The 55,538-nt window shown below is 61.0% G+C and carries 57 protein-coding genes and 3 pseudogenes (2 of these 60 only partly in view); 19 read left to right on the top strand and 41 right to left on the bottom strand.

Going from position 1 to position 55,538, the window contains the following annotated elements; translation table 11 throughout:
- The 8 genes from FHT82_RS12980 to FHT82_RS12945 form a co-directional block, all read right to left on the bottom strand.
- On the bottom strand, positions 1–698 hold the 5' portion of the coding sequence (locus tag FHT82_RS12980; RefSeq protein ID WP_183730742.1) for a mechanosensitive ion channel domain-containing protein. The gene continues 223 nt to the left of window position 1, outside the view; the window shows 698 of its 921 coding nt (coding positions 1–698); the start codon lies at positions 696–698; its stop codon lies beyond the left edge, outside the window.
- A 54-nt stretch (positions 699–752) separates the two neighbouring features.
- Entirely contained in the window at positions 753–1,283 is a 531-nt protein-coding gene (locus FHT82_RS12975; protein WP_183730740.1) for a tyrosine phosphatase family protein, read from the bottom strand.
- Positions 1,280–1,888: an HD family hydrolase gene (locus FHT82_RS12970; protein WP_183730737.1), complete on the bottom strand. Its 609-nt coding sequence runs from the start codon at positions 1,886–1,888 to the stop codon at positions 1,280–1,282. The genes FHT82_RS12975 and FHT82_RS12970 overlap by 4 nt, the downstream gene beginning before the upstream one ends.
- Positions 1,885–2,724, bottom strand: coding sequence for a folate-binding protein YgfZ (locus FHT82_RS12965; RefSeq protein ID WP_183730736.1), 840 nt, complete (start codon positions 2,722–2,724; stop codon positions 1,885–1,887). The genes FHT82_RS12970 and FHT82_RS12965 overlap by 4 nt, the downstream gene beginning before the upstream one ends.
- 70 nt (positions 2,725–2,794) lie before the next feature.
- On the bottom strand, positions 2,795–3,547 hold the full coding sequence (locus FHT82_RS12960) for a hypothetical protein (RefSeq protein ID WP_183730733.1): 753 nt from the start codon (positions 3,545–3,547) through the stop codon (positions 2,795–2,797).
- A 19-nt stretch (positions 3,548–3,566) separates the two neighbouring features.
- On the bottom strand, positions 3,567–3,824 hold the full coding sequence (locus tag FHT82_RS12955) for a hypothetical protein (protein ID WP_018115578.1): 258 nt from the start codon (positions 3,822–3,824) through the stop codon (positions 3,567–3,569).
- 103 nt (positions 3,825–3,927) lie between these two features.
- Positions 3,928–4,386, bottom strand: a complete 459-nt coding sequence (locus tag FHT82_RS12950) for a TIGR02301 family protein (RefSeq protein ID WP_183730730.1) — start codon at positions 4,384–4,386, stop codon at positions 3,928–3,930.
- 78 nt (positions 4,387–4,464) lie between these two features.
- Entirely contained in the window at positions 4,465–4,881 is a 417-nt protein-coding gene (locus tag FHT82_RS12945; RefSeq protein WP_183730727.1) for an NUDIX domain-containing protein, read from the bottom strand.
- A gap of 106 nt (positions 4,882–4,987) precedes the next feature.
- Between FHT82_RS12945 and FHT82_RS12940 the strand changes: the two genes are divergently transcribed.
- The 3 genes and pseudogenes from FHT82_RS12940 to FHT82_RS12930 form a co-directional block, all read left to right on the top strand.
- Entirely contained in the window at positions 4,988–5,308 is a 321-nt protein-coding gene (locus FHT82_RS12940) for a YnfA family protein (RefSeq protein ID WP_183730724.1), read from the top strand.
- A gap of 87 nt (positions 5,309–5,395) precedes the next feature.
- Positions 5,396–6,160 carry an SOS response-associated peptidase gene (locus FHT82_RS12935; protein ID WP_183730721.1) on the top strand — a complete coding sequence of 255 codons (765 nt, stop codon included), beginning with the start codon at positions 5,396–5,398 and terminating at the stop codon, positions 6,158–6,160.
- Between the two features lie 59 nt (positions 6,161–6,219).
- Positions 6,220–6,396 (top strand): annotated as a pseudogene (locus FHT82_RS12930) (LysE family transporter); the annotation flags it as partial.
- 8 nt (positions 6,397–6,404) lie between these two features.
- Here FHT82_RS12930 and FHT82_RS30335 read toward each other — a convergent pair.
- The 5 genes and pseudogenes from FHT82_RS30335 to FHT82_RS12910 form a co-directional block, all read right to left on the bottom strand.
- The gene (locus FHT82_RS30335) at positions 6,405–6,542 is read right to left on the bottom strand and encodes a hypothetical protein (protein ID WP_246698134.1); all 138 of its coding nucleotides are present in this window, start codon (positions 6,540–6,542) and stop codon (positions 6,405–6,407) included.
- Between the two features lie 167 nt (positions 6,543–6,709).
- Entirely contained in the window at positions 6,710–7,555 is an 846-nt protein-coding gene (pssA, locus tag FHT82_RS12925; RefSeq protein ID WP_183730718.1) for a CDP-diacylglycerol--serine O-phosphatidyltransferase, read from the bottom strand.
- Between the two features lie 17 nt (positions 7,556–7,572).
- Positions 7,573–8,274 (bottom strand): annotated as a pseudogene (locus FHT82_RS12920) (phosphatidylserine decarboxylase); the annotation flags it as partial.
- A gap of 133 nt (positions 8,275–8,407) precedes the next feature.
- Positions 8,408–10,285 carry an ABC transporter ATP-binding protein/permease gene (locus tag FHT82_RS12915; RefSeq protein ID WP_183730712.1) on the bottom strand — a complete coding sequence of 626 codons (1,878 nt, stop codon included), beginning with the start codon at positions 10,283–10,285 and terminating at the stop codon, positions 8,408–8,410.
- Positions 10,286–10,549: 264 nt separating this feature from the next.
- A complete protein-coding gene (locus FHT82_RS12910) occupies positions 10,550–12,571 on the bottom strand; it encodes a LysM peptidoglycan-binding domain-containing protein (RefSeq protein WP_183730709.1) in 2,022 nt (673 codons plus the stop codon).
- 156 nt (positions 12,572–12,727) lie between these two features.
- Between FHT82_RS12910 and FHT82_RS12905 the strand changes: the two genes are divergently transcribed.
- A complete protein-coding gene (locus FHT82_RS12905; protein WP_183730706.1) occupies positions 12,728–13,351 on the top strand; it encodes a TIGR00730 family Rossman fold protein in 624 nt (207 codons plus the stop codon).
- Positions 13,352–13,353: 2 nt separating this feature from the next.
- On the opposite strand, the gene rarD is transcribed toward FHT82_RS12905, so the two are convergent.
- Positions 13,354–14,268 (bottom strand): EamA family transporter RarD, encoded by a 915-nt coding sequence (gene rarD / locus FHT82_RS12900; RefSeq protein WP_183730704.1) that lies wholly within the window; start codon positions 14,266–14,268, stop codon positions 13,354–13,356.
- A 114-nt stretch (positions 14,269–14,382) separates the two neighbouring features.
- Here rarD and FHT82_RS12895 point away from each other — a divergent pair, with 114 nt between their 5' ends.
- Positions 14,383–15,243 carry a methyltransferase domain-containing protein gene (locus FHT82_RS12895; protein ID WP_183730701.1) on the top strand — a complete coding sequence of 287 codons (861 nt, stop codon included), beginning with the start codon at positions 14,383–14,385 and terminating at the stop codon, positions 15,241–15,243.
- Positions 15,244–15,245: 2 nt separating this feature from the next.
- Here FHT82_RS12895 and cimA read toward each other — a convergent pair whose 3' ends face one another.
- Genes cimA through cysS form a run of 6 tightly spaced genes read right to left on the bottom strand, consistent with a single transcriptional unit; the run spans position 15,246 to position 20,656 of the window.
- Positions 15,246–16,862 (bottom strand): citramalate synthase, encoded by a 1,617-nt coding sequence (cimA, locus tag FHT82_RS12890; RefSeq protein ID WP_183730699.1) that lies wholly within the window; start codon positions 16,860–16,862, stop codon positions 15,246–15,248.
- 30 nt (positions 16,863–16,892) lie between these two features.
- Positions 16,893–17,852: a prolyl aminopeptidase gene (gene pip / locus FHT82_RS12885; RefSeq protein WP_183730698.1), complete on the bottom strand. Its 960-nt coding sequence runs from the start codon at positions 17,850–17,852 to the stop codon at positions 16,893–16,895.
- Positions 17,849–18,325: a GFA family protein gene (locus FHT82_RS12880; protein WP_132651032.1), complete on the bottom strand. Its 477-nt coding sequence runs from the start codon at positions 18,323–18,325 to the stop codon at positions 17,849–17,851. The genes pip and FHT82_RS12880 overlap by 4 nt, the downstream gene beginning before the upstream one ends.
- A complete protein-coding gene (locus FHT82_RS12875) occupies positions 18,322–18,807 on the bottom strand; it encodes a GFA family protein (RefSeq protein ID WP_183730696.1) in 486 nt (161 codons plus the stop codon). Before FHT82_RS12875 ends, FHT82_RS12880 begins: the two co-directional genes overlap by 4 nt.
- Positions 18,807–19,283, bottom strand: a complete 477-nt coding sequence (locus FHT82_RS12870) for a GFA family protein (RefSeq protein WP_183730693.1) — start codon at positions 19,281–19,283, stop codon at positions 18,807–18,809. The genes FHT82_RS12875 and FHT82_RS12870 overlap by 1 nt, the downstream gene beginning before the upstream one ends.
- On the bottom strand, positions 19,280–20,656 hold the full coding sequence (gene cysS, locus FHT82_RS12865) for a cysteine--tRNA ligase (RefSeq protein WP_183730690.1): 1,377 nt from the start codon (positions 20,654–20,656) through the stop codon (positions 19,280–19,282). The genes FHT82_RS12870 and cysS overlap by 4 nt, the downstream gene beginning before the upstream one ends.
- Positions 20,657–21,008: 352 nt before the next feature.
- Here cysS and FHT82_RS12860 point away from each other — a divergent pair, with 352 nt between their 5' ends.
- On the top strand, positions 21,009–21,758 hold the full coding sequence (locus FHT82_RS12860; RefSeq protein ID WP_183730687.1) for a GH25 family lysozyme: 750 nt from the start codon (positions 21,009–21,011) through the stop codon (positions 21,756–21,758).
- Positions 21,759–21,767: 9 nt separating this feature from the next.
- On the opposite strand, the gene FHT82_RS12855 is transcribed toward FHT82_RS12860, so the two are convergent.
- From FHT82_RS12855 to radA, 4 genes are all read right to left on the bottom strand, one after another.
- Positions 21,768–22,508: an SDR family NAD(P)-dependent oxidoreductase gene (locus FHT82_RS12855; RefSeq protein WP_183730684.1), complete on the bottom strand. Its 741-nt coding sequence runs from the start codon at positions 22,506–22,508 to the stop codon at positions 21,768–21,770.
- Between the two features lie 79 nt (positions 22,509–22,587).
- The gene (gene purF / locus FHT82_RS12850; protein ID WP_183730681.1) at positions 22,588–24,078 is read right to left on the bottom strand and encodes an amidophosphoribosyltransferase; all 1,491 of its coding nucleotides are present in this window, start codon (positions 24,076–24,078) and stop codon (positions 22,588–22,590) included.
- Between the two features lie 231 nt (positions 24,079–24,309).
- Positions 24,310–24,930 carry a CvpA family protein gene (locus FHT82_RS12845; RefSeq protein WP_183730679.1) on the bottom strand — a complete coding sequence of 207 codons (621 nt, stop codon included), beginning with the start codon at positions 24,928–24,930 and terminating at the stop codon, positions 24,310–24,312.
- Between the two features lie 89 nt (positions 24,931–25,019).
- A complete protein-coding gene (radA, locus tag FHT82_RS12840; protein WP_183730676.1) occupies positions 25,020–26,420 on the bottom strand; it encodes a DNA repair protein RadA in 1,401 nt (466 codons plus the stop codon).
- Positions 26,421–26,564: 144 nt separating this feature from the next.
- Between radA and FHT82_RS12835 the strand changes: the two genes are divergently transcribed.
- Complete coding sequence (locus FHT82_RS12835) at positions 26,565–27,200, top strand: LysE family translocator (RefSeq protein WP_183730673.1); 636 nt, start codon at positions 26,565–26,567, stop codon at positions 27,198–27,200.
- Between the two features lies 1 nt (position 27,201).
- Here FHT82_RS12835 and alr read toward each other — a convergent pair whose 3' ends face one another.
- On the bottom strand, positions 27,202–28,368 hold the full coding sequence (alr, locus tag FHT82_RS12830; protein ID WP_183730670.1) for an alanine racemase: 1,167 nt from the start codon (positions 28,366–28,368) through the stop codon (positions 27,202–27,204).
- 187 nt (positions 28,369–28,555) lie between these two features.
- Between alr and FHT82_RS12825 the strand changes: the two genes are divergently transcribed.
- From FHT82_RS12825 to FHT82_RS12815, 3 genes are all read left to right on the top strand, one after another.
- Positions 28,556–29,377 carry an AraC family transcriptional regulator gene (locus tag FHT82_RS12825; protein ID WP_183731024.1) on the top strand — a complete coding sequence of 274 codons (822 nt, stop codon included), beginning with the start codon at positions 28,556–28,558 and terminating at the stop codon, positions 29,375–29,377.
- 68 nt (positions 29,378–29,445) lie between these two features.
- Positions 29,446–30,150 carry an AzlC family ABC transporter permease gene (locus tag FHT82_RS12820; protein WP_183730667.1) on the top strand — a complete coding sequence of 235 codons (705 nt, stop codon included), beginning with the start codon at positions 29,446–29,448 and terminating at the stop codon, positions 30,148–30,150.
- Positions 30,147–30,449, top strand: a complete 303-nt coding sequence (locus FHT82_RS12815; protein WP_183730664.1) for an AzlD domain-containing protein — start codon at positions 30,147–30,149, stop codon at positions 30,447–30,449. The genes FHT82_RS12820 and FHT82_RS12815 overlap by 4 nt, the downstream gene beginning before the upstream one ends.
- Positions 30,450–30,474: 25 nt before the next feature.
- Here FHT82_RS12815 and FHT82_RS12810 read toward each other — a convergent pair whose 3' ends face one another.
- From FHT82_RS12810 to FHT82_RS12780, 7 genes are all read right to left on the bottom strand, one after another.
- The gene (locus tag FHT82_RS12810; protein WP_183731022.1) at positions 30,475–31,971 is read right to left on the bottom strand and encodes a replicative DNA helicase; all 1,497 of its coding nucleotides are present in this window, start codon (positions 31,969–31,971) and stop codon (positions 30,475–30,477) included.
- Between the two features lie 364 nt (positions 31,972–32,335).
- Positions 32,336–32,914 (bottom strand): 50S ribosomal protein L9, encoded by a 579-nt coding sequence (gene rplI, locus FHT82_RS12805; protein WP_183730661.1) that lies wholly within the window; start codon positions 32,912–32,914, stop codon positions 32,336–32,338.
- 21 nt (positions 32,915–32,935) lie between these two features.
- Entirely contained in the window at positions 32,936–33,916 is a 981-nt protein-coding gene (locus FHT82_RS12800) for a DUF2232 domain-containing protein (protein ID WP_183730658.1), read from the bottom strand.
- 144 nt (positions 33,917–34,060) lie between these two features.
- On the bottom strand, positions 34,061–34,309 hold the full coding sequence (gene rpsR / locus FHT82_RS12795) for a 30S ribosomal protein S18 (protein WP_007531286.1): 249 nt from the start codon (positions 34,307–34,309) through the stop codon (positions 34,061–34,063).
- Between the two features lie 12 nt (positions 34,310–34,321).
- Positions 34,322–34,780, bottom strand: a complete 459-nt coding sequence (rpsF, locus tag FHT82_RS12790) for a 30S ribosomal protein S6 (RefSeq protein WP_132651046.1) — start codon at positions 34,778–34,780, stop codon at positions 34,322–34,324.
- 271 nt (positions 34,781–35,051) lie between these two features.
- Positions 35,052–36,272, bottom strand: coding sequence for a hypothetical protein (locus FHT82_RS12785; protein ID WP_183730656.1), 1,221 nt, complete (start codon positions 36,270–36,272; stop codon positions 35,052–35,054).
- A gap of 228 nt (positions 36,273–36,500) precedes the next feature.
- Entirely contained in the window at positions 36,501–37,544 is a 1,044-nt protein-coding gene (locus FHT82_RS12780; RefSeq protein ID WP_183730653.1) for an aldo/keto reductase, read from the bottom strand.
- Between the two features lie 206 nt (positions 37,545–37,750).
- Between FHT82_RS12780 and fabD the strand changes: the two genes are divergently transcribed.
- The 7 genes from fabD to gmk all read left to right on the top strand — a co-directional run bounded on the left by fabD (position 37,751) and on the right by gmk (position 44,250).
- Complete coding sequence (gene fabD / locus FHT82_RS12775) at positions 37,751–38,695, top strand: ACP S-malonyltransferase (protein ID WP_183730650.1); 945 nt, start codon at positions 37,751–37,753, stop codon at positions 38,693–38,695.
- Positions 38,696–38,724: 29 nt separating this feature from the next.
- Positions 38,725–39,462 carry a 3-oxoacyl-[acyl-carrier-protein] reductase gene (fabG, locus tag FHT82_RS12770; protein ID WP_183730647.1) on the top strand — a complete coding sequence of 246 codons (738 nt, stop codon included), beginning with the start codon at positions 38,725–38,727 and terminating at the stop codon, positions 39,460–39,462.
- A gap of 286 nt (positions 39,463–39,748) precedes the next feature.
- Positions 39,749–39,985 carry an acyl carrier protein gene (locus FHT82_RS12765; protein WP_003547058.1) on the top strand — a complete coding sequence of 79 codons (237 nt, stop codon included), beginning with the start codon at positions 39,749–39,751 and terminating at the stop codon, positions 39,983–39,985.
- A gap of 93 nt (positions 39,986–40,078) precedes the next feature.
- Positions 40,079–41,341, top strand: coding sequence for a beta-ketoacyl-ACP synthase II (gene fabF, locus FHT82_RS12760; RefSeq protein WP_183730644.1), 1,263 nt, complete (start codon positions 40,079–40,081; stop codon positions 41,339–41,341).
- Between the two features lie 118 nt (positions 41,342–41,459).
- On the top strand, positions 41,460–42,680 hold the full coding sequence (gene mltG / locus FHT82_RS12755; RefSeq protein WP_183730641.1) for an endolytic transglycosylase MltG: 1,221 nt from the start codon (positions 41,460–41,462) through the stop codon (positions 42,678–42,680).
- A gap of 16 nt (positions 42,681–42,696) precedes the next feature.
- Entirely contained in the window at positions 42,697–43,584 is an 888-nt protein-coding gene (locus FHT82_RS12750) for a YicC/YloC family endoribonuclease (protein ID WP_183730638.1), read from the top strand.
- Between the two features lie 3 nt (positions 43,585–43,587).
- Positions 43,588–44,250: a guanylate kinase gene (gene gmk, locus FHT82_RS12745; protein WP_183730635.1), complete on the top strand. Its 663-nt coding sequence runs from the start codon at positions 43,588–43,590 to the stop codon at positions 44,248–44,250.
- Between the two features lie 12 nt (positions 44,251–44,262).
- Here the strand turns inward: gmk and FHT82_RS30675 are convergent.
- From FHT82_RS30675 to FHT82_RS12710, 8 genes and pseudogenes are all read right to left on the bottom strand, one after another.
- A pseudogene (locus FHT82_RS30675) lies at positions 44,263–44,489 on the bottom strand (hypothetical protein).
- Between the two features lie 49 nt (positions 44,490–44,538).
- Entirely contained in the window at positions 44,539–45,366 is an 828-nt protein-coding gene (gene rsmA, locus FHT82_RS12740) for a 16S rRNA (adenine(1518)-N(6)/adenine(1519)-N(6))-dimethyltransferase RsmA (protein ID WP_183730632.1), read from the bottom strand.
- Positions 45,366–46,394: a 4-hydroxythreonine-4-phosphate dehydrogenase PdxA gene (pdxA, locus tag FHT82_RS12735; protein ID WP_183730629.1), complete on the bottom strand. Its 1,029-nt coding sequence runs from the start codon at positions 46,392–46,394 to the stop codon at positions 45,366–45,368. Before pdxA ends, rsmA begins: the two co-directional genes overlap by 1 nt.
- A 7-nt stretch (positions 46,395–46,401) precedes the next feature.
- Positions 46,402–47,343: a peptidylprolyl isomerase gene (locus tag FHT82_RS12730; RefSeq protein ID WP_183730626.1), complete on the bottom strand. Its 942-nt coding sequence runs from the start codon at positions 47,341–47,343 to the stop codon at positions 46,402–46,404.
- A 188-nt stretch (positions 47,344–47,531) separates the two neighbouring features.
- Positions 47,532–49,883, bottom strand: a complete 2,352-nt coding sequence (locus tag FHT82_RS12725; RefSeq protein ID WP_183730623.1) for an LPS-assembly protein LptD — start codon at positions 49,881–49,883, stop codon at positions 47,532–47,534.
- On the bottom strand, positions 49,883–50,971 hold the full coding sequence (gene lptG, locus FHT82_RS12720) for an LPS export ABC transporter permease LptG (protein WP_183730620.1): 1,089 nt from the start codon (positions 50,969–50,971) through the stop codon (positions 49,883–49,885). Before lptG ends, FHT82_RS12725 begins: the two co-directional genes overlap by 1 nt.
- Entirely contained in the window at positions 50,968–52,149 is a 1,182-nt protein-coding gene (locus FHT82_RS12715; protein WP_183730617.1) for an LptF/LptG family permease, read from the bottom strand. The genes lptG and FHT82_RS12715 overlap by 4 nt, the downstream gene beginning before the upstream one ends.
- A gap of 99 nt (positions 52,150–52,248) precedes the next feature.
- Positions 52,249–53,022: a phosphatase PAP2 family protein gene (locus FHT82_RS12710; RefSeq protein ID WP_183730614.1), complete on the bottom strand. Its 774-nt coding sequence runs from the start codon at positions 53,020–53,022 to the stop codon at positions 52,249–52,251.
- A gap of 141 nt (positions 53,023–53,163) precedes the next feature.
- On the opposite strand from FHT82_RS12710, the gene FHT82_RS12705 reads away from it, so the two are divergent.
- Complete coding sequence (locus FHT82_RS12705; RefSeq protein WP_183730611.1) at positions 53,164–54,657, top strand: leucyl aminopeptidase; 1,494 nt, start codon at positions 53,164–53,166, stop codon at positions 54,655–54,657.
- Positions 54,654–55,103, top strand: a complete 450-nt coding sequence (locus FHT82_RS12700; RefSeq protein WP_183730608.1) for a DNA polymerase III subunit chi — start codon at positions 54,654–54,656, stop codon at positions 55,101–55,103. The genes FHT82_RS12705 and FHT82_RS12700 overlap by 4 nt, the downstream gene beginning before the upstream one ends.
- 8 nt (positions 55,104–55,111) lie before the next feature.
- Here the strand turns inward: FHT82_RS12700 and FHT82_RS12695 are convergent, their stop codons facing one another.
- On the bottom strand, positions 55,112–55,538 hold the 3' portion of the coding sequence (locus FHT82_RS12695; RefSeq protein WP_183730605.1) for a GrpB family protein. 125 nt of this gene lie beyond the right edge of the window; the window shows 427 of its 552 coding nt (coding positions 126–552); its start codon lies off the right edge, out of view; the stop codon is at positions 55,112–55,114.

Genomic DNA, 55,538 nt, shown 5'->3' with positions numbered 1-55,538 from the left:
ACCGCACTGTCGCTGAGACTATCGATGAAGACGCTCGGCGCCGGTGTCTTGAGGACGCGCTTATCGGCGGTTGCAAGCATCATCAGCGTCTCCATGGCGAGATCGAGATCCTCCTGATGCGTAATGTTGATCTTCACTTCGTTCTGTCGCGTCGGCTGACGGCTGTAATTGGTGATCGGCGTATTCCACAGCGTCGAATTGGGCGCCAGCCGGTAAAGGCCGTCTCCCGTCTTCAGTTCCGTGGCGAACAGGCCGATCTCCAGCACCGTTCCGGAGACACTGCTCGTCTCGATATATTCCCCGACCCGGAAGGGTCGCAGCACCAGCAGCATGATGCCGGCAGCGATATTCTGCAGCGTCCCCTGCAGCGCAAGACCTACGGCAAGGCCGGCGGCGCCGAGAGTGGCGATAATCGATGCCGTCTGCACGCCGAACTGCCCGAGAACGGTGACGAAGACCAACACCAGCATCGCATAGCGCACGACATTGGTGAAGAAACGGGCGAGCGTCTCGTCGATGCCGCGCACGCGCGAGATGCCCTCATAGGCCCAGCGGCTGATGAGGCTCGCCGCCACCCAGCCGACGATGAGCAGGATGATCGCCCCGAGGATGGAGAAGGAATATTGCACGGCAAGCGCACTCGCCTGATCGAGTGCCGAGCGGGTTGCGATGATAAGGTCGGTGGCCTGCTGTTCCATCACGTGCTCCTCGGATGCCTCGTCGAGGGCAAGATGGGGCAGGGGTGAGGAGCGTCAACCGTTCGAATTGTCTCCGACGGACAGCACGAAGGGCGCGTTGCCGTCGGCCTCCGCACCGCGGCCGATCGCTCTCACGGCGTCGACGAGCCGCCCGCGCCGGTCAAGCAGCGCATCGCCGATTTCGATGATCCGTGCATTCGGTGTCGCATAGGGCGAGGCGGCGCGCAGCCGTCGGGCAAGTGCCGCATCTTCCTGCTCCGGCGCGAGCGACAGGGCGGCAATCAATGCTGCGGCGGGCGAGCGCGATACGCCCATCCAGCAATGGATCAGGAGTGGCGCCTGCTGCTGCCAGCCGGCGGCGAAATCGATGATCGCCCGCACATGCTTCTCGTCGGGCGCCACGAGATCGCCGGTGCCCTTGAAGGTGATATCGTTCATATTGAGCAGTAGGTGCCGGTCGGCCTGGATGATGCCCGGCCGGTGAAAGGCCTGTTCCCTGGCCATCAGGCTGATCATTTCGCGCGCCTTGTGCCGCACCGCCATCTCGGCGATACGCGAAAGCGGGGAAACCACGATCACGGTCATGGGGTCACGCTCCGCTCCGCCTCGATCTCGGCGAAGCGCTCGCAGAAAAGCCGCTGTGCTTCGAGTGCAGGCAGGGGATCGATCAACAGCATGTCCCTGGTGATGCCGCGCGGCTGGCCGAAGAATTTCTGCGCTTCCGCAGGCGTGAAGCCGGCAAGCACCGTCGCTTCGAAATAGGCGGCGATCGTATCGGCCTTCTTGATTTTGTCCTTGAGATCGCGCGAGGGGTGCGGCGGCAGGCCGAAGCGCAGGTGTACGGCGGCCTCCAGCCGTTTCTCGACGGTCCTGTATCCGCCGCCGACAACGGCCTTGAAAGGCGAGATCATGTCGCCGATCACATATTCCGGCGCGTCATGCAGCAGCGCCATCAGGCAATCGCCGGGCGTGGCCTCGTTGAAATGCCGGAAGATGGACTCGACGACAAGGCAATGCTGCGCGACCGAAAAGGCATGATCGCCCGACGTCTGGCCGTTCCAGCGGGCGACGCGCGCGAGCCCGTGGGCGATATCGGTCAGTTCGACATCGAGCGGCGAGGGGTCGAGCAGATCGAGCCGCCGGCCGGACAGCATGCGTTGCCAGGCGCGTGGAGCCTTCGCAACCGTCACGCGCTGGCCTCGTCCGAGGAGGTCGGGAAGCTGAGGCCGGACCAGGCCGGCAGGCTGAGCGTCACGGAAACATCGCCGGCAAGCAGCGGCGTGCCCGATGCGATCGCCTCGCCGGCGCGGTCGATGCGCACGATCGCCAGTCCACTCTGTCCCTCGACGGAGCCGAGCGTGCCGACAGGCTTGCCATTGGCCGTGATTTCAGTGCCGCTGGCCGGCAGTGCGGCGCCTGCCGACACGGTCACGACGCGGCGTCTTGCCGTGCCGCGATGCTGCATGCGGGACACCACTTCCTGGCCGACATAGCAGCCCTTCTTGAAGGAGAGGCCGCCATTCAAATCCATCAGCACGTCATGCGGAAAGGCGTCCTGAAGCGCGTAATCAGGCCCTGATATCACGATGCCATGTTTGATGCGCAATGCATCGTAGAGGGCCTCGTTAGAGCTGCCATGATGGCCCGCGCGGCGCAAAAGCGTGACGCCCGCCTTGGAGAATCGGCTGTCTTTAGCGCCGTCCGCAGCATCCTCGCCCCACGAAACGGTCACACCATCCTCGGCGTCAGGCGTCAGCGTCACCGGCGCGCGCAGGCGGTACATGGTCAGCCGTTTGAACAGTGCTTCGCGCTGGGCCGCATCCGTTTCGATGACGAAGCCGTCGCCGTCGCGCCAGATCATGAAGTCGAAGAGGATCTTGCCTTGCGGCGTCAGCAATGCGCCCGGCCGCGCCTCGTCCGCGCCGAGCGAAACGATGTCGGTAGTGATGAGATTCTGCAGGAAGGACTCTGCTTCTTCGCCGCCGACGGCAATGAGCGAGCGGTCTTTCAGGAATACGGCTGGCATGGCGAAACCTGTCGCGTTGGTGATCGCTCAGAGGTATGTCTTTGAGGCTGACGGTGCAAGCGTTGCGGCGTCAGTCGCCCGCAGTGAAGAACTTCCATTTGCCGTCGGGCGTTATGCCGACGCGATAGAAATTATAGCCGCCGAACTCCTGCATATCGGAGAGATCGCCTGCCGTGACGATGCGCAGCAGTTCCACGCGTTCCGGCGGGGTCAGCGATTTCAGGTCCTTCTCGGCGAAATAGGGCCAGACATACATGTCATCAGCCGTGCCCTGTCCGACATGCACGAAGCCGGTCGAGATGACGTCGAGCATGATGGCGAGGATTTCGTCGCCGTCGGGATCGCCCGAGAGATCCTTCAGCGTGCCGATCGGATCGTCAGTGGGTTCGCCGACCGTCACCTGCGTCTGGTCGGCACCGGTCCCCATCAGCGGGCGCAGGCGTTCGAGATCGCCTGATGCGGCAGCCTCGACGATCTGTTCGCGCATCTTGCGCACTGGCTCCGGCACCTTGCTGATGTCGTAGATCACGTCGACGGCCTTGGAATCGTCGGATGCGCCCGGTGTCTTGTCGACGCTCTGGCCGCCTTGCTTGTTGACGAGCGGATCGGGCTGGGGAATGCCGGAAGAGCCGTTCTGTGGTGCAGCCGGTTGCTGCTGGCCCTGTTGCGCTGTGGCCGGCGCATCGGGTTGGCCCGGAATCTTCTGAAGTTCGGAAAGCGCGTAGGCGGAAGATGCGGACAGCACGCTGCCTGCGGCAAGGCCGACGGCAAGCAGGACCGGCGCGAGCGGGATTCGCGAGGAAATATCTTTACCGGTACGCATGAGACTCTCTGTATTGCCCTTATTGCAGGGTCCTGTTGGTGGAAAACTCACCTGCCAGCATGCGATCACGCAGCGAGTCCAGCAAGGCCTCGGCGCTACCTTCTCCATGCAGTCTGATCGTCTCGCGCAGTGCATGGGCAATCGCGGCATCGGCAATGATCTCAGGCTCGATGCCGTCGGCCATGCCGTCGGCCCAAGCCTCGTTCTGGTATTCCAGAGCCGCCTGCATCTTTTCGTGGACGATCATGTCGTCGATGTCGTTGAGGCTTGGTTCCATTATCTTTTCCTCAGCACTTCTCATGTCTTACCGCTACGTTAACAACACTAACAGCCTTTTCCCAAAACGACACGTGCGCATGCGAAAACAGGTTAATTAAACGTTAATTTCCGAAGCGCGAAGTAATTTCTGTGGCAAGTGTTGCACCTTCGTTACGGTAGCGCTCTTCTGCCACGATGGCCGCCTGGGTGCAATCCGTATAAACCGAGGCAAAAGCGCGGTAGCCGCGATTGAAGGCTGCGGTCAGTTTTTCCTTGCGCTGCGGCTCTCCATTCGTTTCAGAATCAAGCAGTTGTTGCATGTCGCTCCGCCATTCGTCAGCCCCCGGCGCCTTGCACAGCGTGCGCAGGTAATGCACCGAACCCAGAACCTCCGCGAGCCGCGCCAGCTTGTCGTCATAGGGTACGATCGCGACCTGCGGCACTATCTCCTCTGGCGGCGGAGGCGCATTCTTGCCACCCTGCGCCCCTCCTTGTGCCCCTCCTTGCGCCATTGTGGGACCGGCCCAGACGAGGCCGCCAAAGACGAGAGATGACAAGATAACGCGTCGAACGGGAATCATGCTCCCCAGTTGATACAGGGAGCATGACAGGAACAAGGCGGATAGGGCAGTTTCCACTTCTATTCTAGCGAGTGCGCCTCATTCACCGGCCGACAGCCGCTCTGCGCATTCGAGCACGCTTTGCGGCACTGGCATGCGCCGGATCTCTTCCACGCTGTACCAGCCGATCGCCGCAGCATCGTCAGCGGCTTCAGCCACCAGATGGCGATCCGCCTCGACGCGGAAGACGGAGAGGAAGAAATGGCTGCTGACGCTGCCATCGGGCGCATGCGTCTTCAAGTCATAGGTGGAGAACAGCAGCGGGTTTCGTGCCTGGATGCCGGTCTCCTCGAGGAATTCGCGCAGTGCCGTTTCCTCGGGCGTCTCGCCGGGTTCGCCTCGTCCACCGGGAAACGCATACATATCGGCCGAAGGCGGGTTTCGCCTGAGCACGAGAAGGAACCGGCCATCACGTTCAAGGATGGCGGAAGAGGCGGGTTTGGCCTGGGAGGTCATTGTTTCGCACGCTTTGCTGTGATGCCGCCTTATCCCACGGGCGGCGCACCTTGCGCAACCGTCGGCATTGCGTGGAATATGGCACCACGATTCCTGCGAGACGCCGTTGACCTACCTCATCTACGCCCTTGCCGCTCTCTTCGAAATTGCCGGCTGCTTTGCCTTCTGGGCCTGGCTGCGGCTAGCAAAACCCGTCTGGTGGCTGGCGCCGGGCATGGTGTCGCTTGCCTTGTTCGCCTGGCTGCTGACTCTGGTGCCGAGCGAGGCGGCTGGGCGCACTTTCGCAGCCTATGGCGGTATTTACATCGTTGCTTCGCTGTTGTGGCTATGGCTCGCGGAAAGCCGCGTTCCCGACCGCTGGGATATCGGCGGTGCGCTGGTCTGCCTCGCCGGCACGGCGATCATCCTCTTTGCGCCGCGCAGTTAGAACAAGTCCGCTGAAGATGTGCAGCGCCTTTCCATTCAGAGGACAAAGCGCCTTGACCGATGCCGGACAGGGTGCAAAGACATCCGCATGTGTGGACGTTTTGCCCTGACAGAGGTGGTCAAGGATATCGCCGAAACCTTCAGCCTTGCCGAGCTAGAGGGCTTTCCGGCGCGTTACAACATCGCGCCGACGCAGCCGATTCTCGTCGTCATATCAGGTGAGGGGCAGGAACCGGGCAGCAACCTACCGGATCGCCGCGCTTTGCTGGTGCGCTGGGGCTTCACGCCGGGCTGGGTCAAGGACCCCAAGGAATTTCCGCTGCTGATCAATGCGCGCTCGGAAACCGCGATCGGCAAGGCTTCTTTCCGCGCTGCCATGCGTCATCGCCGCATCCTCATCCCGGCCTCCGGCTTCTATGAATGGCATCGTCCTTCGAAGGAAAGCGGCGAGAAGGCGCAGGCCTATTGGATCAGGCCGCGCCGTGGCGGCGTGATCGCCTTTGCCGGCCTGATGGAAACATGGTCCTCGGCCGATGGGTCCGAGGTCGATACCGGCGCCATCCTGACGACGAAGGCCAACGGTGCCATTTCCTCGATCCATGACCGCATGCCCGTCGTCATCCAGCCGGAGGATTTCTCCCGCTGGCTGGACTGCAAGACGCAGGAGCCGCGCGAGGTCGTCGATCTCATGCAGCCGGTTCAGGGCGATTTTTTCGAGGCGATCCCGGTCTCTGACAAGGTCAACAAGGTCTCTAACATGGGGCCGGATCTGCACGATCCGGTGCCGCTCGAAAAGCTGCCGAAGCCGCTCCAGAAGAAAATGCCCGATGACGGGCAGCTCAGTTTCTTCTGAAACGCGTCGCGCAAAGCTGCCCAGCCTTTCGGCCGCCTGTCATGGCACGGATCACGGATCGTCTCGCCTACGGCCTTGGTACCGCCACGGCGTCGTTCGTCTGGTTCTTTGGGCTGGAATATGGGGCGCGTCTCTTGCAGCCCATTTTTGCCGGACCCGCGGCATGGCGGGTTCCGGATGTCATTATCAGCATCGTCATGAACCTGCTGGCGATCAGCCTGCGCGTGCGGTTCTTCGCGCCCGCTCAGGCGAGCTTCTTGACCGGCGCCGGCTTTGCCATCATCGAGGCGGCAGCCACGGCCTTGAGGCCGAGCGGGCGGTAGTTGGTCGCGAGATCCGGCTTGGCTGCCTGCTGCTGCTGTTCCGACTTCTTCGAGGTCACGATACTCTCCTTACGTGTTTCCCTAGAATTTTATGTATCTTGCTCTTTTGTCCTCAATAGCGACAAAACAGAGGCATTGCTCATCAGGAAATGTGAATACGGACCATAATTCGCGAGGCTTAACCGAAGCCTGCGTACGTTAATACTTACTTAAAAAAATAGAGCGCTCAGATGTGGCGGCCGATGTCGTCCTCGCCGACACCGGGTTCCTCGATGGTCAGCGTGCCATATTTGCGTTTCCACTTCCGCGCGCCGAAGGGCAGCGAAATGAGGTAGGCGCAGACCGTGAAGACCATCACTTCCCAAGTGAAGCTCATCAGCAGCGCAACGTAGATGACGACGCCGAGCATGGCCGGCAGCACGAGATCGCGTCGCATCCGGCTTTCGGATTTACCGGACCAGACAGGCAGGCGGCTGATGAGCAGGAAGGCGATGAGGACCGTGTAGCCCGAAGAGAAAAAGGCGAAGGTACGGTCGGTGGAGAGGCCGAGGAAGCCCAGATAGACTGGCAGCAGCACCAGCATGGCGCCGGCCGGCGCCGGCACGCCGACGAAATATTCCGACTGCCAGGGCGCGCGGTTCTCGCGCTCCGACATCACGTTGAAGCGCGCCAGCCTCAGGCCGGCCGCGATCGCGTAGATGAGTGCTGCGATCCAGCCGAGCGAGCGTGCCGCATCAAGCGCATAGACATAGACCACGAGGGCAGGGGCAACGCCGAAATTGACGATATCGGCAAGCGAATCCATCTGCGCGCCGAATTTCGACGTGGCCTTCATCAGCCTTGCCACACGGCCGTCGATGCCATCGAGGAAGGCGGCGACCAGCACCATGGCGACAGCCAGCTCGTAGCGGTTCTCAAAGGCGAGCCGGATGCCGGTCAGGCCGGCGCAGATCGCCAGGATGGTGATGAGGTTCGGTACAACGAGCCGGATCGGAATCTCGCGCAGGCGCGGCCCGCGGGCGGAATCGTCGTTTGGGCCGTTCGGTTCGAAGGGCGGAAAAGGAGGTTCCATATCGCGCGCTCCTGAAATTAGCTGCGGCGACTGATGACCGGACCCTTTGCCGAGGCGAATTCGGCAATGACGGTCTCGCCGGCTATCGCCGTCTGGCCAAGCGAAACGCGTGGCGCGGTATTGGCGGGCAGGAACACGTCGAGCCGCGAGCCGAAGCGGATAAGGCCGAAACGCTCGCCGGCATCGATAGGTTCGTTGACATGCGAAAAGCAGAGGATGCGGCGCGCCACGAGGCCGGCGATCTGCACCACGCCGATCTGCCCGTGGCGGGTCTCGATGACGAGGCCGTTGCGCTCGTTCTCCTCGCTCGCCTTGTCGAGTTCGGCATTCACGAAGCTGCCCGGCCGATGGTTGATGCTGACGATGCGCCCGCGCATCGGCGCGCGGTTCACATGGCAGTTGAAGACATTCATGAAGACGGAGATGCGCAGCATCGGTTCACTGCCGAGGTTCAGCTCGGCGGGTGGCGTGACCATCTGGATCGAGGAGACCTTGCCGTCGGCCGGTGAGATGACGAGGTCATCGTCTTGCGGCGTGACGCGCTCGGGATCACGGAAGAAATAGGCGCACCACAGCGTCAGGATGAGGCCGATCCAGAAGAGCGGCTTGAAGATCCAGCCCAATACGAGCGACGCGACGAAGAAGGCGGCGACGAAGGGGTAACCTTCCTTGTGCACCGGAACGATCGTGTTGCGAACCGTATCGAACAAGCTCATGAATGCCGGCCTCCTGTCGTTTTTCGTATCCGCTGGTTACAGAAAAACGACACCAGGAGCAATGCCGCGGATATCAGCAAGGCTTTCATGCGCCGGTTCTGAACAACAAAACGGGCACTTTGGCCTGTTTCGATACTCAGCTTGCCGGTGCCAACCGGTTGACGATGCCCAACTCGTCTTTCTCGCGCACCTGCTTCAGATGTTCTTCGGCCTGCGTCGCCTCGCGCTGGCGGCTCCACATCGAGGCATAGAGGCCATTCTGCTCGAGAAGGGCGGCATGCGTGCCGCGCTCGGCGATCTCGCCGCTCTTCAAAACAATGATCTCGTCCGCACCGATGACGGTAGACAGGCGGTGGGCGATGACCAGCGTCGTGCGGTTCCTGGAAACGACATCGAGCGCCGTCTGGATTTCCCGCTCCGTCGTCGTGTCGAGCGCCGAGGTCGCCTCGTCGAGAATGAGGATCGGCGGCGCCTTCAGGATGGTGCGGGCAATCGCCACACGCTGCTTTTCACCGCCGGAGAGCTTCAACCCGCGCTCGCCGACCTTGGTTTCGAAGCCCTCCGGCAGCGTCTCGATGAAATGCGCGATCTGGGCGATCTCGGCGGCCTGCTTCACGTCGGCTTCGCTGGCCGAAGGGCGGCCATAGCGAATGTTGTAGGCCACCGTGTCGTTGAACAGCACCGTATCCTGCGGCACCATGCCGATCACCGAGCGCAGGCTCTTCTGCGTGATGCCCCGTATATCCTGCCCGTCGACGGTGATCGCGCCGCTCTGGATATCGTAGAAACGATAGAGCAGCCGCGACAGCGTCGATTTGCCGGCCCCGGAGGGACCGACGACCGCGACCGTCTTGCCGGCGGGCACGTCAAAGGAAATGCCTTTCAGGATCGGCCGGGCGGCATCATAGGCGAAATGGACGTCCTTGAAGGAGATGGCGCCCTGGCCGATGGCAAGATCCTTCGCGTCCGGCGCGTCCAGCACCTCGGCCTTCACTTCCAGAAGATCGAACATCTGCTCGATATCGATCAGCCCCTGGCGGATTTCGCGATAGACGAAGCCGATGAAGTTCAGCGGCACGGAAAGCTGCAGCAGCATGGAATTGACGAAGACGAAATCGCCGACCGTATGTTCGCCGCGCTGTACCGACCAGGCCGAGAGAACGAGCATGATCGTCGTGCCGATGCCGAAGATCACGCCCTGGCCGAAGTTCAGCCAGCCGAGCGAAGTCCAGACATCGGTCGCCGCTTTCTCATAGCGCTCCATCGACTTGTCGAAGCGCTTGGCCTCCATCTCCTCGTTGCCGAAATATTTGACCGTCTCGAAGTTGAGGAGCGAGTCGATCGCCTTGGTATTGGCGTCGGTATCGCTGTCGTTCATCGCCCGGCGAATGGAGATGCGCCAGTCGGAAGCGCGGATCGTGAACCAGATATAGGCCCAGACGGTAAAGGCGGTGACGGCAAGATAGGAGAAGCCGTAACCCCACCAGAAGATTGCTGCCGTCAGCAGGAATTCGATGACGGTCGGGACCGAGTTCAGGATCGTGAAACGCACGATCGTTTCGATGCCCTTGGTGCCGCGCTCGATGATGCGTGAAAGCCCGCCCGTCTTGCGTTCCAGGTGGAAGCGCAGGGAAAGCTCGTGCATGTGCACGAAGGTACGGTAGGCAAGCTGGCGCACCGCGTATTGGCCAACGCTGGCAAAGAGCGAGTCTCTGAGCTGGTTGAGGCCGAGCTGGATAAGGCGGGTCAGGTTATAGGCGATGACGAGGGCGGTGACGCCGATGAGCAGCGGCGGCAGTGTGCCCTGCAGATCCATCTTGCCGTTCAGCGCATCCGTGGACCACTTGAAGAAATAGGGCACCAGCAGCAGGACGAACTTCGAGATCAGCAGATAGACCGAAGCCCATACGACCCGCATCCTGAGATCCGGACGGTCCGCCGGCCACATATAGGGCCAGAGATTGTAGAGCGTTCCCAGCAGGTTGGTATCAGAAACTGTCTTGCTGTTTGCCATGCCTGTCTCCAGCCCGAAGGGCCGCTCTCGCCGCGGCCTGTCGCCGTTCCCGCGAGATATGATACCGGCTGGCGGAATACAACATTGATAGGGATTTTATAGGCGAAGTGTTGCGCGCCCGCGCCACAGCATCGGCCCGAAAATCGGAATCGATTTTCGGAAGCCTGATGCGTAGATTCAAAGAGTTAGAGCGTCCTTTGTGCGTCCGAATGGACGCACAGCGCTCTAAGGAAAACGGCGGCCGATGGGCCGCCGTTTTGATATTCAGGGATGCTGACCGGAGAGCCGCTTGCGATGCAGCTCCTCCGCGTTGGGCAGTGCATCCTTCGGCAGGCCGAAGATCTGGCCGGGGCGGATGCGGTCCGGATTGACGATCTTGTCCTCGTTGGCGATGTAGATCGTCGTGTAGCGCACACCGAGGCCGTAGACGCGGCGGGAAATCTGCCACAGCGTATCGCCGCGGCGGATGATGACAGCATTGTTGTTTTCCGTCAGCGGCGCCTGCTCGATCGTCTTCGGCTGGCCGGCGTCGGATATTTCGTTCGACGGCATGGGCGCGGCATTGGGAACCGTCAGCTGGGCAATGATCGCGCCGAGCTGGTCGAGCGCCGCGCCGACTGACTTTGCATCCTTCGGCAGGCCCTGCAGCACTGTGAGCGCGTTCGAGGCAACCTGCGAGGCGGAAGCCGATGCCTGCTTGATGGCGTCAGTCGCATCGATGCCCGGACGGAAATCGACAATCGAGCGCAGTGCGAATTCGGTTGCCGAGCGCGCTGCCGCAAGCTGTTCCACACCCGGCACCCTGCCGTCTGCAAACAGGCCCTTCAGCAGGCCGAAGGCCTTCGTTGCGTCGCTCTTGAGCTTGCCGATCTGGCCTTCATCGAGCGGCACCATCGCCTGACTGGTATTCGCATTGTTGCCGGACCGGGCGGCAACCGTGACCTGATCGCCCGCTGGACGGTTGAAGTTGACGGTGGCGCGCACGAGCACCTTGCCGGCGCCGTCAACGACGTCGACGCGGATCTTGTGGTCGCCGACCGACAGATTCATCACGCCTTCGATGACGAAGTGCCCGTCCGGCCCTGCGGTATCTTGGCCGATGAGCGCATCATCGGCATAGCCGACGACCTTGGCGTTGGAGCGCGTCGTGCCGGCAACGAAGATCTTGTTGCCCTCGATCTCGACGGCATTGACCATCACGTCGGCCGTGCTGCCGCCACCCTGCTGGGTGCCGGGAACCGCCGGCGCCGTCTTGGCGTTATCGCCGGCGCCTGCGGGCATATCCGGGATCTGCACGGCGACCTGATCGTTCGCAGCGCCATTCTGCGCCGGCTGATTGCCCGCAGGTACGGCGGATGCGTCGTTGGCGGTCGGCGGCTGGGCACTGGCGACCTCAGCCTTCGGCGCCGTAATGATGCGGCTTGCCGTGCCGGGCTTGGAGACCATGGCGAGCAGTTCGCTGCCGCTGCCGTCCTTCGGCACGGAAACGGTCGCGACTTCTTCCGAGAGCGTGGTCTTGCCATCCTTGCCCGTCACTTTCAGCACGAGCTGATGGTCGCCGGCGGGAAGCGGATTGTCGAGAACGGCGGCAAAATCGCCGGTGCCGTCGACATCGGTCGTCACGACCACCTTGTCGCCGTCAAGCACTTCCAGCTTGCCATGCGGTTCGGCCGAGCCGGCAATGACGGTCGAACCATCGGGCTCGACGCGCAGCACGTCGAACGCCGGGATCTTCGGGCCTGTGTCGGAAGCGGCCGGCTGGCCGGCAGCTTCCGGCGATCCGGTCAGCGCGGCTTCGGCCTTTGTGAGTGCGGCCAGCGCATCGGCGGCATTTTCAGGCAGATTCTGGATGATGTCGCGCGCCTTGCCTGCACCGTCCTTGGCCTTGGAGACGAGGCCTGCGGTTGCGGTGTCGAGACCGTCAGGGGCGGCGAAATCGACGATCGCGGTCAGCGCATTCACGGCTGCTGTCTTGGCGCCTGCAACCGCATCGGCGGCGGGCACCTTGCCATCGGCAAACAGCGCCTTCAGGCCGGAGAGTGACTGGCCGGCATCGGCGGTGAGGCTGCCGATCTTCTGAACGGCGGCTGCGGCATCCGCGACAGCCGAGCGGGAAGTCTTAGACGCTTCGTTAACCGTATTTTTGACCTCGGTGCCGGCCTGGTTGATGGCGTCACCAACCTTCGCCACATCAGGGCCGAGCCGGGGCATGACGAAAAACACCATCAGTATGATTGCGATTACGAGCACTGCGAGGGCCAGCAAGCCGGCACGGTTTTTCATCATTACGTCTCCCAAGGCGGCAAATTGCCGTAGTATCCAGAAATTGCTAGCGATTCCCGTTGCTTTTCACAAGCATTCAAAGCAATTACACAAGCTCGGCACGCCGCTTTTCATTCAATTTTCTTGACTGCATTGAAATGGAATAGTTGTTTTTCCCTTATGACCGAACAATCTGTATCGATTCGATCCATTTGCGTTTATTGCGGCTCTCGGCCGGGACGCGATCCTGCCCATATGGCTGCCGGCCGCGCACTTGGAAAAGAGATCGCGGAATATGGCCTTCGCCTGATCTATGGCGGCGGCACGAAAGGCATCATGGGCGCTGTGGCCAGCGGGACCCTATCCAACGGTGGTCAGGTAACGGGCATCATTCCCGAGTTCCTGATCGACATGGAGGCGACCCGCCATTCGCTCGGCCAACTCAACGAGCTTATTGTAACCCCTGACATGCATGCGCGCAAACACACGATGTTCGAGCGCTCGGATGCCTTCGTGGCCTTGCCGGGCGGTATCGGCACGCTGGAAGAGATCGTCGAGATCATGACGTGGGCGCAGCTCGGCCGCCACGAGAAGCCGATGGTCTTCGCCAATATCAACGGTTTCTGGGATCCGATGATGGAGCTCATGCGCCACATGACGGGCGAGGGCTTCCTGCACACCGCCCATCGCGTCCAGCCGCTCGTCGTCGACGAGATCTCCGGCATTATCCCGGCCATCATGGCGCAGGCGGCAGAACTCGCCGCCGACCGCGGCGGCGAGGACGACGTGATCTCGAAGATGTAGGCTCAGCGCCCGCGCGTCGTCCGTAGCATCGACCAGGTATAGAAAAACAGGCCTGCCCAGATCAGCGGGAAGGCGATCATGCGCGCCCTATCCAGCTCTTCTCCGAACCCGAAGACGGCGATGAGGAAGATCATCGTCGGCGCGATATACTGCATGATGCCGATGGTCGACAGCTTGAGCAACTTGGCGCCGTTGGCGTAGATCATGAGCGGCACGGCTGTGATCAGTCCGCAGCCAAGCAGCAGGGCGGTGTCGGAAAGGCCGGTCCGGTATAAGTGTCCTTCGCCGCTGACGAATTCCAGATACAGGATGTAAAGCAGGGCAGGCAGGCTGAGGATCAGCACCTCCAGGAAGAAGCCCTGGTTCGGCCCGAGCGGCAACGTCTTGCGAAAGAGCGCATAGAAGCCCCAGCTGATTGCGAGCGTCAGCGCCACCCAGGGAATGCCGCCGCTGTCGAAAGCAAGGACCACGACCGCCAGGCCTGCAAGGCAGATCGCCGCGATCTGCATCGGCTGCAGCTTTTCCTTCAGGAGCACCGCGCCGAGAAAGATGCTGAAGAGCGGGTTGATGAAATAGCCCATGGCCGCATCGAGCGAATGGCCGGCGCCGATCGCCCAGACATAAGTGCCCCAGTTCACGGTAATCAGCGCCGCGGTCATGGCCGCCATGGCAAGCATGCGGGGAGAACGCAGCGCAACAGCAACGTCCTGGGTCCGCCCCAGGACCAGGAGCACGATGCCGGCGAGCGGCAGCGACCAGAGAATACGGTGGGCGATGACTTCGGCCGGCGAGATATGCGCCACCGCCTTCATGTAGATCGGCAGGAACCCCCACAGAAGATAGGCCGTAAGCGCGAAGGCAAATCCGCGTGGACTGTCTTCGTTCTTGATGAGCGGGGCGCTGACGTCAGCTGACATTGGATGTTTCCGTCTTTGTTCTGTTTCTGATCCGGATTAGCTTAAGCGGCGTGAATAGGCCAATTCATTTCCTTGAATGGACCGGTGTCTATTTGGCCGCCGGAAGAGGCGAACATGGACGAAACGAAACTGGCGATCTGCCGGCAGGCCTATGCCACTCAGATGCTGGCGAAGATGGGCATCGCAGGCGACGAGCGGCTGTGGCAGGTCTTTGCCACTGTGCCGCGGGAGGATTTCCTGGACCCGCCGCCGTGGCGCATGGCAAACGGGATCGGCTATCAGGACATGCCGTCGACCGATCCCGTCATCCTCTATCAGGATGTTCTGATTGCGCTGCAGGAGGGACGGCAGGTCAACAACGGCAGCCCCTCGCTGCATGCGCTCGGCCTTCACTGGCTCGCGCCGCAACCCGGCGAGACGGCCTGCCATATTGGCGCCGGCGGTGGCTACTACACCGCCATGCTGTCGCATCTGGTCGGTCACGACGGCCATGTCGTGGCAATCGAATATGACCGGGATCTTGCCGCCCGCGCCGCCACCAGTCTGGCCCCTTACGGCAATGTCGAGGTCATCTGCGGCAACGGCCTGAAATGGCCGCAGTCGCCATTCGACGCGATCTACGTCAATTTCGCGGTCCACAGGCCAGCCGAAGCCTGGATCGACAATCTCGCTGTCGGCGGCAGGCTGATTTTTCCGCTCAGCGCACCCTCCCGTGACGGCAGGGATAATTTGCGTCCACTCAGCGCCCGCGGCGGCTTCTTCCTGATCGAGCGCACGCCGAGTGACTATCGCGCCCGTTATCTGAGCTCTACCGTCTTTGTCTGGGGCCATGGCGCGACCGGCACGCTCGAGACCTACAGGGCGCTCGAAGACACCTTCCGGCATGGCGGCATGAACGAGGTCACGCGGCTGCGCTGGAAGACGCCGAGAGAAGAGGACGAATGGTATTCGGAGGAGGACTGGGGCCTCCTCTGAGCCTATTCGGCGGCGATCTTGCCGGCGAGCTGCCGGTTCTTCATCAGCTTGTAGATCACCGAATCCATCAGCGCCTGGAACGAGGCGTCGATGATGTTGTCGGAAACGCCGACAGTCCACCAGCGCACGCCGCTGGAATCGGTGGATTCGATCAGAACGCGGGTGATGGCGTCAGTACCGCCATTGAGGATACGCACCTTGAAGTCGGCGAGCACGAGGTCATCGATCTCGTGCTGGTACTTGCCGAAATCCTTGCGCAGCGCAAGGTCGAGCGCGTTGACCGGGCCTTCGGCTTCCGCAACCGACATCAGCGTCTGCCCGTCGATGCTGATCTTCACGACCGCTTCGGAGACGATCTTTATACGGCCGTGGGAATCGAAGCGCCGTTCGATCATCACCCGGAAACCATCGAGCGAGAAGAAGTCCGGAATGGTGCCCATGGTGCGGCGAGCGAGAAGCTCGAAGCTCGCATCCGCACCCTCATAGGCATAGCCGGATGCTTCGCGCTCCTTGACGATGGAGATCAGGAGATCGAGCTTCGGATCGTCCTTGGCGACGTCGATACCGCGCCGCTTCAGCGCATTGATGAAGTTGGCCTTGCCCCCCTGATCTGAGACCATGACCTTGCGGAAATTGCCCACACTTTCCGGCGGTACGTGCTCGTAGGTGCGCGGGTCTTTCAGCAGGGCCGAGGCGTGGATGCCGGCTTTGGTGGCGAAGGCAGACGCGCCGACATAAGGCATCTGATGATCCGGCGAGCGGTTCAGCAGTTCGTCGAACGCGTGCGACAGGCGGGTGAGGTTGGTCAACCGATCCGCGTCGATCGCCGTCTCGAAACGCGTGTTGTAGGCGCTCTTCAGCGCCAGCGTCGGGATCAGCGTCACCAGATTGGCATTGCCGCAACGTTCGCCGACGCCGTTCAGCGTACCCTGGATCTGGCGCACGCCTGCCTCGACCGCGGCGAGCGAATTGGCGACCGCCTGGCCGGTATCGTTATGCGCATGGATGCCGAGACAGTGTCCCGGCACGCCGGCGGCGATCACGGCTTCGACGATGGCGCACACTTCCGGCGGCTGCGTGCCACCATTGGTGTCGCAGAGCACCACCCAGCGCGCGCCGTTTTCGTAAGCGGTCTTGGCGCAGGCGAGCGCATATTCCGGATTGGCCTTGTAGCCGTCGAAGAAATGCTCGCAGTCGACCAAAGCTTCCTTGCCGGCGGCAACCACGGCCTTGACGCTTTCGGCGATGCATTCGAGGTTTTCCTCGTTGGTGCAGCCGAGCGCCACCTGCACATGATAATCCCAGCTCTTCGCGACGAAGCAGACCGCATCGCTGCGCGCCTGCAGGAGGCTCACGATACCGGGATCGTTGGAGACGGAAACGCCAGGACGCTTGGTCATGCCGAAGGCGACGAAGGTGGCCTGGCTGGTACGCTTCTCGGCAAAGAAGGCGGTATCGGTCGGGTTTGCGCCCGGATAGCCGCCTTCGACATAGTCGAGCCCGAACTCGTCCAGCATGCTTGCAATCGCAATCTTGTCCTCGACCGAAAAATCGATGCCGGGCGTCTGCTGCCCGTCCCGAAGCGTCGTGTCGAAGAGGTAGATTCTTTCGCGTGTCATGGTGGTGTTTCCTGTCGCGCCTTGCGGCTTTTATTGTTTGCCTGCGAACCGGTCCGTCGCCCGGATCAACTGGTCGAGAATGCCGGGTTCCGAGAAAGCGTGACCAGCCCCTTCGATCAGGTGGAAGTCGGCCTTCGGCCATGCCTTGTGCAGCAGCCAGGCGTATTTGGCCGGGCAGGGCATGTCGTAACGTCCGTGGACGATGACGCCGGGAATATCCTTCAGCTTATGGGCATCGCGCAGCAACTGGCCTTCATCCATCCAGCCGGCATGGACGAAGAAGTGGTTCTCGATGCGCGCAAAGGCATAGGCGAAATCGGCTTCCTCGAATTTGCCGCTCGTCGATTTCTCGGGCAGCAGCGTGATCGTCTCGCCCTCCCAGATGCTCCAGGCCTGCGCGGCCTCGAGAGCAACCGCCCGGTCCGAACCGGTGAGCCGGCGGTTATAGGCGAGCATCATCTCATGGCGTTCTTCCGGCGGGATGGGTGCGACGAAGCGCTCCCACTTGTCCGGGAACATTTCGGAGACGCCGAACTGATAATACCAGTCGAGCTCGGCCCGCGTCAGCGTATAGATGCCGCGCACGATGAGTTCGGACACCCGCTCGGGATGTTTCTCGGCATAGGCGAGCGCCAGCGTCGAGCCCCAGGAGCCGCCGAAGACCTGCCATTTGTCGACGCCAACCATGTTCCGCAGCCGCTCGATATCGGCAACGAGATGCCAGGTGGTGTTGGACTCCAGGTTCGCATGCGGCGTGGACTTGCCGCAGCCGCGCTGGTCGAACAGCAGGACGTCATAGAGCTTTGGGTCGAACAGGCGGCGATGAACAGGCGAAATGCCGCCGCCGGGGCCGCCATGCAGGAAAACCGCCGGCTTGGCGCCCGGTGTACCGGAGCGTTCCCAATAGATCACATGGCCATCGCCGACATCGAGATGACCGCAGGCATAGGGTTCGATTTCGGGATAGAGCGTGCGCAGCACTTCCGTCATATCTTCACGCCTTTCGCCGGCCAGACTGCGGTATCGTGATCGGGATGCTGGAAGGATATGATCGCTTCCTGCCGGGCATAGAAGTCCGGGTCCTTGTGAACAGGCGCGTCGAAGATCGTCTCGACCCAGGGCAGGCGGGAATCGTAATTGACCTGGATCTGCGGCGCGAGGTCGCTGCGGTCGTCGAAGGTGCCGATCGCAAGCTCCAGACCGCCCGGATGGCGATAGGTCATCGGCGTGCCGCAATCGCGGCAGAAGCCGCGGTCGATATTGACCGAGGACTGGAAATAGGCGGGCTCGCCGCGCGTCCATTCCATGCCTTCTTCCGGCGCCGTCACCAGCGCGGAAAAGAAGCCGCCGAACTGCTTCTGGCACATGCGGCAATGGCAGATGGACGGGCGTCCGAGCTTGCCTGTGATGCGGAAGCGCACGGCGCCGCATTGGCAGCCGCCTGTTCTAGTCGTCTCGGTCATGAATGAGCTCCGGGTGGCCAGTGGGATGTATCGTGGTCTGGATGCTGGTGATTGCTCGCCGCGATCCTGTCCTCGCGATCGGTTGTTTCCGGTTCCGGTTCGACTGGCAAGCCGTCGATCACATGAAACCAGACCATTTTGCTGTCGAGATTGGACTGCATGACCGGCTTTACCGCCTGCGGATCATCGAGCGAGCCGAGCGTGATGTTGATGGAGTCGGCATCGGGAATGTCGTAGAAAAGCGGCGTGCCGCAATCGCCGCAGAAGCCGCGCCGCACGAGGCCGGAGGAGTGGAACCACCTGGGCTCGCCGCGCGTCAGCTCGAAACCTTCACGCATGGCCGCAGCAAGCGGCAGGAAATAATTGCCGGCGGCTTTCTGGCACATGCGGCAGTGGCAAATATGCGGATAGCCGAGTTCGCCGCGCGCCCGATAGCGAACTGCACCGCATTGGCACCCACCAGTTTGCTCCACCGTTTCCATCAGGCATGATCCTCCGGCGGCCAGACCGGCGTATCGTGATCCGGATGCTGATAGGAAACGATCTCGCGGAGAAAGGAGCCTGCCGCAAGATCCGCTTCGGTCCGCTCTCCGGGCAATTCGTGCAGATGATCGACGAAGCCGATCTTGCCTTCCACTCCCCATTGAATGGTCGGTGGCAGTTGCGACGGATCGTCGAATGCGCCAGCCGCAACCGCCATGCCGTCCGGCGCCTCATAGGTCAGCGGTGTGCCGCAATCGCCGCAGAAGCCACGGTTAACGAAATTCGAGGACCGGAAGCTCTTCCGCTGCCCCCTTGTCCATTCGAATTCCATTCCACGCACGGAAACCAGCGGCGCATAATAAGCACCGAACGCTTTCTGACACATTCGGCAATGACAGATCGACGAATCCGGCGGCGTCCCCCGCATCCGGAACCGGATCGCCCCGCATTGGCAGCCGCCGGTATAGACGTTCATTTCTTCACCTCCCACGTCGTCACGCGCTCACCCGTTGCCGGATCCTTGCCGTCCTTGAGCTGTATACCCTCGGCGGCAAGCGTATCGCGGATCTTGTCGGCTTCGGCGAAATTCTTCGCCTTGAGCAACTCCAGCCGAGCCTTGACCCGCGCATCGATTTCCGCCGCCACCGCCTCGTCGATCTCGGTCTTTTTCGGCAGCACGCCGAGCAGGGCCGCACTGGCGGCAAAAACGGCGTCGTTGCCGGAATGCGCCAGCGCATGCAGCGCCTGTACGGCCGCGACCGTATTGAGATCGTCGGCGAGCGCATTCAGCACCGTCTCGTCCGGCTTGGCATCACCGGGTTCGGCCGCCGGCCATTTGGCGAGCAGCCGTTCGGCCTCTTCCAGCCGCTTGACCGAAAAATCGATCGGCTCGCGGTAATGCGTCATCAGCATCGCAAGACGCAGCACTTCGCCCGGCCATTGCCGGCCGGCGAATGTCTCCGTGTGCAGCAGCTCGTAGATGGTGACGAAATTGCCTTCGGATTTCGACATCTTGCGGCCTTCGACCTGCAGGAAGCCGTTATGCATCCAGACATTCGCCATCACATCGGTGCCATGGGCGCAGCGCGACTGGGCGAGTTCGTTTTCATGATGCGGGAAGATCAGGTCCAGACCGCCGCCGTGGATATCGAAGACATCGCCGAGATAGCGCCCGCTCATGGCCGAGCATTCGATATGCCAGCCCGGACGGCCGCGACCCCAGGGGCTTTCCCAGCCGGGCTCGTTCTCGTCAGACAGCTTCCAGAGCACGAAGTCGCCGGGATTCTTCTTGTGTGCGTCGACGGCAACTCGGGCGCCGGCCTGTTGTTCATCGAGATTGCGCTTCGAGAGCTGGCCGTATTCGGCCATCGACTTCGTGTCGAACAGCACTTCGCCTGATGCCTGGTAGGCATGGCCGCGCGCAATCAGCCGCTCGATGATCTCGATCATCTGGGCGATATTGTCGGTCGCGCGCGGCTGCACCGTCGGCTCAAGGGAGCCGAGCGCCTTAGCATCATCGAGAAACTGCGTCTCGGTCTTTTCGGTGACCGCCCGGATCGCGTCGTTCAGCGGCAGGCCGGGATAATCCCTGAGCGCCCGCGCGTTGATCTTGTCATCGACATCGGTGATGTTGCGCGCATAGGTGACGTGGCTTTCGCCATAGACATGGCGCAGCAGGCGGAACAGCACGTCGAAGACGATGACCGGTCGCGCATTGCCGATATGGGCGTAATCGTAGACCGTCGGGCCGCACACATACATGCGGACATTTTCGGCATCGATCGGCTTGAAGACCGATTTCTCCCGCGTCAGCGTGTTGTACAGCTTCAGTTCCGGCGTACCGCCCATTTCACTCTCCTAAAATGCATATGCAGAAAAATACCACCACCGGCAGGCCGGGGCGTTTCGCATCTTGGACATTTGGGAGACGAAAACGGCCAGGCCAGCTTTGGGCTAGCGAATAATCTTCCGGCAAATAATGCAGGTAACCGTTTTCATGAGGCGTTTTATGGCGCGGGATCGGAGTTTGGTCAAGAGGGCGAGCAACGATCCGAGGCAACCTGAGTTATCTGTCTCGTCAATCGACTGCAGCGATGGACGCCCAGCGAAAGAGATGTGCTTGCGTTAAGATTTCTTGGTCATTTTCAAGACGTAAATTTCGCATAGCCAATTGCGAAGCCATTGAAAACAGGAGGAATGGGTGAGGGGAGTGGCACGATGGACAATCGGCGCGACCGCAATTCTGGCAGTCGCGTCCGCCGCATATTTCGCCTACGATTTCGGTATGGTCCGCTTCAACAATCCGTCTCTAAGCCGCTATCCGATCCAGGGTATCGATGTCAGCCACCATCAAGGCGACATCGATTGGAAAACCGTCGCCTCGAAGGCGAACGTGCGCTTCGCGATCATGAAGGCGACTGAAGGCGGAGATCACCGGGATTCCAAATTCGCTGAGAACTGGCAGCGTGCCGGAGATGCCGGACTAATAAGAGGCGCTTATCATTTCTTCACCTTCTGCCGCCCCGGCAAGGATCAGGCGCAGAATGTCCTCGCGACCGTGCCGAAGGAAGCGGGAACCCTGCCGATCGCCGTCGACCTGGAGTTCGTCGGCAATTGCGATAAGGTTCCGACGCTCGAGGAAATGGCTGCGGAAGTGAATGCGTTTTTCACGGAGCTCAAAGGCACTTTTCCGGAAAAGCCCATTTTTTACGTCACCGAGGAGTTCTTCGATCAATATCTGAAAGGCAATGAAGCGCGCTTCCCGGACCATTATCTGTGGCTGCGAAGCGTCTTCAAGGAGCCGACACAAGAGGGATGCAGTCGTTGGTCGATATGGCAATTCGCCGATAACGGCACCTTGGACGGCATTCAGGGACCGGTCGACCTTAACGCGTTGTGCCCGTCGGAGGCCTGTTTGGCTCATCTGTTCCCGACCGTTGCGGCGAATTGAAGCGTTCGGCTATTCCGGCAGCCGATAATCCACCAGCTTGTTCTCGCGCACAATGAACAACTTGCCGGTCTCGGTCACGCCGGGGCCGACCAGCGGCAGGATCGCCCTCGCCACTTCAGACGGATGCGGCAGGCTCATCGGATCTTCGCCGGGAACCGCCTGCGCGCGCATGGCCGTGCGCGTTGCGCCCGGATCGACGCTGGTGATGCGCAGCAGCGTGGTCTGCGTTTCGCCGGCCCAGGTGCGCGCCAGCGCCTCGACGGCGGCCTTGGAGGCGGAATAGGCGCTCCAGAAGGGGCGGCACTTATGCGCCGCACCCGAGGACATGATGACGGCGCGGCCGGCATCCGAGCGGGCCAGCAGCGGATCGACCGAGCGGATCAGCCGCCATGTGGCATTGACATTGATGTTCATGACCTTCTCGAAGACCTTCGCTTCGATATGGCCGATCGGCGAGATGACGCCGAGCACACCGGCATTGGCAACGAGAATGTCGAGCTTGCCCCAGCGCTCGAAGATCGAGCCGCCGAGACGATCGATTGCCTCCATATCGGCGAGATCGAAGGGCACGAGGGTGGCGGAACCGCCGACAGCCTTGATGGCATCGTCGAGCTCTTCCAGTCCGCCGACGGTACGGGCGCAAGCAATCACATGCGCGCCGGCCTTGGCGAGTTCGAGGGCGGTGAAATAGCCGATCCCGCGCGATGCGCCTGTGACCAGCGCGATCCTGCCTTCAAGATTGATGTTCATCTGCCCCGGCTCCGGATGTGCTTGAAAAGATAAGGGGCGCAATAAGCGCCCCAGATAGGAAAGTCAAAGCGGAAGCGGCTCAGCCGTTGCTGGCAAGCATGGAAATCTTGTTACCCATGGACTCGCCGTTCTTGTCAAGCAGGCGGGTCGGATAATCACCGGTAAAGTAATGGTCGGTGAACTGCGGGCGGGCCGGGTTGCGATCCTCGCCGCCGACGGCGCGATAAAGGCCGTTGATCGACAGGAAGGCCAGCGAATCCGCGCCGATATATTTGGCCATGGCTTCGACATCGGCATACTGGTTGGCGAGCAGCTTGTCGGCGTCGGGCGTATCGATGCCGTAGAAATCCGGGAAGAAGATCATCGGGCTCGCGACGCGGATATGCACTTCCTTGGCGCCCGCCTCGCGGATCATCTGCACGATCTTCAGCGAGGTCGTGCCGCGCACGATGGAATCGTCGACCAGCACCACGCGCTTGCCTTCGATCATCGCCCGGTTGGCGGAATGTTTCAGCTTCACGCCGAAGGCGCGAATCTGCTGCGTCGGCTCGATGAAGGTGCGGCCGACATAGTGGTTGCGAATGATGCCATATTCGAAGGGAATGCCGCTTGCCTGCGCATAGCCGAGCGCAGCCGGCGTGCCGCCATCGGGAACCGGCACGATCACGTCGGCATCGACAGGCGATTCCTTGGCGAGGTTCATGCCCATGTTTTTGCGCGTCGTATAGACGTTGCGGCCGCCAACGACCGAGTCCGGACGGGCGAAATAGACATATTCGAACAGGCAGAGGCGCTCCGGCTGCTGCTTGCTCGGCTTGCGCGCATCAATGCTGATCGAGCCGTCAGGCTGGATTTCGCAGATGACGACTTCGCCATTTTCCACGTCGCGGATGAACTTCGCGCCGATGATGTCGAGCGCGCAGGTTTCCGAGCAGAAGATCGGCTTGCCGTCCAGTTCGCCCATCACGAGCGGGCGGATGCCGGTGGGATCGCGCGCCGCGATAAGCTTCGTGCGCGTCATGGCGAGCATCGAATAGCCGCCTTCCATCTGGCGGATGGCATCGATGAAGCGATCGGCTGTGGACGTGTGGCGGGAGCGGGCGATGAGGTGGAGAACGACTTCGGTATCCGAGGTCGACTGACAGATGGCACCGGTGGCAATGATCTGGCGGCGCAGCGTCAGGCCATTGGTGAAGTTGCCGTTATGGGCAATGGCGATGCCGCCTTCTTCCAGTTCGGCGAAGAGCGGCTGAACGTTGCGCATCGCCACTTCGCCGGTCGTGGAGTAGCGCGTATGGCCCATCGATATGCTGCCGGGCAGGCGGGCGAGCGTCATCGGATTGGTATAGTGGTCGCCGACGAGGCCCATATGGCGTTCCTGATGGAAGCGCTTGCCGTCGAAGGAGACGATACCGGCCGCTTCCTGCCCGCGATGCTGCAGGGCGTGCAGGCCGAGCGCCGTCAGCGCCGCGGCATCGTCATGTCCCAGAATTCCGAAAACGCCGCATTCTTCATGCAGCGTATCTCCGTCGAGCGGATCGTCAGTCGGGAAGGAATGGGACTGGTTCATTTCTGCGGGCCTCTGCTCTCACAAGAATGGATCGGCATTTCCAATTGCATGATACCGGAAATCTCTAAGCTTTCCGATAGCCTCACGCTCAACGACACCTGTCTCAAAGTCGGTTCGCCGGCTCTGAAACGGTTGAGGCCCGGCAAAGCGAAATGCCCGGCCGGACCTTTGGTCTTACGCCCCGCTCAAATGGCAATTGCCAGGCTGCGGGTCAAGCTAGTGAACACTGCGTCAATTCGATGGCTGCTGTGCGCCATTGTTAGGCGCGGGTGCTGCGTCTTCCGCCGGAGCCTGATCGCTGGCCGGCGCATTGTCTTCCGTCGGCTTCGCGCCACCAAGCTTCTCGGTGATGCTCTTCTGGATCATCTGGGCGAATTCATCCGGCAGGACCGCCTGCAGGCGAACGACGAGAGAATCCAGGAACGGCTTCGATTTCGCGTTGTTGACCCAAGCCGGACGGTGATCGGCATCGACCAGCCAGTTCCAAAAGGCAACGGCCACGACAAGCAAAAGTATGCCGCGCGCCGCACCGAAGAGGAAGCCCAAAGTGCGGTCGAGCGCGCCGATACGGCTGTCGATGATGAAATCGGCGATCTTCATCGTGATGAAGGAGATGACGATCAGCGCGATCAGGAAGACGACGGCGGCAGAACCAACGATCGCGATGCGGTCATCGTCGGTATATTTCTTCGCATAAGGCACGAGGTAGGGGTAGAGATAGTATGCGGCGGCGGCTGAGCCGCCCCAGCTCGCGATCGAAAGGACTTCGCGCGAGAAGCCGCGGACCATTGCCAAAACGGCGGAGAAGAGCACGACGCCGATGACAATACCGTCGAAAATCGTAATGGGCATGTAAATTCCACTCCAGACTGCCGCCTTGCGGGCCGCGTCGCGCCTTGTTTGGCTGATCCTATAGCATCCCCGCTATCGGTGATGAAGGATCAAACGTCTTCTTCCACACGCTGCAACGCGCCCTTGGACCCGGCAATGCGCGCGACCAGATCCGGCAGGCTCTCGATCTCGCTCCAGCGGCCGCCGCCCTTCGGCAGTTCGGCGGAGCCGGACGGTAACAGAGCCGCCGAAAACCCCAGCTTTTCGGCTTCTTTAAGGCGCTGGGCTGTTTGCGCAACCGGCCGGACAGCGCCCGACAGACTGACTTCGCCGAAATAGACGCAATCGGCCGGAAGGGCAATACCGGCAAGCGAGGAAACCAGGGCCGAGGCAACGGCAAGATCGGCCGCCGGTTCCGAGATGCGGAAGCCGCCGGCAATGTTGAGATAGACGTCGTGCTGGCCGAGCCGCACGCCGCAATGGGCCTCCAGAACTGCAAGGATCATCGACAGGCGCGCGGAGTCCCAGCCGACGACGGCGCGCCGCGGCGTACCGAGCGAGGTTGGCGCCACTAGCGCCTGCACTTCGACGAGAACAGGCCGCGTGCCTTCCATGCCGGCAAAGACGGCCGCACCCGGCGATTTCTCGTTGCGCTCGCCAAGGAAGAGTTCCGAGGGGTTGGCGACTTCGCGCAGGCCCTTGTCCGACATTTCGAAGACGCCGATTTCGTCGGTCGGCCCGAAGCGGTTTTTTACGGTGCGCAGGATGCGGTAGTGGTGACCGCGGTCGCCTTCGAAATATAGCACGGCATCGACCATGTGCTCGACGACGCGAGGGCCGGCGATCTGTCCGTCCTTGGTCACATGGCCGACGAGCACCATGGCCGCACCCGTCTGCTTGGCAAAACGGATCATCGACTGCACGCCGGTGCGCACCTGCGTCACCGTGCCCGGCGCGGATTCGGCAAGCTCGCTCCAGAGCGTCTGGATGGAATCGATGATGACGAGGTCGGGGCGTTTGCCGTCCGCGAGCGTCGCGAGAATGTCCTCGACATTGGTTTCCGCTGCCAGCAGCACGTCGGTATCGGCGGCCGCCAGCCGCTGGGCGCGCAACCGCACCTGCGCCACCGCCTCTTCGCCCGAAACATAGATAATCCGGTGTCCGCGCCGCGAGAGTGCAGCCGCCCCCTGCATGAGCAGCGTCGACTTGCCGATGCCGGGATCGCCGCCGACGAGCACGGCAGAACCGCGCACGAAGCCGCCGCCGGTCACCCGGTCGAGTTCGGAAATGCCGGTATGGATACGCGGCGCTTCCTCGATCTCGCCTGACAGAGCCGTCAATGCGACCGGACGGCCCTTCTTCGGCGTCTTCGCCGGGCCGCCGCCGATGCCGCCCATCGGATCTTCCTCGACGATGGTGTTCCACTCGCCGCAATTGTCGCATTTGCCGGCCCAGCGGTTATGCACCGCGCCGCAGCTCTGGCAGATGAATCGTGTTTTGGCCTTGGCCATCAATGACTGCTTTCGGGTAGAGGGCGTGGCTGACGCCCGAATCGGAGTTTTGCCCTAGATAATGGCTTCCGGCATCGATCAAAACTAATGATTTTCCCATCAAGGCTCTGGCTGGCAGCATCGGCGCCTGTCAAAGGATGCCTCATGCTCGATTATTCGCTCGCCCACTGGATCGGTTTCTTCACCGCGGCGGTTCTCCTGAACCTCTCGCCCGGTCCCGACATGGCCTTCATTCTCGGCCACACGATCAAGAGCGGTACACGCGCCGGCTTCTCGGCGGTGTTCGGTATCTGGACGGGCGCCTGCATCCATGTGCTTCTCGCCGCCTTCGGCCTGTCGGCGATCCTCGCCGCCTCGGCCATCGCCTTTTCAGCCGTCAAATGGGTCGGCGCGGTCTATCTCGTCTGGCTCGGCATCCAGGCGCTGCGTTCAAAAGGCGAGGGCGGTTTCGTCAAGGCGGCCGGCGAGACGCTCGGCTGGCGGCGCATCTATCGGCAGGGCGTGCTGGTCTCGCTGCTCAATCCGAAAGTGGCGATCTTCTTCCTCGCCTTCCTGCCGCAATTCGTCGTCGAGGGCGCAGGTCCGACGTGGCTGCAGCTTACCGTCCATGGCGGCCTCATCATCGTCGTCGCCGTCTTCATCGAGCCGCCGCTGATCCTTGCGGGAGGGCGGCTCGCGGGTCTCTTCAAGAGCAACGCGAAGATCGGCCTGTGGCTAGACCGCGGCCTCGGCGCGCTCTTCGTGGCGCTCGGCGTTCGCCTCGCGCTAACGAGCCGCTGAGCTATTCCTCGTCCATCTCGTATTTGCGTTCATGGCGTAGGCCGATGCTCGTCAGCATCTCGTAGCCGATCGTGCCCGCAGCCTTTGCCGCATCGTCGACGAGAATGTTCTTGCCGAAGAGTTCGATATAGTCGCCGGCGCGCACGGCGCCGTCAGGCAGGTCGGTCACGTCGAAGATCGTCTGATCCATGGTGATGCGCCCTGCGACCGGCACCTTCTGGCCGGCGACAAAACCCTGTCCACCTTGCGGCACGGCCTGGCGCAACGGCACGCCGCCGCTCGACTGGCTGCGCATATAGCCATCGGCATAACCGGCCGCGACAATCGCCAGCCGGCTGTCGCGCGTCAGCTGCAGTGCTCGCCCGTAGCTGACGGTTTCACCGGCCCTGACCGTGCGGATCTGGATGATGCGGGCTTCGGCCGTCGCCACCGGTCGCATCGGGTTCGCCATCCCATTGACGGCCTGCCCGCCATAGAGCGCGATGCCCGGCCGGGTGAGATCGAAGTGATAGTCATCCCCGAGGAAGATGCCGCCTGACGCAGCAAGGCTTGAATCGATACCTTCATAGGCAGCGCTAACCATGCGGAATGATTCAAGCTGCTGCCTGTTCATGTCTGAGGATTGATCGTCGCCGCAGGCGAGATGGCTCATGACGAGCACGGGCGCAAAACTCGCCGGCCGCGACACGTCGTTGGCGAGCGCGATGGCTTCATCAACCGTCAGACCGAGCCGGTTGAAGCCGGTATCGACATGCAGCGCGCAAGGATAATCGCCATATTCCGCCAGCACCGCCATCCAGAAGGCAAGCTGTTCTTCCGAAGAGATGATCGGCACCAGATCGTTTTCGAAGAAGCGCCTCTCGGTGCCGGGCCAGATGCCGGCCAGCACGAAGATGCGCGCCTCAGGCGCAAACATGCGCAGCGTCACGCCCTCATCGACGGTTGCCACGAAGAAATCCCGCGCCCCGGCAAGGTAGAGCGCTTCGCCGGCATCCTCGATCCCCATCCCATAGGCATCCGCCTTGACGACGGCCGCCGTGCGCGCCTTTCCGGAGCGGCGAGCCATATCCCGCCAATTGTCGGTCAGCGCCGTCAGGTCGACGGTCAGCCGTAGGCCGGCGGAGGCGAAAAGGTCGTCGTCTTCGAAGGGGATAGAGAAATCTGTCATGATCGCCGCGATGAAAGGGAAAGGAATTGTTCAAAATACTTTAGAGAGCATTGTGGCAAAGAGAAAGCATGAGCGGCGACATGCCAGCCTTTCCCCACATGCGATCACTTTTGTTCAAGACGTGTATGAGCCGGCGCGTTAATCTGATGAGATGCAGAACGTTTCGCAGAAAGAGGCGGCAGACGCCATGCCGCTCGCCAAGGTGGAATCGGCCCGCTTCTGGCGGGACAGCCGCTTCCGCGATATGGAGTGCCTGAGCGCCAGCTTCCTGACGCATGAATATGCGCCGCATGCGCATGACACGTTCAGCATCGGCGCGATCGAAAGCGGCAGCCAGATCGCCACGCTCCGCGGCAGGCGGGAAGAAACCGGACCCGGCGACCTCTATCTGATCGATCCCGGCGTTGTCCACGATGGCGCTCCCGGCGGCGAGGGTTACCGCTACCGGATGATCTATCCGGATACGAAACTCTTCATCGATATTCTGGAGGATGTCACCGGCAAGGCCTTCAATGCGACGCCCTCCTTTGCCGGCGGGCTGCCTCGCGATCCGCAGCTTGCCAAGGCCTTCCATGCCGCCCACCGCACGCTCGAAAGCGGGGCCGGCGCACTGGAATCCGACGAAAGCATGTTTTCGGTGCTGGCAGCGATCTTCGCCCGTTACGGCAGCACCATCGTCGTACCAGTCGATACGAAGGAGCGCAGCGCCGTTGCCCGCGCTCGCGATTATCTCATCGAGAATTTCGACAGCGATGTGAACCTCGAGGAACTGGCCGGCGTGGCGGGGCTAAGCCGCGCGCACCTGATCCGCGCCTTTCGCAGAGAATATCACATTACCCCACACGCCTTCCTGACGGACCGGCGCGTTCTTGTCGCCCGCCAGCTGCTGCGGGAGGGCCGCATGTCGGCCGATGTCGCCGCAGAATGCGGTTTCGCCGACCAGGCGCATTTCACCCGCCACTTCAAATCGCGAACCGGCGTCACGCCCGGCCAGTTCCGCGCCGGGTAATCACTTTCGTTCAATACAGCCCTTGTCAGGCCCGGCTATGTCTCCGCCGTCTTGATAAGGAGCTTGCCATGTTGCAGCAAAGCCGGCCGGCCGGCGAATTTATAGCCGGAATGCGTACCATTTTCCCGCTGATCGTCGCCGTCTTGCCGATCGGCCTCGTCTTCGGTGCGGTCGCGGCGACCAAAGGACTTTCCCCACTGGAAACGACATTGATGAGCGCGTTCGTCTTCGCCGGCGGCTCGCAATTCGTGGCGATGGATATCTGGACCCATCCGGCGAGCTGGATCGGCGTCGGCTTCGCGGCACTGCTCGTCAATATCCGTCACGTGCTCATGAGCGCCTCTATCGGCACGAAGATGCAGTCCTTCTCCAGCGTCAAACGCTATATCGCCATGCTCTTCCTGGCTGATGAGCTCTGGGCCATGGCGGAATTCCGCGCCGGCAGCACACGGCTCACACCCGCCTGGTATGCCGGCATCGTCATGCCCTTCTACCTGACCTGGGTCGGCTCGTCGCTGGCGGGCGCTCTGCTCGGTGCCTTCCTCGGCGATCCCGCTGTTATCGGTCTCGACTTTGCCTTTCCGGCTGTCTTCGTCGTGCTGGTCATGGGCTTCTGGAAGGGGCCGGAAACCGGTGCCGTGCTCGCCGCAAGCGCAGTCGCATCCGTGGCCGTCCACCATTTCGTGCCAGGGGTCTGGTATATCGCGGCCGGTGCATTGGCCGGGCTCGTGACCGCTCTCTGGCAGGGCAGGGCGAAGGAGCAGGCGGTATGACGCTCGATCTGAACACTCTGCTTGCCATCCTTGCGATGGCCGCCGCAACGATCCTTACCCGCGTCAGTGGCCTTGTGCTGATCCGCTACGTGGAGATCGATGAGAACAGGAGAATGGCAATCGAAGCCATCCCGCCGGCTGTGTTGATGGCCGTGATCGCCCCGACTGCCTTTGCGACCGGCTGGGCTGAGACATTGGCTTGCGCGGTAACGGCGATTGCCGCCAGCCGCCTGCCAATGCTGGCAAGCGTCGTCCTCGGCGTCGCGACGGTAGCCTTGCTGCGGGCGGCGGGGTTTTGAAAGAAATTGACGCGGTAAACCCGCGTCAATGCTCCTCATACTGCGTGAAGGACGGATCGGCGAGATCGGCAAAGCGCGTGAATTCCGACTGGAAGGCGAGCTTCACCGTGCCGGTCGGTCCGTGACGCTGCTTGGCGATGATGACGTCGGCCGTGCCCTTCACCTTGTCGAAAAGCGCTTCCCATTCCGGATATTTCGGATCGTGGATATCGCGCGGTTCCATATTCTTGACGTAATATTCCTCGCGGAACACGAAGAGCACGACGTCGGCGTCCTGCTCGATCGAGCCGGATTCGCGAAGGTCGGAAAGCTGCGGGCGCTTGTCCTCGCGGCTTTCGACGGCGCGCGAGAGCTGGGAGAGCGCGATGATCGGCACGTTCAGTTCCTTGCCGAGCGCCTTGAGGCCGGTGGTGATCTGGGTGATTTCCTGAACGCGGTTTTCGTTGGATTTGCCGGAGCCTGTCATCAGCTGCACGTAGTCGACGACGAGCACGTCGAGCCCGCGCTGGCGCTTGAGACGACGCGCGCGCGCTGAAAGCTGGGCGATCGAGATACCACCGGTCTGGTCGATATAAAGCGGCACTTTCTGCATCATCATCGAGCAGGCGACGAGCTTTTCGAAATCGGCATCGTTGATATCGCCGCGGCGGATCTTCGAGGAAGAGACTTCCGTCTGCTCGGAGATGATACGCGTGGCGAGCTGTTCGGACGACATTTCGAGCGAATAGAAGCCGACGACGCCGCCGTTCTTCGCCTTCATGCTGCCGTCGGACTGCACTTCGCCTTCGTAGGCGGCGGCAATGTTATAGGCGATGTTGGTCGCAAGCGAGGTCTTGCCCATACCCGGGCGACCGGCGAGAACGATCAAGTCCGAACGCTGCAGCCCGCCCATCTTGGAATCGAGCGAATGGATGCCGGTGGAAATGCCCGAGAGGCCGCCGTCGCGTTCCTTGGCAACGGCCGCCATGTCGATGGCAAGCGCCACCGCATCGTTGAAAGCCTGGAAGCCGCCATCGTAGCGGCCGTTTTCGGCAAGCTCGAAAAGCCGGCGCTCGGTATCTTCGATCTGCGCCTGCGGCGGCATGTCGAGCGGCGCGTCATAGGCGATATTGACGACATCCTCGCCGATGGTGATCAGCGCGCGGCGGATCGCCAGGTCATAGATCGCCCTTCCATAGTCTTCGGCATTGATGATCGTCACGGCGCCGGTGACGAGGCTGGCGAGATATTGCGAAACGGTGATGTCGCCGACCTTCTCGTCGGCCGGCAGGAAGGTCTTGACCGTGACCGGGTTGGCGATCTTGCCCATGCGAATGATGTCGCCGGCGACCTCGAAGATCTTCCGATGCAGTGGCTCGTAAAGATGTGTGGGCTTGAGGAAGTCCGACACCCGGTAATAGGCATCGTTGTTCATCAGGATGGCGCCGAGCAGCGCCTGTTCGGCCTCGATGTTGTTCGGCGCTTCGCGATAGTGCTGCTCTGCAGGAGCAACGGCGGCAATCTTTCGTGCAGCTTCGTTCATCGTCATCCGTACTGTCTTTTATCCAAAACCCGGATTTGCAGGGCGGGCCGCATAAAATCAAGTGTCGCGCAGCAACAGCTTTCAGGCGATGGTCAAATCGGCAGCGCTTTGCACATTCTTCGACTTCTCCACAGTCGGTGGATCCGCTGAGGAGAAATATCCTGACTGTCGCTTGCGGGACACGCCGCCCGCGGCGACTCACTTTGTCATTCCAGCATGTGGTCAGTGTAGCGCCCTTGATTCGATGGCGCAGCAAAAAAGCCCGTCATTCCCCAAGCTTAGCAGGCCCCATGTCCAGCAGACGTTCCGACCAACAAAAAAGCCCGGCGTGAGCCGGGCTTTCCGTTCCGTCTGAAGACGGGAATTATGCTTCGTCTTCGGCAACGCCGTCGGCTTCCGGATCGAAGAAATCTTCCGGACGCAGGGCATCTTCGTCAACGCCGTAGATGGCGTCGACCGAGGTGAGCTCTTCGCCCTTGGACTGACGCTCGGCTTCTTCGGTGGAGCGGGCAACGTTCAGCTCGATGTTGATTTCAACTTCGGCATGGAGCTGCAGTTCGACCTTGTGCAGGCCGATCGCCTTGATCGGCGTGTTGAGGTGAACCTGGTTGCGGGCAATGTTGAAGCCTTCTGCGGCCAGAACGTCGACGACGTCACGGGCAGCGACGGAGCCGTAGAGCTGGCCGGTTTCGCCGGCAGAGCGGACGACGATGAAGGACTTGCCGTCGAGAACGTCGGCGACCTTCTGGGCTTCGGACTTGCGCTCGAGGTTACGGGCTTCGAGCGTTGCGCGCTCGGATTCGAAGCGGGCCTTGTTGGCAGCGTTGGCGCGCAGTGCCTTGCCAAGCGGCAGGAGGTAGTTGCGTGCGAAGCCGTCGCGAACCTTTACGGTTTCGCCCATTTGGCCGAGCTTGGAGATGCGTTCGAGAAGAATGACGTCCATGGTGTTTTTCCTTTCTTGTTCTCAGATTTCGGTATCGGTTTGTTTGGGGGCATCAGCATCCTTGGTCGGGGTCAGGGCGATCGCCTTGCGGGTATCGGCGAGACCAAGCACGAGGATGAAAAGCGCTGGCAGCATCATCGTGCATGCCAGGTAGCTGATGATGAGGGCCGGCAGGCGCCAGTCCTTGCCGCGGGTGCGGAAATGCAGCGCGGCGAAGCCGGACATCAGGAAGCCGGCGCCGAAGGCTCCGACAACCGTGGCGCCGATCATCGCCGGAACGCCGCCCATGAACGTGGCGGCAAGGCCGGCGAGGAAGATGAAGATCGAATTGCGGTTCATGCGCAGCGAGGAGGGAATGTCTTCGCGCGGACGCAGGCCCTTGCCGGAAGCATTCACGATGCGGGTCGCGATGTAATAGGCGGCAAACAGCATCATCACCCAGATGCCGCCCTGCAGCGCCGGCAGCATGAGCACGACGAGCGACTTCGTCTGCGCGGTCGCGGCCGGATCGGGAATGAATGTCGGCTGCTGTTCCTGCAGCGACGCCATCAGCACATCGACCATCTGGTCGGTAATCTCAGGCCCGTAACCGATCATGATGCCGGTGACGATGACGGCGAAGGTGACGAGACCGCACAGATGCAGCAGGATATCGGACAGCGGATACCAGGCGAGCAGATGGTCGGGGCCGCCGAGTTCGGAAGCCGGGCGCGCGAGGTTCGCAAGGTGGCTCAGCCAACCAGCGGGCAGCAGCGTCACCAGCGTCATGACGAGCGCGAAGGACGGGGAAATGGCGATGGCGCCGAGCACCGCGGCGGTGACGACGGCCGAAATGGCGGCTGCATTGCCCCAGCCGAGGCCGACGAGCAGGATCGGAAGCGCGGAAGCGGCATAGAGCACGGCGCTGAACGACGGCTGCATGCTCGCGCCAAGCACCAGCAAGGCGGCGGTCAATCCGGCGAGTGCGCCGGTCGCAAGCGTTTTCAGGTTCGGTCGTGTCACTTCGCTGTCCTGCTTCATCAAGCAGTTAGAGGATTTCCCTGATCAAATTCGGGAGATGCCTCAACATGGGTTTTCAGGTTCCGATCCGCGCCCATCGCGGAAGGGAGGAAGCCCCGGATCGAAATCCGGGGCTCCAATAGTCAATTAGGCGACGACGTACGGCAGCAGGCCAAGGAAGCGGGCGCGCTTGATCGCCTGGGCGAGTTCGCGCTGCTTCTTCTGGGAAACGGCCGTAATGCGGGACGGAACGATCTTGCCGCGCTCGGAAATGTAGCGCTGCAGGAGACGGACATCCTTGTAGTCGATGCGCGGAGCGTTTGCGCCGGAGAACGGGCAGGTCTTGCGACGACGATGGAACGGACGACGGACCGGAGCGGAGGAAGATTCAGACATTCTTATTTCTCCTTATGCACGGTCTTCGCGGGGAGCGCGATCCGGACGCGGGGCGCGCTGGAAATCGCCGTCACGGCGCGGCGGACGGTCGCCGAATTCGCGGCGCGGGCCACGATCGCCGCCTTCACGCGGGCCGCGGTCGTCACGGTCGCGCTTCTGCATCATGGCAGACGGGCCGTCTTCGTGCTTTTCAACAGCGATGGTCATGTAGCGAAGAACATCTTCGCTGATGCGCATCTGGCGTTCCATTTCCTGGATCGCAGCTGCCGGTGCATCAATGTCCATCAGGGCGTAGTGAGCCTTGCGGTTCTTCTTGATGCGGTAGGTGAGGGACTTGAGGCCCCAGTTTTCGATGCGCCCGACCTTACCACCGTTAGCTTCGATCACGCCCTTGTACTGTTCTACGAGGGCATCGACCTGCTGCGTGGAAATATCCTGTCGGGCAAGGAATACATGTTCATAAAGAGCCATGACAGCTTTGCCTTTCTTGCGTTGATCAGAACCCGGCATTCGGCGGCTAAGCCTCAACGACTGCTCCTGAGAGGCGATAAGCGCCAAGCAAGAAAAGCGTTTCCGAGACGGTCGAGAGCGGAGACACGGGAGGCTGGAACGCTTCCGTTCCGAACGGCTCGCAAGAAGCAAACCGGCCCTCCGTTCAGCCACCAGCCAGAAGACCGGGTTAACGAACAGGCGCGCTTATACGGATTTTTGAGCGAAAGGCAAGGGAAGGAGGCAAGAAACCTTATTTTGTCACTTCGGGCCGGAGGAAAACGGTCTGCCCTGGCGGATTGTCGACGAAGAACTGGTCGTCGGCAATCAGTAGCGACTGTGTTCCGCTCTTATAGGCGAAATTCAAAGTCTCTGCCTCCGCCATGCGGCCGGTGAGGTTGATCGTGATCGTATCCGCGCTGTCGGCAAAACTGATCTGCAGCGTGTTGCCCTGCCGTTCTATGATTGCATCCGCCATGTCGCCCCGGTCGGTTCCATCAGAGCTGAAGCGCATGATCTCCAGGGGATTATTCGTCTCGATGATGTCGTGACCATCGCCCTCGGCAAAATGATAGGATGATTGCACGGTGGATGTGCTGTTGATGGCGACATAGTCGTCGCCCTTGCCGCCGGAAATATTGTACGCCGCTGCCGTCGCATTGACGGAGATGATGTCGTTGCCATCGCCGCCATCGATGCTGCTTGCATTGACGGCCGTCACGTCGATAACGTCATCTCCGCTGCCGCCATCCACGCTGAATACATTCCGCGAGCGGACGGTTATCGCGTCGTCGCCTTTGCCGCCGTCTACAGCAGACGCAAAGGCGGCCGAACTGATGTTGATGATATCATTGCCCTCGTCGCCGTAGGCACTCCTCACGCTGGTGGTGCTCTGAAGCAAAATCGTGTCGTCGCCTTTGCCTCCGTAGGTGGAGCCGATGCCCTGGACTAGATTTTCAATAGTTCCGAGCGGACCGCTGACGGGAGCGGTCGTTTCGATTGAAATATGATCGTCACCTCGGCCGGCATCAACCCAGCTGACATTTCCGCCACTGACGATAGAGATCGTGTCGTCGCCTGCGCCCGACTTGATGTGTTGTACGGACGGATTGGAGGTCTGCTCCTGGTTTTTTCCCCCGGCGCGAATGTTGATGACATCGTCGCCGCCTCCGGTCGATAGCTTGCTGACCTCGTTGGCCGTGATATCGACGATGTCGTTTCCCGAGCCCGTCTTCACCGAGGCAGAGCCATCGGGAGAGTTGATCAGCACGCCGGCATTGCCCTTCGCATCCATGATGATCCGCATGATGCTGTCGATTGCGCCGCCATTGGCGCCGGCCGCTGTGACGGCGACCTGGGCGAAGACGCCGGGTTCGTGTTTGCTGCCGCCATTGTTGATCGACGCGCTCTGCAGCAATTGAAGCGCATACTCATCGCGGAAACGGGCATGAAATGTCGTCGAAATGCTGATCACTGCAAAGCTCCTCCCGTCTTCCTTGCCTTCTCATGAAGCCGAAGATCGCTAGCCGCTATCATGGCGGGAAAAATCAATTGCTGAAACTGAGGGTATAGTGCCTTTGATTAGTTAAATGCCACTTAACGGCGAGGCGCGAAATACAACCACAAACGGTGGTCGCCGCCTGCCGAAAATGAAAAAGGGCGCGATTGCTCGCGCCCTCAAAATATCGGCATCCGGATGCCCTTAGAGCGGCATCGGATACTGCCGGTGAACCTTCTCGATTTCATCAAGCACATCGCTGCTGAGCTGCACGTTCGCTGAGCCGATATCCGTCTTCAACTGCGCCATCGAGGTCGCACCGATGATGACTGACGTCATGAAGTGGCGGGTCAGGCAGAAGGCAAGCGCCATCTGGGCGGGGTCGAGGCCGTGCCGTGCGGCGATGTCGAGATAGGCCTTCGTCGGCGCTTCCTGCAGCGGCTGCAGGCGGCCGCCGAGGTCGCCGTTGATCGAGGCGCGCGTGCCCTCGGGCTTCTCGCCGTTAATGTACTTGCCGCTTAAGATTCCGGCGGCAAGCGGCGAATAGGCCAGCAGCCCGACATCTTCATGGTGGGAGAGCTCCGCCATGTCGAGATCGAAATGGCGGTAGAGAAGATTGTATTCGTTCTGGACGCTGGCGACGCGCGGCAGGTTCATCTGCTCGGAAAGCGTCACATATTTCTGCGTGCCCCAGGTCGTCTCATTCGACAGGCCGAAGGCGCGGATCTTGCCCTCCTTTACCAGTTCGCCCACCGTCTCCAGAATGTCGGTCATGTTGGCGACGGCCTTGGCGCGATCCTGCTTGAAGGGATCATAGTGCCAGCTTTGGCGGAAATGGAAATGGCCGCGGTTCGGCCAATGGATCTGGTAGAGGTCGACATAATCGGTCTTCAGCCGCTTCAGGCTGGCCTCGAGCGCAATGCGGATATTCTTGGCATCGGCGCCTTCGCCGTTGCGGATATAGGAGCGGCCGGTGCCGGAAACCTTGGTAGCGAGGACGATATCCTTGCGCCTGCCGGTCTTTTCGAACCAGCTGCCGATGTACTCTTCCGTGCGGCCCTGCGTTTCGGCCGAAACCGGCGTGGTCGGGTAAAGCTCGGCAGTATCGAAGAAATTGATACCTTCCTGGACGGCGTAATCCATCTGCTCGTGGGCTTCCGCCTCGCTGTTCTGCGTGCCCCAGGTCATAGTGCCAAGGCAAATCTCGGAAACGGAAATATCTGTGCGGCCTAATTTATTGTATTTCATCGGGGACCTTGGACGTCAGCTAAGAAAGGAAGGGCTTGGGAAGAGCCGCGCAAATCTAGGCTGGATTTGCTGAAGCGCAAGAGAAAAAACCGGCCTTTCCCGCTGGGGCGAAAGGCTTTGGAGAGAATCCGCCGCCACTTGACTCTGAAAGAAAGAATGTCAATTGGAGGCGAAATGGCCCAATGGGCGCTATCGAGGGACTAAAGATGACCATTGCTTTCACTTTTCCCGGCCAGGGCAGCCAGGCCGTCGGCATGGGCAAGGATCTCGCCGAGAATTTTGCAGAAGCCCGCGCCGTTTTCGAAGAGGTCGATGAAGCGCTCGGTGAGAAGCTGTCCGATGTCATGTTCAACGGTCCCGAAGACAAGCTGACGCTGACGGCAAACGCCCAGCCGGCGCTGATGGCTGTTTCCATGGCCGTCATCCGTGTTCTCGAAGCCAAGGGGTTCGACCTGAAGGCGAAGGTTGCCTATGTCGCCGGCCATTCGCTCGGCGAATATTCCGCCCTCTGCGCTGCCGGCACCTTCTCGATTGCCGATACGGCGCGACTTTTGCGCATCCGCGGCAATGCCATGCAGGCAGCCGTGCCTGTCGGCGTCGGCGCCATGGCCGCCATCATTGGCCTGGAGCATGCCGACGTGCAGGCCGTCTGCGAGGAGGCTGCAGCGATCGGCTCCTGTCAGATCGCCAATGACAATGGCGGCGGCCAACTCGTTATATCAGGCGAGAAGTCGGCCGTCGAAAAGGCCGCCGGCCTTGCGACGGACAAGGGCGCCAAGCGTGCCATCCTGTTGCCGGTTTCCGCTCCCTTCCACTCCAAGTTGATGGCCCCGGCAGCGGATGCCATGCGCGAGGCACTCGCCGGCGTGAAGAAGGCCAACCCGGTCGTGCCTGTCATCGCCAATGTCCGCGCCGCGCCCGTCACTGATGCCGAGGAGATCGCCAATCTTCTCGTCGAGCAGGTTACCGGACAGGTCCGCTGGCGCGAGACGGTGGAATGGTTTGCCGCAAACGGCGTCACCACGCTTTATGAACTCGGCGCCGGCAAGGTGCTGACCGGCCTTGCACGCCGCATCGACAAGACTATCAATGGTATCTCGGTCAACGGCCCTGCCGATATCGACGCTGCCATTGCCGCTCTCACCGCCTGATTGCCCCATTTCATATAAGGAACGTTCCCATGTTCGATCTTTCCGGCCGCAAGGCTCTCGTCACCGGCGCATCGGGCGGCATCGGCGAGGAAATCGCCCGCCTTCTCCATAAGCAGGGCGCCATTGTCGGCCTGCACGGTACCCGCGTCGAAAAGCTGGAAGCCCTGGCAAACGAGCTCGGTGAGCGCGTCAAGATCTTCCCGGCGAACCTGTCGGATCGCGATGAGGTCAAGGCTCTCGGCCAGAAGGCGGAAGCCGATCTCGAAGGCGTCGATATTCTCGTCAACAATGCCGGCATCACCAAGGATGGTCTCTTCGTGCGCATGAGTGACGAGGATTGGGATGCCGTTCTCGAAGTGAACCTGACGGCGACCTTCCGCCTGACGCGCGAGCTTACGCACCCGATGATGCGCCGCCGCTATGGCCGCATCATCAACATCACCTCGATCGTCGGCGTCACCGGCAATCCGGGGCAGGCGAACTACTGCGCCTCCAAGGCAGGCATGATCGGCTTCTCGAAGTCTTTGGCGCAGGAAATCGCCACCCGCAACGTGACCGTCAACTGCGTTGCTCCAGGCTTCATCGAAAGCGCCATGACCGGCAAGCTGAACGACAAGCAGAAGGAAACGATCATGGGGGCGATCCCCATGAAGCGCATGGGCACCGGCGCCGAAGTGGCGTCTGCCGTCCTCTATCTCGCCTCTTCGGAAGCGGCCTATATGACGGGTCAGACCCTGCACGTAAACGGCGGCATGGCCATGATCTGAAACGATTAGCTGCCGCAGCCGCCGATTTCAGCCAATAGCGTGTTGAGCAATCACGAACGGTTGATTTTCTGGCTTTGCGGCAGACTTAAAGCATGTTAAGCGGGCCATGACTGTCAACAGTCGTCCCGAAAAAAGCAGACGGACCGGCGGGCTTTTCGCAAGCCTGGGACTTCTCTAAAGCCGGGTAAACGAGTTTGCCGAGGATGTCTGAACGCATCGCAGGCTGAAACAGGGTAGGGATGTCAGAAGGACATTCCGATCAGGACATAAGGTCGAGGAAACCGACATGAGCGATATCGCAGAACGCGTAAAGAAAATTGTTATTGATCATCTTGGCGTCGATGCCGACAAGGTCGTCGAGAGCGCCAGCTTTATCGACGATCTGGGCGCTGACTCGCTCGACACGGTCGAACTGGTCATGGCCTTCGAAGAAGAATTCGGCGTTGAAATTCCCGACGATGCCGCTGACTCGATCCTGACGGTCGGCGATGCCGTGAAATTTATTGAGAAGGCTCAGGCCTGATACTGTGCATTCGAGAAAGGGCGGGCCAAGAGTCCGCCCTTTTCTTTTGAGCATGTTTCTCCATAAAACATAACAGACGGGGGAAAGCAGTCGATGAGAAGGGTCGTCATAACAGGTACCGGCATGGTATCGCCCTTGGGATGCGGAACGGACGTTACCTGGTCCCGCCTGCTCGCGGGAGCAAACGGTGCCCGCCTCGTGACCGAATTCGAGGTCGAAGACCTTCCCGCCAAGATTGCCTGCCGCATTCCCGTCGGTGACGGTTCGGACGGTACCTTCAATGCCGACGACTGGATGGAGCCGAAAGAACAGCGCAAGGTAGACCCCTTCATCATTTACGGCATGGCTGCCGCCGACATGGCGCTCAAGGATGCCGACTGGCATCCCGAGACCGATGAGGACCAGATCGCCACAGGCGTGCTGATCGGCTCCGGCATCGGCGGCATCGAAGGCATTGTCGAAGCTGGCTATACGCTGCGCGACAAAGGCCCGCGCCGCATCTCCCCCTTCTTCATTCCCGGCCGTCTGATCAACCTCGTCTCCGGCCAGGTTTCCATTCGTCACAAGCTGCGCGGCCCGAACCATTCGGTCGTCACCGCCTGCTCCACCGGCGCGCATGCCATCGGCGATGCCGCCCGTCTTATCGCGCTCGGCGATGCCGATGTGATGGTTGCCGGCGGCACGGAATCCCCGGTCAGCCGCATCTCGCTCGCCGGTTTTGCAGCCTGCAAGGCGCTCTCGACGCAGCACAATGACGACCCGCAGAAGGCTTCACGTCCCTACGATAAGGACCGTGACGGTTTCGTCATGGGCGAGGGCGCCGGTATCGTGGTTCTCGAAGAGCTGGACCATGCGATTGCGCGCGGCGCCAAGATCTATGCCGAAGTGGTCGGCTATGGCCTTTCCGGCGATGCCTTCCACATCACTGCGCCGTCGGAAGACGGCGAAGGCGCGTTCCGCTGCATGACCATGGCGCTGAAGCGCGCCGGCCTGACGCCTGCCGATATCGACTATATCAATGCCCACGGTACCTCGACTATGGCTGATACGATCGAACTCGGCGCCGTCGAGCGCCTCGTCGGCAATGCGGCATCGAAGATCTCCATGTCATCGACCAAATCCGCGACCGGCCATCTGCTGGGTGCCGCCGGCGCCATCGAGGCGATCTTCACGACCCTCGCAATTCGGGATAACATCGCCCCTCCGACGCTCAATCTCGACAATCCTGAGCGAGAAACCGCGATCGATCTTGTTCCGCACAAGGCTCGTGAGCGAGAAATCAATGTGGCGCTATCCAACTCGTTCGGATTCGGCGGCACGAATGCATCGCTCGTGCTGCGCCGCTACGTCGCGTAACAGGCGGTTCACGAGCACGGGCGAACGTCAAACGGCGTCATGAAGCGCGGCAGAACCTGTTTTTGCCGCATTACTTCGCGAAATAGCGAAGCGGGGGCCAAGTTTTAGAGGATTGCCGGTGAGCGATACGACCAACCAGAGCAGCGAGAACGGCCAGCCGGCGCAGAAGGGACCGATCATCCCGAAGTCGCCGAGCGAAGCCCTGCGCCCGGAACGCGTTCCCGAGCCTCCGAAGCGCTCCAGGAATGCCCGCAGCCAGGTCATCCTCTTCTTGAATTTCGTAATGACCATGGCGGTGGTCGTCTGCATCGCCGGTCTCATCGGCTTCTATTACGCCATCACCGCTTATCAGAGCCCCGGTCCGCTGCAGACGAACACCAACTTCATCATCCGCAATGGCGCAGGCCTTTCGGAAATCGCTTCGAATCTCGAGCGCAATCTCATCATCTCTGATGCCCGCGTCTTTCGTTATCTGACGGCGACTCATCTCAACGCCGGCGAAAGCCTCAAGGCCGGTGAATACGAGATCAAGGCGCATGCGTCCATGAACGAGATCATGGAGCTCCTGAAATCCGGCAAGTCGATCCTCTATTCCGTCTCCTTTCCCGAGGGGCTGACGGTGCGGCAGATGTTCGATCGCATGCTGGACGATCCGGTTCTCGAAGGCGACCTGCCGGCGGCCCTTCCTTCGGAAGGCAGCCTGCGGCCCGATACTTACAAGTTCTCGCGCGGCACCAAGCGGTCCGAGATCATCGACCAGATGGCTGCCGCCCAGCAGAAGCTGGTCGACCAGATCTGGGAACGGCGCGATCCTTCGCTGCCTTTGAAGAGCAAGCAAGAATTCGTAACGCTCGCCTCGATCGTCGAAAAGGAAACCGGCGTGCCGGATGAGCGCGCTCATGTCGCCTCCGTCTTCCTGAACCGTCTCGGCAAGGGTATGCGTCTGCAGTCTGATCCGACCATCATCTATGGTCTCTTCGGTGGCGGGGGCAAACCCTCCGACCGGCCAATCTACCAGTCGGATCTGAAGAAAGAGACGCCGTACAACACCTACGTCATCAAGGGCCTGCCGCCGACACCGATCGCCAATCCCGGCAAGGACGCGCTGGAAGCCGTCGCCAATCCCTGGAAGACGCAGGATCTCTATTTCGTCGCTGACGGAACCGGCGGCCATGTCTTCGCGGCGACGCTCGAAGACCACAATGCCAACGTCAAGCGCTGGCGCAAGCTGGAAGCCGACAAGGGCGCCGATCCCGAAATTGTCGTCGACGGACAGCCGGAAGACCAGCCTGCGGACAACACATCCGCGGTTCCGTCGAAGAAAAAGAAGATCAACTGATATCCGGAGGCCTTCGATGGCATTGCAGTCCATGACCGGTTTTGCGCGGCGCGAGGGAACGGCCGGCCGCTGGCGCTGGGCATGGGAACTGCGTTCGGTCAACGGCAAGGGGCTCGATGTCAGACTTCGCCTGCCGCCTGGCCTGGAGCGCCTCGAGACGGATGTTCGCCGTATCGCCGGCGAGAATTTCAGCCGCGGCAATCTGCAGGCCACGCTGTCCCTGACGACGGGTGAAAGCCAACTTGAGGCCGTGCTCAATCAGGATGCTTTCGCTGCCGTTCTCGCCATGCGCGACAAGCTGGAGGGCCTGATCGATCCGGCACCGCTGCGGCTCGACACGCTGCTTTCCATCCGCGGCCTCGTCGATTTTCGCGAGACGCAGGACAGCGAAGAGACGATTGCCGCGCGCGATGCCGATATCCTGTCGGGACTGATGGCTGCTCTTTCCGATCTCAGGACCATGCGCGAGCAAGAGGGAGCAGCGCTTACCCGCGTGCTTCTCGGACAGATCGCGACGATCGAAGGCTTGACGAACACGATCGAGGCCGATCCCTCGCGCTCGCCGCAGGAGATCGCGGCAAGGCTTTCGGCACAAGTCGCGCTCCTCATGGAAGGAGCCGGCGCGCTCGATCGCGACCGGCTGCATGCCGAAGCAGCATTGCTCGCCACCAAGGCGGATCTGCGCGAAGAGATCGACCGGCTGAAGGCCCATGTGACTGCCTCTCGCGATCTCCTGGTCAAGGGCGGTCCCGTTGGACGAAAGCTCGATTTCCTTGCACAGGAATTTAACCGCGAATCGAATACGATCTGCTCGAAGTCGAACGCTTCGGCCATCACCGCAGCCGGGATCGAGCTGAAGGTGGTGATCGATCAGTTCCGCGAGCAGGTCCAGAATTTGGAGTAGGACATGAGCCCGGCGAAAATCTCGCCCATCCAGATCGCCCGTCGCGGTCTGATGCTGGTCATCTCGTCGCCCTCGGGCGCCGGTAAATCCACCATCGCGCGTACGCTCTTGGAAACGGACAAGCAGATCGGTCTTTCCGTCAGCGTCACGACCCGCCAGCGGCGGCCGAGCGAAGTGGAAGGCGTGCACTATCATTTCAAGAGCGTGCGGGAATTCGAGCGGCTGCGTGATTCCGATTCTCTGCTGGAATGGGCCGAGGTTCACGGAAATTTCTACGGTACGCCCCGTGAGCCCGTTGAGCAGGCTATGTCCGAAGGCCGTGACATGCTGTTCGATATCGACTGGCAGGGCGCCCAGCAATTGCAGCAGAAGATGCAGGCTGATGTGGTCTCGATCTTCGTGCTGCCGCCGACCATGACCGAGCTCCAGTCCCGCCTGCACCGCCGCGCCGAGGATTCCGAGGAGGTCATCCAGACGCGCCTCGCAAACTCCCGTGCCGAAATCGCCCACTGGCGCGAATATGACTACGTCATCGTCAATGACGACCTGAACGCCGCCCTCGATGCTGTCCAGTCGATCGTCAAGGCAGAACGTCTGCGTCGCGACCGCCGCCATGGCATGTTCGATTTCGTCCGGGAATTGCTTGAGGAAACGCCAATACTCTAGAGCCTTTCCTGGTTAGCTTGAAGCATTCTGCCGGAGCAGGTTTGTGTCAGGGCAAAGGCGATTGGCGACGGGCATACCCCAGGTACGTGCGAGCCGATCGCCTTTGATCCTGGCGCAAAGATGCCTGGCCCTAGCTGATTTGCAAGCAAACCACCGGGGTTGGCTGAAACGGGCCGTCTGATCGACCGGCCGGCTTGGCCGTAGATCTGGGCTACGACGCGCGCCGGCCGGTCGACCATCCGACTCCGTTTGAGCCAACAGAATGCTGCAATCTAACCAGGAAAGGCTCTAAAGGCTGTTCGCCAGCCGGCAGAATTCCTCCACCGACAGTGTCTCTGCACGCCTGGCCGGATCGATGCCTGCTTTGACGAGCAGGCTTTCCCCGCCGATCGGCTTCAGGCTCTGGCGCAGCATCTTACGGCGCTGGCCGAAGGCGGCCTGCGTGACCCTTTCCAGATTGGCGACCGAACAGGGGATGGGATTTTCGTTCGGCGTCAGATGCACCACCGTCGAGATGACTTTCGGCGGCGGCGTGAAAGCCTGTGGCGGAATATCGAATGCCATGCGGGCATGGGTGCGCCATCCCGTGAGCACGCCGAGACGGCCATAGTGATCGTCATCCTCCGAGGCGACGATCCGCTCGGCGACCTCCTTCTGGAACATCAGCGTCAGAGATTGCCAGAAGGGCGGCCATGCCTTCGGCAGCAGCCAGTTCACCAATAGCTGGGTTCCGACATTGTAGGGCAGGTTGGCGATGATCTTGACAGGGCCTTCCGGCGCTATCGCCTCGAAATCGATCTTCAGCGCATCGCCCTCGATGACATCAAGCCGGCCGGGATAATGATCGGCGATTTCGGCCAAGGCCGGCAGGCAGCGTGCATCGCGCTCGACCGCGATGACCTTCTTTGCTCCGAGCGCCAGGATGGCCCGCGTCAACCCGCCAGGGCCGGGGCCGACTTCAAAGACCGTCGCATCGTCCAGCGCACCGGCTGTACGGGCAACCTTCTGCGTCAGGTTGAGATCGAGAAGGAAGTTCTGCCCGAGCGCCTTGCGCGCATCGAGTCCATGACGCTGGATAATCTCGCGAAGCGGCGGCAGACCGTCGAGTGCAGCCATCAACGCTGGCTTTCCGCGGTACGGCCAAGCTGAGCGCCGAGCTTGAGCGCAGCAACGAGGCTCGTCTCGCGTGCAAGGCCCTTGCCGGCAATGCCGAAGGCAGTGCCGTGGTCGGGCGATGTGCGCACGAAGGGAAGGCCGAGCGTTACATTCACCGAATCATCGAAGCCGAGTGCCTTGGCCGGGATCAGCGCCTGATCATGATACATGCAGACGGCGACGTCGTAACGCGTGCGCGCTTCGTCGTGGAACATCGTGTCGGCGGGCAGGGGGCCGATCGCATCGATGCCCTCGTCACGAAGGATCTGTACCGCCGGATGAATGATGGTCTCATCCTCCTTGCCGATGGCACCGCCTTCACCGGCATGCGGATTGAGCCCTGCGATCGCGAGCCGCGGAGCCGCGATGCCAAACCGCTGCTTCAGATCCCTGTCTGCTATCCGGCAGGTCTCGACGATCAGGCCGAGCGTCAACGCCTGTGGCACATCTTTCAGCGGAATGTGGATGGTGACGGGAATAGCGCGCAGTTTCGGCCCCGCAAGCATCATGACGGGCCTGACCGATTGACCGGTCGCATGCATGGCAAGATCGGCAAGGAATTCGGTATGACCAGGAAATTTGAACCCTGCCTCGTAGAGCACCGACTTGGCGATCGGATTGGTGACGACCGCAAGCGCCTCGCTCTGCATGACGAGTGCTACCGCCGCCTCGATCGAGGCGATCGTACCCTTTGCCGTCGCGACATGCGGCTCTCCTGCCGCAACATCGACGCCTGCGGGTATCACCAGGACAGGCAGCGCGTCCGCAAATACACCGAGGCTTTCGGCTGCATTGTCGATGCTGCGCAGGGGAGCATCAAGGCCGAGCTTTCGTGCCCGTACCGCAAGCACATCGGGGTCGCCGATCAGGAAGAAGGGCGGCAGTCCAAGCTCGCGTCTGCGAAGCCAGGCCATGAGGGCGATATCAGGCCCAACGCCGGCCGGGTCGCCCTGCGTCAACGCAAGCGGTCGCGAAAACGGTGTCGCCATGGAAAAATCAGCGATAGATGATCTGCGCGTGCTTGCGCAGTTCATCCAGATATTTGGTGCTGTTTTCGTTTTCCGGCGCTGCGGTCTTGTCTGACTTGGACTTGTCGAGGTCCTCCTGCCGGAACACCATTTCGGCTGCCTGGTCATCCGAAACCTGGCGCTGGCTGCAGATTGCCAGATATTCCACGCCCTTTTCGGTTACGCGCGTTGCCGTCGTATTACCCTTGATCTGAGCCACGAGGTCTTTCCATTCCGCCGGGATTTCCGGAGCCAGCATGCGGCCGAGATCGCGCACAGAAACATCCCGCATCGTGGCGGCGAAGGTCTTTGCCTGATCGCATCCCGGATATTTGGAGCGCGAGGCCTCAGCCTCGCTCTTGCGCTTGGCCGTGATCGCGTTGCGCTTGGCCGGCGGGACCACGAAAATGATCTGCTGCAGAATATACTCCGTCGTCACCGGCTTCTGCTTGTTGTTCTGCATCATGCGGTTGACCAGATCGTAATTCGAGATGCGCGCGCTGGAGCCGTAACGCGCATTGACGAGACGCGGCCAGCTCATCTGCACGGCAATGAAGTTCTTGAAATGATCGACACCCACGCCGGCGCGGTCGAGGATCTGTGACATCTGCTCGACGGAAAGCTTGTTGCTGGCGGCGAAACGGGCAAAGGAGGCGTTGACATCGTCCTGCGAGACGGACATGCGCACGCGAGCGATTTCCTGCCGCTTCAGCGTCTCGTCGACCAACTGTTCTTCTGCGGCTTTGGCATCGGGTTTCTGGCGCTGCAGTCGCATGAAGGCCTGCCGCTTGGCGACATCGCCGCTGGTAATCGCAGTACCGTTTACCACCGCCTTGACCTCGCTGGCCGCGAAGACAGAGGTGCTGAAGGCAGCAAGCATGAAGGCTGCGCCTGCAATGAGCGTTGTTACGGTTTTCTTCGCGTCAATCATCTGTTGACCTCCCCGATAGCGCCGCACGACCCGGCGCGCGGCGTTCTTACCATAGACTGAGACGAGCGGAAATCGCATCTCTGGCTCCGCGACACCCCATGCCTCACATAACGATTGGTCGCAATGTCCTGCACAGGCTTACGGCGAAAGAATGGCCCGGCCGGAGATTTCCGGCCGGCCATCTGTCGTCAGAGGCTATTTGCAGCGTCACCCGTGCCCAGTCGGATATCGCCAAGCGTGCGGAAGGTCAGGCGTGCCGCGATCGTCCAGTCGCTTGCCGACTGATCCGTCGAATCGTTCCTATCCATCCAGGCGATGGTGAAGATGGTGCATTCGTCCTCATAGGAAATGCCGAGCGTCTGTCTCGTAACGACGTCGCTGTTCAAATCCCAGGCGATGCCTCCGAAGATCGACCAGTAGTCCTTGAACTTGACCCGGCTGCTCACCTGAACCTCATCCTGGTCATCAGCGAAGCCGTATGCCGGCTGGGCGCCCACATGCGTATAGGTCACCTGGCCCGAGAAGGTATCGTTCTGATAGGCCGTCGTCAGGTCGCCGCGATTGAGGGAGAAATCCTTCTGGTCCAGCCGGTAGGATGCCGCCAGGGAGAGGCCGAAGGGCATTTCGATGCCGCCCAGCCCCACATAGTCCGAAACGTCGTTCTCAAGGCCGGAATCGGCGCCGGCATTCACGAGGTCGTCGGTCGCAAACGAATTCAGACCGGCGAGTTGATAGGACTGTCCGAAGATGCCGTGCAGCTTGTAACCGCTGTCGAACGTGCCGGTATACTGGAAACCGACATTGGCGCGTGTGCCGCCTTCGATACGGTCATAGCCGGAGAACCTGTCACGGTCGAACAGATTGGTCGCATCGAAGACGAAGCTCTGCGCGTCTTCATTCGGCAACCGGCCGGCGAGCGGTTCATCCGGTCGCGCATAGATCTGGGCGATCGGCTCGAGAACATGCGTGCTGTTGCTGGTCGTGAACAGGATCGGGTAACGCATTTCCAGCCCGGCCGTCACCATTCCGCGCGTTGCCGCATTATCGTCCAGATAATTGCCGGCATAGGGAACGCCGTTCTCGACCGGACTTTCCATGTTGAGCGCCAAGGCATCGCCGCGTGCTGCGAGCAACGGCGTGATAACCAGCCCGGTAGGCGTTACGTAGGTGCGCTTCCACTGTATTTCCGTGCTCAAACGAGTGGTCTGACCTTCCAGGCCGGGGAAGCGATTGAAACCGTCGACAGTGGTAAAGTTTTCTTGAGAGCGCGAAAGATTGGTCAGATTCACATCGGCGGAAAGCTCACCGCCTGCGAGCGGCTGCGGCGCGACATAGTGATAGTCAAGCGTCGGATAGACGATCGGCTGCTGCTCTTCCGCGGTGTTGCCAGAATCGGCGTCCTGTACGTCGAAATAGAAGGCGCGCAGGTCGAAGTAATTCCGCTTGCCGAGACCCGTCAGATAGGCGGTATTGATCTGCGGCGAACCGTCGTAACCTCTGATCTTATAGGTGCGCGAGAAGTTGTTGTCGCTCTGCACCATGACATCCCAGCCGAAGCTCCAGCGGGGATTGATCATGAAACGCCCCGCCGACCCGATCATGCCACGCTGTTTGGCTTCGGCGTCGCTGGTACCGGCACTGAAATTACCGGGGCTCATCTGATCGATGCCGGCAATATGCATCGTCACCGTGCCGTTTTCGAAGCGGCGGCGATATTCCCCCTCGAGCATGAAGCCCTGCGAGGTGTAGCCGGTGCCCGTGACGGTGAAATCCGAACTCGGGGAGATGACGTAATAATAGGGAACGTGCAGACCGTAGCCGATATTCTGCGAAACGCTCATCGTCGGGAACAGGAAGCCCGACTTGCGCTTCACGGTATTATCGGGGACCGTGATCCACGGAACGTAGGCGATCGAACGGCCAAGCAGCTGAAAGCGGGCGTGCTCGAGCCGGATCGTGTGCTTCTGGTTGTCCTGAATGACGCGCTGCGCCTTGACCTGCCAGAAGGGTGCGCGTTCGGGCTTTTCGGCGCAGGGCAAGCAGGCGGTGTAGACGCCTTTATTGAGAATCATCTGCGTACCGCCGACTCGCTGGCCGGTTTCGGCAACGAGGCGGGTATTGTCGCTTGTCTCAATTCGCAGCGCATTCATGAAGCCGTCTGCGAAATTGTCGGTCACATCGAGGTGGTCGGCATAGATTCGGTTGCCGTCGGGCGTCACCATCTCGATGTTGCCGGTCGCCATCATGCGGCCGGTCTTCTGGTTATAGTCGACCTTCTGGGCAACCAGCCTGTAGCCGCCGTAGTTGATCTGCACGCCGCCGATCACAGAGACGAGCTCCTGGTCCTTATTATAGACAAGCTCGTTCGCTGACAGCATCAGCTTCGCATCCGGCGAGATATTCTGGCCGATTGCAGGCATGCCTGTACTGTTCTCCTGGCCGTAGGCCAGCGGAGCATTTTCAAAATAGGAACACAGAGCTGCGCCCAAGAGCAGGGCAACCAACTGTTTACTAAACACCTTGCGGTCGCCTACCGCCACTAGCCATCCTCCTGATGAAGCAGGATCGTCGCGCCTAAAGCGAGCGCCACGATCACTGGTATCCAAGTCGCCACAAACGGCGGCACGACACCGCTGCTTCCAAATGCCTTTACAAGCACGGTGACGACATAAAGCATGAAGCCTGAAAGGATTCCACCCAGAATCACAGAGCGTGACTGGTTGAACCGGCTAAATTTTAGAGACACTGTTGCAGCAATGAGAGTCATGGCCACCAGGAGCAGCGGCTGCGACAGCAGTGAGTTGAATTGAGTCTCAAGCGCCTTCGTGGAGATTCCGAAGGATTTGGCAGCAGCGATACGGTTGGAAAGATCAAAGAAACCAATTGTTTCCGGCGCTGTGAGCCGCTCCTTGATGAAGTCCTGCTTCAGGTTCGTACGAAGCTGTTCCGAAACCTTACGCACCGGGATTTCCCCAGGCTTGCGTTCCATGACGTTGTTAAGCTGCCAGTAACCATCTTCCAACTTAGCGGATGAGGCATCCTGCCTCAGAATGACCTGACCGCTGCTGTCAAAGTGGATAAGGACCGCGTCCATGAGCAGCGTGCCGTTCTCCAGTACGGTCTTGGCGCCGATGATGACATCGTCCCGGCCGCTGATCTGGCGCAGCCACGGAACCTGCAGCGCCCTGATCATGGCATTGTCCTGACCGCGCCACGCCGTTTCGAATTGTGTTGCCTGCCGTTGGCCCCAGGCGGCGAGCGGATTGAGCGCCACCACCGTCAGCACGCCGAGAATCAGGGAGCCGGCGATAAAAGGCAGCATGAACTGCCAAACCGAGATGCCGGCCGCACGGGTGACGACGAGTTCATATTTCCGGTTGAGCCCGATCAGCACGGTAATGCCGACGAACAGCGCCACGAAGGGGATGGTCTGCTGCAGGATCAACGGCAGTCGAGCGGCAGTGAGCAGCACAGCACCACCCAGCGTGTAGCCGGGAAAGCTGGAGATGCGGCTCGCCGTCTCGCTGAAGTCGAGCAGAAAGGTGATGGCGCTCATGCCGACCAGGAACCACATCGTGGTCACGACATACCGGCGGAAGAAATACCGCGACAACGTCCCGAAAATCATCGCGCAGCGCCTCCGCCGGTCCGACCCGTCGTGGCAAGTACCCGCTTCTGCGCGCGCTTCCAGAGTGTCGAGGTGCGATTTCTGACGGCGAGCGGCATGGCAAGCCGCTTATGCATGTTCAGGAAAATAATCGAAACCAGGCCGGTCACGATCGGGATCGCATAGAGGATCGGGATATAGATCGTGTTCTTGTCGATCTGGTTGGCAACGTAAAACGCCGCCCAGCGCAGTATGAATGCGAGGCCCAGCGCACCCACCATCGGATGCATGCGCGCCTCGCGGTGCGATCGCGCATCCCCGGCTATGGCAAGCGAGAAAAGCGCAAAAACGAAGGGAAGCATCCAGTCGGTCAGGCGGCGATGCAGTTCGGCGGTATAGCTGCCGGGCTTGGCGATATAGTCAGGATCTTTCGGATCGGGATTGAGCAGGAAAGCGAGATCGCGGTCGCTGGCGCGAAGCGTCGCCTGTCCGTTATTCTCCGTCATATCCGAAAGGTCGAAGGAATAGGAATCGAACTTGATGACGGAGACGTTTCCATCGGGCGTTTTGCGATGGACTTCGCCGTCATGCATGATCAGCGACGTGCCGATATCATCCACGGCGCCTTCGCGCGCATAATAGATGAGCTCGTTATTCGGCTCGCGCTCGTCGGCGACGAAAAGGCCCTTCAGCATGCGGCCGGCGAGCCGCTGCGAGATCTGCACATAGAGGCCTTCATCGATCTTGCGGAAGGTCTTTTCCTCGATCACCGACGAAAGAAGATCGGCATAGGTTGCGGCGATCATCTGCCGCACGACCGTCTTCGCGCGCGGCTCGACGACATTGTCGACGAAAAACGAGAAGACGCTGATGAGGACCGCCAGGAGCAGGATCGGCCGCGCCAGGATGGTGCGGCGGGCGCCGGCGGCATCGATCACGGTCAGCTCCGAATCGTTGTTCATCGTCGTCAGCGTCTGGGTAATGCCGATGACGAGAGCGAAAGGCAGCACGATGGGAATGATCGACGGCAGGATCAGCGTCGCAAGCGTGGCGAAGGAGCCGATCGACTGGCCGCTGTCGGTCACCAGGTTGATGCGCTGCAGAACCTGGGTGGTCCAGATGATCGCAAGCACCGGGAGCAGGGCCACGAGAAACATCTGGCCGACACGCCGCAATATATATGTCTCAAGTAGTTTCATGCTCGCCCTTGAAAGCACCCGCAGGCCGATATGGCCGACAGGAGATTCCCTCTACGCTGTTTGTCGCGGTTTTGCGACAAGGCCGTGTCAAAAATTCATTCAAATTTCAGAATTTTTTTGTCGCTGTGGCGACTCAGTGAGTGCCATCAGCGCTGCGAATATGACAACCGAGGAGAGCCACGCCAGCACCACATCGGATAAATAATGTGCGCCGAAGGAAAGCCGCATCGCCGGCGTCAGGATGGAAACGGCGGCAACGGGTGCCACAAGCGCATAGCGCACCGACTTCGGAACGAAGATCAGCAGGCAGAACAGCCAGCCCGCGCTCGCCGCTTCGCCTGATATGAAGGAACAGTTCGAGATGCATTTGCCCGCGAGCGAACCGGCTTCGGCAAAGTGAAGCGTACCGCCGAAGAAATCCGTCTGCACCGGACGCGGCCGGCCCCAATGTTCCTTGAGGATCACATTGACGAGAAGAACGGGGCCGATGAGCAGCGTGCCGAGCGCGACCTTCAGATCGCGGGCGCGCGGGGCGTTGAATGTCGCGCCATGTTGTTGATAGCATTCGGCTAGCTTCCACAGCATCACGGCGGTGACGACATAGGGAACGTAAAAGAAGAGGGTGCGCAGCAGGCCGAGGATTGCCTCGCTCCGATAGGGAAAGGAGCCGCAGACCTGCGTTGCGGGTGCCGATGCGCCACATGCCTCATGGACGAAAAAAAGCTGGGAAAAATAAATATCTATCTCGGGAAAGGCCCGAAAGAGGCCTAGCAGCAGCCACCACACCCAGAAGAGCAGGACAAAGACGCCGAATGCCGTTTGCGGCAGGCGAATTGCCGGACCCCGCCATCGATTTTTCGAAAAAACTGTCAACGCAAACATCTACGAAACTGACGAAAACCTTTTGGCCGGGCGGCCGCGCGGAACATAACAACTGTCGCCGGCCATTGACAGACCCGCCAAACGCGAAATTATCCCCCTGGAACGGATTTAATGAATCCCATCGGAGAAGACATGTCTGCAAAATTCGAAATTTCATTCTCAAAATCGGCAAAGCTCAGCGGTGGTCTCGCAATCCTTCTGAAGGCTTCAGAGGCTGACATGGCGGCTGGGGCCGATATTGCCGATCCGGCGGGGGTGATCGCCAAGGCGTCGAAAATTGCACGCTTCTCTGCAAAGTCGTTGGCTGCTCTTGATCTGGTGGCACCGGAAGGCGCGCCCGTCGAGCGGATCATCGTCATCGGCCTCGGCAAGGCCGCAGACCTTACCGTCCATGACTGGCTGAAGGCCGGCGGCAGCGCCGCTTCGCGGATCAAGAACACCGAGAAGGCGACGATCTTCATCGATTCGCCGAGTGTGGAGGTCAATGCCAAGTCTGCGGTGGATTTCGCCCTCGGCATGCTGATGCGCGCCTACAGCTTCGATACCTATAAGACGAAGAAAAATGACGATGAGGACAAGCAGGCGAAGTCGATCAAGGTGACGATCGTCACGGCGGACGCTGCTGCGGCCAAGAAGGCCTTTGCCGATGCGGAAGCGATTGCCGCCGGCGTCAACCTCGCCCGCGACCTCGTCAACGAGCCGCCGAATGTTCTCGGCCCGGTCGAATTTGCCGCCAGGGCCAAGGAGTTGGAAAAGCTCGGCGTCGAGGTGGAAATCCTCACCGAGCGCGAAATGCGCCGTCTCGGCATGGGTGCGCTGCTCGGCGTTGCCCAGGGTTCCGTGCGTCCGCCGCGCCTTGCGGTCATGCAGTGGAAGGGCGGCAAGAGCAAGGACCGGCCGATCGCCTTCATCGGCAAGGGCGTGGTCTTCGATACCGGCGGCATCTCGATCAAGCCGGCCGCCAATATGGAAGACATGAAGGGCGACATGGGCGGTGCGGCTGCCGTCACCGGCCTCATGCACACGCTTGCCGCCCGCAAGGCGCCGGTCAATGTCGTGGGCATCATCGGCCTTGTGGAAAACATGCCTGACGGCAATGCCCAGCGTCCGGGCGACATCGTCACCTCCATGTCCGGCCAGACGATCGAGATCATCAACACCGATGCCGAAGGCCGCCTCGTGCTCTGCGATGCGCTTTGGTATTGCAACGACCGCTTCAAGCCGCAGTTCATGATCAATCTTGCAACGCTGACAGGTGCTATCATGGTCGCGCTCGGCAACAGCCATGCGGGGCTCTTCTCGAACGACGATCCGCTGTCGGCGCAGCTGACCGCGGCCGGTCTCGTGACCAACGAGAAGCTGTGGCGCATGCCGCTCGGCAAGGAATATGACAAGATGATCGACAGCAAGTTTGCCGACATGAAGAATACCGGCGGCCGCCTTGCCGGCTCCATCACGGCTGCGCATTTCCTGAAGCGATTCGTGCAGGATACGCCCTGGGCGCATATCGATATTGCCGGCACGGCGATGGGCTCGGTGCAGGATGAGATCAACCAGTCCTGGGGCTCCGGCTACGGCGTGCGCCTGCTCGACGAACTGGTCCGTGTGAATTACGAAACACGATGACGGAAATCCTCTTCTACCATCTGACGGAATCGAAGCTGGAAGACGCGCTTCCGCCGTTGCTCGACAAGAGTGTCGGGCGCGGCTGGCGTGTCGCCGTCCAGATGAAGGAAGCTGAGCGGCGCGATGCGTTGGATACGCATCTGTGGACCTACCGGGAAGACAGCTTCCTGCCGCATGGCACGGACGGGGCCGATTTCGCCGGGAATCAGCCCGTTCTCCTGACCATTTCGTCTGACAATTCGAATGCTGCCACCGTCCGCTTCATCGTCGACGGCGCCGAGCCGCCGCCCGCCGCCGATTATGAGCGGATCGTCTTCATGTTCGACGGTTACGATCAGGAGCAGCTTCAAGGCGCACGCGCCCAATGGAAGAAGCTGAAAGGCGAGGGGCATAGTCTCACCTATTGGCAGCAGACGCCGGAAGGGCGGTGGGAGAAAAAGGCCTGACGCGACCGTCAGGCGAGGCCCGCTTCCGCCAGAACCTTGTCGATGAAATCCTTCTTCGCTCCGGTATAGGCGGCGCGGCTCTCGGCATATTTCTGCGCGAGGCCGATCTTCAGCTCCTCATAGGCCATCGCGAGTGCCGGATCGTTTTGCAGCCGGTCACGGAAGAAAATGTTCCGCCGCCAGTTGAAGCCCTGATATTCGACGACATGGGCAAGATGCGTGCGCGTCTCGCCCGTAATGCCGCGGCCGAAGAGATGGTCGTCAGGTACGATGTCTGCGCCGGCGTAATCATAGCCGATCTTTGCCATCGGTTCGATGCAGGCAAGCCCGTCTTCGAGGCGGCGGACGCCGATCAGGATGTCGATGATCGGCTTCGCCTTGATGCCGGGGATGGCGGTGCTTCCGAAATGCTGGATGTCGATCGCCAGAGGGCCG

The organism is Rhizobium sp. BK275 (assembly GCF_014193555.1).
In the GTDB taxonomy this organism is placed as follows: Bacteria; Pseudomonadota; Alphaproteobacteria; order Rhizobiales; family Rhizobiaceae; genus Rhizobium.
The sequence above is the reverse complement of the archived record's forward strand: the minus strand, read 5'-3'. Positions and strand labels throughout refer to the sequence as shown.

What these genes read in the sequence shown, in the direction of transcription:
- FHT82_RS12820 (WP_183730667.1), top strand. Translation starts at nt 29,446, where the DNA reads ATGTTGCAGCAAAGCCGGCCGGCCGGCGAATTTATAGCCGGAATGCGT.
- FHT82_RS12705 (WP_183730611.1), top strand. Translation starts at nt 53,164, where the DNA reads ATGTCTGCAAAATTCGAAATTTCATTCTCAAAATCGGCAAAGCTCAGC.
- fabG (WP_183730647.1), top strand. Translation starts at nt 38,725, where the DNA reads ATGTTCGATCTTTCCGGCCGCAAGGCTCTCGTCACCGGCGCATCGGGC.
- FHT82_RS12750 (WP_183730638.1), top strand. Translation starts at nt 42,697, where the DNA reads ATGGCATTGCAGTCCATGACCGGTTTTGCGCGGCGCGAGGGAACGGCC.
- FHT82_RS12960 (WP_183730733.1), bottom strand. Translation starts at nt 3,547, where the DNA reads ATGCGTACCGGTAAAGATATTTCCTCGCGAATCCCGCTCGCGCCGGTC.
- gmk (WP_183730635.1), top strand. Translation starts at nt 43,588, where the DNA reads ATGAGCCCGGCGAAAATCTCGCCCATCCAGATCGCCCGTCGCGGTCTG.
- FHT82_RS12880 (WP_132651032.1), bottom strand. Translation starts at nt 18,325, where the DNA reads ATGACCGAGACGACTAGAACAGGCGGCTGCCAATGCGGCGCCGTGCGC.
- rplI (WP_183730661.1), bottom strand. Translation starts at nt 32,914, where the DNA reads ATGGACGTCATTCTTCTCGAACGCATCTCCAAGCTCGGCCAAATGGGC.
- FHT82_RS12825 (WP_183731024.1), top strand. Translation starts at nt 28,556, where the DNA reads ATGCCGCTCGCCAAGGTGGAATCGGCCCGCTTCTGGCGGGACAGCCGC.
- fabF (WP_183730644.1), top strand. Translation starts at nt 40,079, where the DNA reads ATGAGAAGGGTCGTCATAACAGGTACCGGCATGGTATCGCCCTTGGGA.
- rarD (WP_183730704.1), bottom strand. Translation starts at nt 14,268, where the DNA reads ATGTCAGCTGACGTCAGCGCCCCGCTCATCAAGAACGAAGACAGTCCA.
- alr (WP_183730670.1), bottom strand. Translation starts at nt 28,368, where the DNA reads ATGACAGATTTCTCTATCCCCTTCGAAGACGACGACCTTTTCGCCTCC.
- FHT82_RS12780 (WP_183730653.1), bottom strand. Translation starts at nt 37,544, where the DNA reads ATGAAATACAATAAATTAGGCCGCACAGATATTTCCGTTTCCGAGATT.
- FHT82_RS12835 (WP_183730673.1), top strand. Translation starts at nt 26,565, where the DNA reads ATGCTCGATTATTCGCTCGCCCACTGGATCGGTTTCTTCACCGCGGCG.
- FHT82_RS12910 (WP_183730709.1), bottom strand. Translation starts at nt 12,571, where the DNA reads ATGATGAAAAACCGTGCCGGCTTGCTGGCCCTCGCAGTGCTCGTAATC.
- FHT82_RS12945 (WP_183730727.1), bottom strand. Translation starts at nt 4,881, where the DNA reads ATGACCTCCCAGGCCAAACCCGCCTCTTCCGCCATCCTTGAACGTGAT.
- pdxA (WP_183730629.1), bottom strand. Translation starts at nt 46,394, where the DNA reads ATGGCGACACCGTTTTCGCGACCGCTTGCGTTGACGCAGGGCGACCCG.
- lptG (WP_183730620.1), bottom strand. Translation starts at nt 50,971, where the DNA reads ATGATTTTCGGGACGTTGTCGCGGTATTTCTTCCGCCGGTATGTCGTG.
- fabD (WP_183730650.1), top strand. Translation starts at nt 37,751, where the DNA reads ATGACCATTGCTTTCACTTTTCCCGGCCAGGGCAGCCAGGCCGTCGGC.
- FHT82_RS12855 (WP_183730684.1), bottom strand. Translation starts at nt 22,508, where the DNA reads ATGAACATCAATCTTGAAGGCAGGATCGCGCTGGTCACAGGCGCATCG.
- FHT82_RS12715 (WP_183730617.1), bottom strand. Translation starts at nt 52,149, where the DNA reads ATGAAACTACTTGAGACATATATATTGCGGCGTGTCGGCCAGATGTTT.
- purF (WP_183730681.1), bottom strand. Translation starts at nt 24,078, where the DNA reads ATGAACCAGTCCCATTCCTTCCCGACTGACGATCCGCTCGACGGAGAT.
- FHT82_RS12845 (WP_183730679.1), bottom strand. Translation starts at nt 24,930, where the DNA reads ATGCCCATTACGATTTTCGACGGTATTGTCATCGGCGTCGTGCTCTTC.
- pssA (WP_183730718.1), bottom strand. Translation starts at nt 7,555, where the DNA reads ATGGAACCTCCTTTTCCGCCCTTCGAACCGAACGGCCCAAACGACGAT.
- FHT82_RS12895 (WP_183730701.1), top strand. Translation starts at nt 14,383, where the DNA reads ATGGACGAAACGAAACTGGCGATCTGCCGGCAGGCCTATGCCACTCAG.
- FHT82_RS12730 (WP_183730626.1), bottom strand. Translation starts at nt 47,343, where the DNA reads ATGATTGACGCGAAGAAAACCGTAACAACGCTCATTGCAGGCGCAGCC.
- FHT82_RS12935 (WP_183730721.1), top strand. Translation starts at nt 5,396, where the DNA reads ATGTGTGGACGTTTTGCCCTGACAGAGGTGGTCAAGGATATCGCCGAA.
- rpsF (WP_132651046.1), bottom strand. Translation starts at nt 34,780, where the DNA reads ATGGCTCTTTATGAACATGTATTCCTTGCCCGACAGGATATTTCCACG.
- radA (WP_183730676.1), bottom strand. Translation starts at nt 26,420, where the DNA reads ATGGCCAAGGCCAAAACACGATTCATCTGCCAGAGCTGCGGCGCGGTG.
- rpsR (WP_007531286.1), bottom strand. Translation starts at nt 34,309, where the DNA reads ATGTCTGAATCTTCCTCCGCTCCGGTCCGTCGTCCGTTCCATCGTCGT.
- FHT82_RS12875 (WP_183730696.1), bottom strand. Translation starts at nt 18,807, where the DNA reads ATGGAAACGGTGGAGCAAACTGGTGGGTGCCAATGCGGTGCAGTTCGC.
- FHT82_RS12955 (WP_018115578.1), bottom strand. Translation starts at nt 3,824, where the DNA reads ATGGAACCAAGCCTCAACGACATCGACGACATGATCGTCCACGAAAAG.
- FHT82_RS12810 (WP_183731022.1), bottom strand. Translation starts at nt 31,971, where the DNA reads ATGAACGAAGCTGCACGAAAGATTGCCGCCGTTGCTCCTGCAGAGCAG.
- FHT82_RS12975 (WP_183730740.1), bottom strand. Translation starts at nt 1,283, where the DNA reads ATGACCGTGATCGTGGTTTCCCCGCTTTCGCGTATCGCCGAGATGGCG.
- rsmA (WP_183730632.1), bottom strand. Translation starts at nt 45,366, where the DNA reads ATGGCTGCACTCGACGGTCTGCCGCCGCTTCGCGAGATTATCCAGCGT.
- FHT82_RS12905 (WP_183730706.1), top strand. Translation starts at nt 12,728, where the DNA reads ATGACCGAACAATCTGTATCGATTCGATCCATTTGCGTTTATTGCGGC.
- FHT82_RS12700 (WP_183730608.1), top strand. Translation starts at nt 54,654, where the DNA reads ATGACGGAAATCCTCTTCTACCATCTGACGGAATCGAAGCTGGAAGAC.
- cysS (WP_183730690.1), bottom strand. Translation starts at nt 20,656, where the DNA reads ATGGGCGGTACGCCGGAACTGAAGCTGTACAACACGCTGACGCGGGAG.
- cimA (WP_183730699.1), bottom strand. Translation starts at nt 16,862, where the DNA reads ATGACACGCGAAAGAATCTACCTCTTCGACACGACGCTTCGGGACGGG.
- FHT82_RS12915 (WP_183730712.1), bottom strand. Translation starts at nt 10,285, where the DNA reads ATGGCAAACAGCAAGACAGTTTCTGATACCAACCTGCTGGGAACGCTC.
- pip (WP_183730698.1), bottom strand. Translation starts at nt 17,852, where the DNA reads ATGACGGAAGTGCTGCGCACGCTCTATCCCGAAATCGAACCCTATGCC.
- FHT82_RS12815 (WP_183730664.1), top strand. Translation starts at nt 30,147, where the DNA reads ATGACGCTCGATCTGAACACTCTGCTTGCCATCCTTGCGATGGCCGCC.
- FHT82_RS12950 (WP_183730730.1), bottom strand. Translation starts at nt 4,386, where the DNA reads ATGATTCCCGTTCGACGCGTTATCTTGTCATCTCTCGTCTTTGGCGGC.
- FHT82_RS12965 (WP_183730736.1), bottom strand. Translation starts at nt 2,724, where the DNA reads ATGCCAGCCGTATTCCTGAAAGACCGCTCGCTCATTGCCGTCGGCGGC.
- FHT82_RS12870 (WP_183730693.1), bottom strand. Translation starts at nt 19,283, where the DNA reads ATGAACGTCTATACCGGCGGCTGCCAATGCGGGGCGATCCGGTTCCGG.
- FHT82_RS12765 (WP_003547058.1), top strand. Translation starts at nt 39,749, where the DNA reads ATGAGCGATATCGCAGAACGCGTAAAGAAAATTGTTATTGATCATCTT.